This window comes from Streptomyces sp. NPDC028289, from assembly GCF_055565975.1.
This window is the reverse complement of sequence record NZ_JBVHTI010000002.1, coordinates 270,041-326,776: the sequence shown is the minus strand read 5'-3', so window position 1 is coordinate 326,776 and position 56,736 is coordinate 270,041. Positions and strand designations below refer to the sequence as shown.

Annotated in this window: 49 protein-coding genes (1 of these 49 running past the window's edge); 23 read left to right on the top strand and 26 right to left on the bottom strand. The window is 71.8% G+C overall.

Annotation, left to right across the window (positions count from 1 at the left end; genetic code table 11):
* The 5 genes from ACZ4UV_RS09400 to ACZ4UV_RS09380 all read right to left on the bottom strand — a co-directional run.
* Positions 1-1,474: the 5' portion of a SulP family inorganic anion transporter gene (locus tag ACZ4UV_RS09400; RefSeq protein WP_451021457.1), read on the bottom strand. Its footprint begins 248 nt before the window's first position; only the first 1,474 of its 1,722 coding nucleotides appear in the window; the start codon lies at positions 1,472-1,474; the stop codon falls past the left edge of the window.
* Between the two features lie 241 nt (positions 1,475-1,715).
* Positions 1,716-2,441 carry a class I SAM-dependent methyltransferase gene (locus ACZ4UV_RS09395; RefSeq protein ID WP_467837090.1) on the bottom strand — a complete coding sequence of 242 codons (726 nt, stop codon included), beginning with the start codon at positions 2,439-2,441 and terminating at the stop codon, positions 1,716-1,718.
* Positions 2,442-2,592: 151 nt separating this feature from the next.
* Positions 2,593-5,040 (bottom strand): ATP-binding SpoIIE family protein phosphatase, encoded by a 2,448-nt coding sequence (locus ACZ4UV_RS09390; RefSeq protein WP_467837088.1) that lies wholly within the window; start codon positions 5,038-5,040, stop codon positions 2,593-2,595.
* Positions 5,041-5,215: 175 nt separating this feature from the next.
* A complete protein-coding gene (locus ACZ4UV_RS09385) occupies positions 5,216-7,603 on the bottom strand; it encodes an MFS transporter (RefSeq protein WP_467837085.1) in 2,388 nt (795 codons plus the stop codon).
* 181 nt (positions 7,604-7,784) lie between these two features.
* Positions 7,785-8,228, bottom strand: coding sequence for an SRPBCC family protein (locus ACZ4UV_RS09380; protein ID WP_451019312.1), 444 nt, complete (start codon positions 8,226-8,228; stop codon positions 7,785-7,787).
* Between the two features lie 192 nt (positions 8,229-8,420).
* On the opposite strand from ACZ4UV_RS09380, the gene ACZ4UV_RS09375 reads away from it, so the two are divergent.
* From ACZ4UV_RS09375 to ACZ4UV_RS09365, 3 genes are all read left to right on the top strand, one after another.
* Positions 8,421-9,461, top strand: a complete 1,041-nt coding sequence (locus tag ACZ4UV_RS09375) for an Rv2578c family radical SAM protein (protein WP_451019311.1) — start codon at positions 8,421-8,423, stop codon at positions 9,459-9,461.
* 151 nt (positions 9,462-9,612) lie between these two features.
* On the top strand, positions 9,613-11,181 hold the full coding sequence (locus ACZ4UV_RS09370) for an alpha/beta hydrolase (RefSeq protein WP_467837083.1): 1,569 nt from the start codon (positions 9,613-9,615) through the stop codon (positions 11,179-11,181).
* Positions 11,182-11,253: 72 nt separating this feature from the next.
* Positions 11,254-11,787, top strand: coding sequence for a GNAT family N-acetyltransferase (locus tag ACZ4UV_RS09365; protein ID WP_467837081.1), 534 nt, complete (start codon positions 11,254-11,256; stop codon positions 11,785-11,787).
* Here the strand turns inward: ACZ4UV_RS09365 and ACZ4UV_RS09360 are convergent.
* A complete protein-coding gene (locus ACZ4UV_RS09360; protein WP_390034443.1) occupies positions 11,774-12,349 on the bottom strand; it encodes an adenylosuccinate lyase in 576 nt (191 codons plus the stop codon). The two genes, ACZ4UV_RS09365 and ACZ4UV_RS09360, sit on opposite strands and share 14 nt — an antisense overlap.
* A gap of 379 nt (positions 12,350-12,728) precedes the next feature.
* Between ACZ4UV_RS09360 and ACZ4UV_RS09355 the strand changes: the two genes are divergently transcribed.
* The 10 genes from ACZ4UV_RS09355 to ACZ4UV_RS09310 all read left to right on the top strand — a co-directional run bounded on the left by ACZ4UV_RS09355 (position 12,729) and on the right by ACZ4UV_RS09310 (position 25,266).
* Positions 12,729-14,534 (top strand): 3-hydroxyacyl-CoA dehydrogenase family protein, encoded by a 1,806-nt coding sequence (locus tag ACZ4UV_RS09355; RefSeq protein WP_467837079.1) that lies wholly within the window; start codon positions 12,729-12,731, stop codon positions 14,532-14,534.
* A gap of 136 nt (positions 14,535-14,670) precedes the next feature.
* Positions 14,671-15,486, top strand: a complete 816-nt coding sequence (locus ACZ4UV_RS09350) for a TetR family transcriptional regulator (RefSeq protein WP_390034445.1) — start codon at positions 14,671-14,673, stop codon at positions 15,484-15,486.
* 532 nt (positions 15,487-16,018) lie between these two features.
* Positions 16,019-17,362, top strand: a complete 1,344-nt coding sequence (ccrA, locus tag ACZ4UV_RS09345; RefSeq protein ID WP_451019306.1) for a crotonyl-CoA carboxylase/reductase — start codon at positions 16,019-16,021, stop codon at positions 17,360-17,362.
* 17 nt (positions 17,363-17,379) lie between these two features.
* Complete coding sequence (locus tag ACZ4UV_RS09340; protein ID WP_451019305.1) at positions 17,380-19,428, top strand: protein meaA; 2,049 nt, start codon at positions 17,380-17,382, stop codon at positions 19,426-19,428.
* Positions 19,425-20,387: an HpcH/HpaI aldolase/citrate lyase family protein gene (locus tag ACZ4UV_RS09335; protein WP_467837077.1), complete on the top strand. Its 963-nt coding sequence runs from the start codon at positions 19,425-19,427 to the stop codon at positions 20,385-20,387. The genes ACZ4UV_RS09340 and ACZ4UV_RS09335 overlap by 4 nt, the downstream gene beginning before the upstream one ends.
* Positions 20,388-20,392: 5 nt before the next feature.
* The gene (locus ACZ4UV_RS09330; RefSeq protein ID WP_351959935.1) at positions 20,393-20,905 is read left to right on the top strand and encodes a MaoC family dehydratase; all 513 of its coding nucleotides are present in this window, start codon (positions 20,393-20,395) and stop codon (positions 20,903-20,905) included.
* A 3-nt stretch (positions 20,906-20,908) separates the two neighbouring features.
* Positions 20,909-22,114: an acyl-CoA dehydrogenase family protein gene (locus tag ACZ4UV_RS09325; protein ID WP_390034448.1), complete on the top strand. Its 1,206-nt coding sequence runs from the start codon at positions 20,909-20,911 to the stop codon at positions 22,112-22,114.
* A 169-nt stretch (positions 22,115-22,283) separates the two neighbouring features.
* Positions 22,284-22,940, top strand: a complete 657-nt coding sequence (locus ACZ4UV_RS09320) for a phosphatidylserine decarboxylase (RefSeq protein ID WP_294001328.1) — start codon at positions 22,284-22,286, stop codon at positions 22,938-22,940.
* Between the two features lie 22 nt (positions 22,941-22,962).
* Positions 22,963-23,787: a CDP-diacylglycerol--serine O-phosphatidyltransferase gene (gene pssA, locus ACZ4UV_RS09315; RefSeq protein WP_294001429.1), complete on the top strand. Its 825-nt coding sequence runs from the start codon at positions 22,963-22,965 to the stop codon at positions 23,785-23,787.
* Between the two features lie 234 nt (positions 23,788-24,021).
* Positions 24,022-25,266, top strand: a complete 1,245-nt coding sequence (locus ACZ4UV_RS09310; RefSeq protein ID WP_467837074.1) for an alpha/beta fold hydrolase — start codon at positions 24,022-24,024, stop codon at positions 25,264-25,266.
* A 6-nt stretch (positions 25,267-25,272) separates the two neighbouring features.
* Here ACZ4UV_RS09310 and ACZ4UV_RS09305 read toward each other — a convergent pair whose 3' ends face one another.
* Positions 25,273-26,391: a glycerate kinase gene (locus ACZ4UV_RS09305; RefSeq protein WP_467837919.1), complete on the bottom strand. Its 1,119-nt coding sequence runs from the start codon at positions 26,389-26,391 to the stop codon at positions 25,273-25,275.
* Between the two features lie 159 nt (positions 26,392-26,550).
* Here ACZ4UV_RS09305 and ACZ4UV_RS09300 point away from each other — a divergent pair, with 159 nt between their 5' ends.
* The 3 genes from ACZ4UV_RS09300 to ACZ4UV_RS09290 all read left to right on the top strand — a co-directional run bounded on the left by ACZ4UV_RS09300 (position 26,551) and on the right by ACZ4UV_RS09290 (position 28,948).
* Complete coding sequence (locus tag ACZ4UV_RS09300; protein ID WP_451015997.1) at positions 26,551-27,645, top strand: ADP-ribosylglycohydrolase family protein; 1,095 nt, start codon at positions 26,551-26,553, stop codon at positions 27,643-27,645.
* Entirely contained in the window at positions 27,642-28,136 is a 495-nt protein-coding gene (locus ACZ4UV_RS09295; RefSeq protein ID WP_451015998.1) for an NUDIX domain-containing protein, read from the top strand. Before ACZ4UV_RS09300 ends, ACZ4UV_RS09295 begins: the two co-directional genes overlap by 4 nt.
* Before the next feature lie 83 nt (positions 28,137-28,219).
* Complete coding sequence (locus ACZ4UV_RS09290) at positions 28,220-28,948, top strand: SIR2 family NAD-dependent protein deacylase (protein WP_451015999.1); 729 nt, start codon at positions 28,220-28,222, stop codon at positions 28,946-28,948.
* Here the strand turns inward: ACZ4UV_RS09290 and ACZ4UV_RS09285 are convergent.
* The 3 genes from ACZ4UV_RS09285 to ACZ4UV_RS09275 form a co-directional block, all read right to left on the bottom strand.
* Positions 28,945-29,427: a methylated-DNA--[protein]-cysteine S-methyltransferase gene (locus ACZ4UV_RS09285; protein WP_451016000.1), complete on the bottom strand. Its 483-nt coding sequence runs from the start codon at positions 29,425-29,427 to the stop codon at positions 28,945-28,947. The two genes, ACZ4UV_RS09290 and ACZ4UV_RS09285, sit on opposite strands and share 4 nt — an antisense overlap.
* A gap of 20 nt (positions 29,428-29,447) precedes the next feature.
* Positions 29,448-30,914, bottom strand: a complete 1,467-nt coding sequence (locus tag ACZ4UV_RS09280) for an AlkA N-terminal domain-containing protein (RefSeq protein ID WP_467837917.1) — start codon at positions 30,912-30,914, stop codon at positions 29,448-29,450.
* Between the two features lie 113 nt (positions 30,915-31,027).
* Positions 31,028-31,918 (bottom strand): SDR family oxidoreductase, encoded by an 891-nt coding sequence (locus ACZ4UV_RS09275; protein WP_451016001.1) that lies wholly within the window; start codon positions 31,916-31,918, stop codon positions 31,028-31,030.
* Positions 31,919-32,077: 159 nt separating this feature from the next.
* Between ACZ4UV_RS09275 and ACZ4UV_RS09270 the strand changes: the two genes are divergently transcribed.
* On the top strand, positions 32,078-32,998 hold the full coding sequence (locus ACZ4UV_RS09270; protein ID WP_451016002.1) for a LysR family transcriptional regulator: 921 nt from the start codon (positions 32,078-32,080) through the stop codon (positions 32,996-32,998).
* Between the two features lie 29 nt (positions 32,999-33,027).
* Positions 33,028-33,927, top strand: a complete 900-nt coding sequence (locus ACZ4UV_RS09265; RefSeq protein ID WP_467837070.1) for a LacI family DNA-binding transcriptional regulator — start codon at positions 33,028-33,030, stop codon at positions 33,925-33,927.
* Positions 33,928-33,965: 38 nt separating this feature from the next.
* On the opposite strand, the gene ACZ4UV_RS09260 is transcribed toward ACZ4UV_RS09265, so the two are convergent.
* The 5 genes from ACZ4UV_RS09260 to ACZ4UV_RS09240 all read right to left on the bottom strand — a co-directional run bounded on the left by ACZ4UV_RS09260 (position 33,966) and on the right by ACZ4UV_RS09240 (position 39,391).
* Positions 33,966-34,412 (bottom strand): DUF7144 family membrane protein, encoded by a 447-nt coding sequence (locus ACZ4UV_RS09260; RefSeq protein ID WP_351493628.1) that lies wholly within the window; start codon positions 34,410-34,412, stop codon positions 33,966-33,968.
* A 33-nt stretch (positions 34,413-34,445) separates the two neighbouring features.
* Positions 34,446-34,922, bottom strand: coding sequence for an SHOCT domain-containing protein (locus ACZ4UV_RS09255; protein ID WP_390034457.1), 477 nt, complete (start codon positions 34,920-34,922; stop codon positions 34,446-34,448).
* A 311-nt stretch (positions 34,923-35,233) separates the two neighbouring features.
* Positions 35,234-35,437, bottom strand: a complete 204-nt coding sequence (locus ACZ4UV_RS09250) for a hypothetical protein (protein WP_351493632.1) — start codon at positions 35,435-35,437, stop codon at positions 35,234-35,236.
* 212 nt (positions 35,438-35,649) lie between these two features.
* The gene (locus tag ACZ4UV_RS09245; protein WP_467837067.1) at positions 35,650-38,328 is read right to left on the bottom strand and encodes a helix-turn-helix transcriptional regulator; all 2,679 of its coding nucleotides are present in this window, start codon (positions 38,326-38,328) and stop codon (positions 35,650-35,652) included.
* A gap of 130 nt (positions 38,329-38,458) precedes the next feature.
* Positions 38,459-39,391 (bottom strand): YhjD/YihY/BrkB family envelope integrity protein, encoded by a 933-nt coding sequence (locus ACZ4UV_RS09240; RefSeq protein WP_451020235.1) that lies wholly within the window; start codon positions 39,389-39,391, stop codon positions 38,459-38,461.
* A gap of 135 nt (positions 39,392-39,526) precedes the next feature.
* Here ACZ4UV_RS09240 and ACZ4UV_RS09235 point away from each other — a divergent pair, with 135 nt between their 5' ends.
* The 3 genes from ACZ4UV_RS09235 (at position 39,527) to ACZ4UV_RS09225 (ending at position 41,075) form a co-directional block, all read left to right on the top strand.
* A complete protein-coding gene (locus ACZ4UV_RS09235) occupies positions 39,527-40,207 on the top strand; it encodes a GAP family protein (protein WP_451020245.1) in 681 nt (226 codons plus the stop codon).
* A gap of 114 nt (positions 40,208-40,321) precedes the next feature.
* A complete protein-coding gene (locus ACZ4UV_RS09230) occupies positions 40,322-40,786 on the top strand; it encodes a DUF6325 family protein (protein WP_351500518.1) in 465 nt (154 codons plus the stop codon).
* A 16-nt stretch (positions 40,787-40,802) separates the two neighbouring features.
* Positions 40,803-41,075 (top strand): SHOCT domain-containing protein, encoded by a 273-nt coding sequence (locus ACZ4UV_RS09225; protein ID WP_451020236.1) that lies wholly within the window; start codon positions 40,803-40,805, stop codon positions 41,073-41,075.
* A 13-nt stretch (positions 41,076-41,088) separates the two neighbouring features.
* On the opposite strand, the gene ACZ4UV_RS09220 is transcribed toward ACZ4UV_RS09225, so the two are convergent.
* From ACZ4UV_RS09220 to ACZ4UV_RS09195, 6 genes are all read right to left on the bottom strand, one after another.
* Positions 41,089-41,598 carry an O-acetyl-ADP-ribose deacetylase gene (locus tag ACZ4UV_RS09220; RefSeq protein WP_451020237.1) on the bottom strand — a complete coding sequence of 170 codons (510 nt, stop codon included), beginning with the start codon at positions 41,596-41,598 and terminating at the stop codon, positions 41,089-41,091.
* Complete coding sequence (locus ACZ4UV_RS09215) at positions 41,595-43,004, bottom strand: phytoene desaturase family protein (RefSeq protein ID WP_467837064.1); 1,410 nt, start codon at positions 43,002-43,004, stop codon at positions 41,595-41,597. The genes ACZ4UV_RS09220 and ACZ4UV_RS09215 overlap by 4 nt, the downstream gene beginning before the upstream one ends.
* Before the next feature lie 84 nt (positions 43,005-43,088).
* Positions 43,089-43,937: an inositol monophosphatase family protein gene (locus ACZ4UV_RS09210; RefSeq protein WP_390034463.1), complete on the bottom strand. Its 849-nt coding sequence runs from the start codon at positions 43,935-43,937 to the stop codon at positions 43,089-43,091.
* A gap of 131 nt (positions 43,938-44,068) precedes the next feature.
* Complete coding sequence (locus ACZ4UV_RS09205; RefSeq protein WP_451020239.1) at positions 44,069-45,883, bottom strand: gamma-glutamyltransferase family protein; 1,815 nt, start codon at positions 45,881-45,883, stop codon at positions 44,069-44,071.
* A gap of 102 nt (positions 45,884-45,985) precedes the next feature.
* The gene (locus ACZ4UV_RS09200; RefSeq protein WP_451020240.1) at positions 45,986-47,695 is read right to left on the bottom strand and encodes an LCP family protein; all 1,710 of its coding nucleotides are present in this window, start codon (positions 47,693-47,695) and stop codon (positions 45,986-45,988) included.
* A gap of 236 nt (positions 47,696-47,931) precedes the next feature.
* Entirely contained in the window at positions 47,932-48,294 is a 363-nt protein-coding gene (locus tag ACZ4UV_RS09195; protein ID WP_351500532.1) for an ArsR/SmtB family transcription factor, read from the bottom strand.
* A gap of 267 nt (positions 48,295-48,561) precedes the next feature.
* Here ACZ4UV_RS09195 and ACZ4UV_RS09190 point away from each other — a divergent pair, with 267 nt between their 5' ends.
* The gene (locus ACZ4UV_RS09190) at positions 48,562-48,828 is read left to right on the top strand and encodes a GlsB/YeaQ/YmgE family stress response membrane protein (RefSeq protein WP_390034466.1); all 267 of its coding nucleotides are present in this window, start codon (positions 48,562-48,564) and stop codon (positions 48,826-48,828) included.
* A 259-nt stretch (positions 48,829-49,087) separates the two neighbouring features.
* The gene (locus tag ACZ4UV_RS09185) at positions 49,088-49,771 is read left to right on the top strand and encodes a hypothetical protein (protein ID WP_351500537.1); all 684 of its coding nucleotides are present in this window, start codon (positions 49,088-49,090) and stop codon (positions 49,769-49,771) included.
* Between the two features lie 40 nt (positions 49,772-49,811).
* Here the strand turns inward: ACZ4UV_RS09185 and ACZ4UV_RS09180 are convergent, their stop codons facing one another.
* The 5 genes from ACZ4UV_RS09180 to ACZ4UV_RS09160 form a co-directional block, all read right to left on the bottom strand.
* Positions 49,812-51,332: an NCS1 family nucleobase:cation symporter-1 gene (locus tag ACZ4UV_RS09180; protein ID WP_451020242.1), complete on the bottom strand. Its 1,521-nt coding sequence runs from the start codon at positions 51,330-51,332 to the stop codon at positions 49,812-49,814.
* A gap of 132 nt (positions 51,333-51,464) precedes the next feature.
* Positions 51,465-52,484: a TIGR03842 family LLM class F420-dependent oxidoreductase gene (locus ACZ4UV_RS09175; protein WP_451020243.1), complete on the bottom strand. Its 1,020-nt coding sequence runs from the start codon at positions 52,482-52,484 to the stop codon at positions 51,465-51,467.
* Between the two features lie 11 nt (positions 52,485-52,495).
* Positions 52,496-53,899, bottom strand: a complete 1,404-nt coding sequence (gene hydA, locus ACZ4UV_RS09170; RefSeq protein WP_451020244.1) for a dihydropyrimidinase — start codon at positions 53,897-53,899, stop codon at positions 52,496-52,498.
* Positions 53,900-54,026: 127 nt separating this feature from the next.
* Complete coding sequence (locus tag ACZ4UV_RS09165; RefSeq protein ID WP_351500544.1) at positions 54,027-54,869, bottom strand: nitrilase-related carbon-nitrogen hydrolase; 843 nt, start codon at positions 54,867-54,869, stop codon at positions 54,027-54,029.
* A gap of 155 nt (positions 54,870-55,024) precedes the next feature.
* Positions 55,025-56,605, bottom strand: coding sequence for a PucR family transcriptional regulator (locus tag ACZ4UV_RS09160; protein WP_451023197.1), 1,581 nt, complete (start codon positions 56,603-56,605; stop codon positions 55,025-55,027).
* Positions 56,606-56,736: the final 131 nt, after the last annotated feature.

Genomic DNA, 56,736 nt, shown 5'->3' with positions numbered 1-56,736 from the left:
CGAGGGCACCGGTCGCGTCCATGGTCGACACCCGCGACAGCCGAAGGATCACCACCCGTACGTCGGCGACCTCGGTGAGCTCCAGCAGGAAGCGGTGGGCAGCGGCGAAGAACAGCGGGCCGTCGATGCGGTACGCGACGATGTGCTCGGCCAGCAGAGCGTGTTCCTCCGCGCTGTGATCGCCCATGTCGAGCGGCACCTGGTCGAAACGGGCCTGCTGGGCGACGGCGCGCAGCGCGAGGGCGCCCGCGACGGCGAGCCCGATGATCACCGCGTACACGAGGTCGAGGGCCAGTGTCGCCGCGGCGGTCAGGACGAGGATGAGTGCGTCGGAGCGGGTGGCCCGCACCATGGCCTTCAGCGAACCGACCTCGACCATACGGATCGCGGTGGCCAGCAGGACGCCGGCGAGAGCGGCCAGCGGGATCTTCGAGACGAGGGGCGCCGCCGCGAAGACGATCGCGGCGAGCACGGCGGCGTGGGTGAGGGCGGCGAGGCGGGAGCCGGCCCCCGTACGGACATTGACGGCGGTGCGCGCGATCGCGCCGGTCGCCGGTACCCCGCCGAACAACGGGGCGGCGATGTTCGCGAGCCCTTGGCCGAACAGCTCCCGGTCCGGGTCGTGTCTCTGGCCCACGGTCATACCGTCGGCGACCGAGGCCGACAACAGGGACTCCAGCGCGGCGAGCGCCGCGACCGCCACGGCAGGAGCGAGCAGGGTTCCCAGCGAGCCGAGGTCGACGAAGGACAGAGACGGCACGGGCAGCCCCGCCGGCAGGGTGCCGATCGGCTTCGCCGCGTCCAGGTCGGCCAGCTGTGCCACGACCGTCGCCGCGATCACGGCGACGATCGAGAAGGGTACGGCCGGCCACCGCCGGGCGCCGATCATCATGCACCCGGCCACCGCGGCCGCGAGGCCGAACGACGTCCAGTTCGGGCTGCCGGCGAACTCCTCGACCGCCCGCCAGGTCACCACCAGCACCCGGTCGCCTTCCGGCTTGGGGACACCGAGCGCGTTCGGGATCTGCTGCAGGCCGATCACGCAGGCGATGCCGAGGGTGAAGCCCTCGACGACCGGCGCGGGCACGTACTGCATGTACTTCCCGGCCCGCAGTACCGCCAGGCCGACGAGCATGACGCCCGCCATCAGCCCGACGGTGAGCACCCCGCCGGGCCCGTACCGGCCCACGATCGGCACCAGGACGACCGTCATCGCGCCGGTCGGACCGGAGACCTGGAGGTTGGACCCGCCGAACACCGCGGCGAGCGCGCCTGCGACGACGGCGGTCGCCAGGCCCGCCTCGGCGCCGAGCCCGGAGGAGACGCCGAAGCCGAGCGCGAGCGGCAGCGCGACGATCGCCACGGTGAGGCCGGCCAGCAGGTCCTGGCGCGGGCTTCGCCTGACCTCGGCGAGGTCTGCGCGACCGGGCAGCAGCCGCGCGAACCGGGCGCACACCTGACGGAAAAGGGTCACGACTCCTCGGCTTCCCCTACAAGGCCCGACTCCGGGGCAGACGCGAAGGCCCGCTCCCACGTTCACTTGCGAACACAGCAAACATAGCATCTAGTCAATTGCGAAATTTTGCAACTCTGCATCAGGACCATGCCGAATTCTCCGCTGTGGTGCCGCACCGGAAGGGGCGGGGGCCACGGTGCGCCCGGCGGGTTGGCCGCCGGGCGCACCGTGGCCCGGCACGGCGGCCGCGTCCCGTCCCTCAGTTCTCCCGTCCCGCCAGCACCCACTTGGACGGCAGGACGATCAGTTCGCCGTCCGGCGTGACCTCGGTCGTGGTCAGAGGAAGTTCGCCGGTCGCGAGGACGGCGAGGCCGGCGTTGCGCAGGTACTCCGGGACCGCGGCGTCGGCGACCTCGCCGGGGGCGATGCCGTGCCGGAAGACCGGGGCGAGCTTGGGCGGCGGTCCCGACGGGCTCTGGGCGAGGCCGCCGAGGACGGGCCGGGCCGCCTCGGCGAGCTCGACGAGGAAGGCCCGGCCGCGGCTGCCGACGAGGGTGGCGATGCTGTCGATCAACGGCTGCCGGTCGTCGGGTTCGCACTGGTGCAGGACGCCCCGCATGTAGACGTTGGCGTCGCCGAGCTCCGCGTGCAGGGCCTGGGCCTCACTCTTCTCGGCCGCGTCGAGCAGCCGGTAGCCGGCCTGTCCGCCCGGGTCGGCGTGCCGGGCGTGGTCCAGGGCGGCCTCGGATATGTCGGTGCCGAGGACGCGCGGGAACCGGTCGGCGAGGAAGCGGGTCTGGGTGCCGTTGCCGCAGCCCAGGTCGACCAGGGGCAGGCCGGGGTCGGTGAGGTGGGGCTCGAAGAGGGCGACATGGACGGCGGCGGTCACGGCCGGTTCGGCGTCCCAGAACACCGCCCCCGGTTCGTCGGGCGCCTCGCGCCAGAAGCCCTCCCAGGCACTGCGGTAGCGACTCGTCACGCTCATGGCCCAACTCCCCAGGATGCAGCCGTCTATGACCCGTCGTAAGTGACGGGCCAGTACGGTTTACCCTGCGCGCGTTTCGGCCACAAGCGCCCGGCGCGTTCCTTCACCCCGCGTTCGACGGACGTGCGCCCGCGGGTCTGCGGTGCCCGGGTCAGCGGCGCCGTGCGGTGAGTTCGAACCAGACGGTCTTCCCGGCGGTCGTACGGCTGGTGCCCCACTCCCGGGCCAGCGTGGCGACCACCCGCAGCCCGCGTCCGGCCTCGGCGCCGGGGTCCGTGCCGAGCAGGGTCGGCAGAGTGTGGTCGTCGTCGTCGACCTCGCAGAGCAGGGTCTCGCCGCGGATCAGCCGGAGCTGCACCGGGCGGCTGTGGGAGTGCCGTACGGCGTTGGTGACGAGTTCGCTGACCATGAGTTCGGCCGGGTCGGCGAGCCGGGCGAGACCCCAGTCGTGGAGCTGCTCGCGGACGACGGCGCGGGCCCGGCGGACCTCGGCGGGGTCGAGGGCGAGCCGCCACTCCGCGACGTCCTCGGGCGCGATGCCGTTGAGGCGGGCCATCAGCAGCGCCACGTCGTCCTTGCGGCCGCCGCGGGTGTTGAGGGCGCGGATGATGGTGTCGCAGGCGTCGTCCATGGAGGCGGCCGGGTGGGCGGCGGACTCGCAGAGGGTGGCGAGGCCGACGCCGATGTCCTCGCCGCGCATCTCGACCAGTCCGTCGGTGCACATGACCAGCCGGTCGCCGGGTTCCACCCGCACCCGCAGCGACTCGAAGGCGACCCCGCCGACGCCTATGGGCGCCCCGGTGGGCAGGTCGAGGAGTTCGCTGCGCCCGTCGACCGCACGGACCAGCACGGGAGGGATGTGGCCCGCGTTGGCGAGGTGCAGCTCGCTCTCGATCGGGTCGTAGACGGCGTAGAGGCAGGTGGCGAGGTAGCCGTCGCCGAGGCGCTGCGCCAGGTCGTCGAGGTTGCGCAGGAGTTGGGCGGGCGGCAGGTCCAAGGCCGCCATGGTCTGCACGGCGGTCCGCAACTGGCCCATCATCGCGGCCGAGTTGAGGCCGTGGCCCATCACGTCGCCGACGACCAGGGCGGTGCGGGCGCCGGGGAGTTTCACGGAGTCGAACCAGTCGCCGCCGACGCGGCCGAGCAGGGTGCCCGGCAGATAGCGGGTGGCGATGTCGCAGCCCGCCATGCGCGGCGGGATGTGCGGCAGCATGCTGTCCTGGAGGGTCTCGGCGACGCTCTCCTGGTACGTGTACATGCGCGCGTTGTCGAGCACGAGCCCGGCGCGGGCGGCGAGTTCGGCGCCGGTGACCCGGTCCATGTCGTTGAACATCTCGCGCTCGGGGTGGCGCAGCAGGATCATGAAGCCGAGCACGACATTGCGTGCCTTGAGCGGTACGACCAGCATCGAGCGGCCGGTGATCAGCGGCCGGATGTCCCGCTTCTCGAACTGGGAGGCGATGGCGTGACCCATCTCCTCGCTGATCCGCGGTACCAGCACCGGTTCACCGGTGGTCATGCACTGGAAGAACGGGGTGTGCGCCGGGAACGGCATGGCCTCGCCGACGGGGACGACGTCGTCCCAGCGGCCGGGTTCGTCGGTGTGCTCCAGGGCGACCCGGTGCCACATGGTGGTGGTGTCGGGCACGCCGTCCGGGAACCCCTCGCCGGCGACCACCTGTTCACGCAGGTAGGTGCCCGCGACATCGGTGAAGCGGGGTACGACGGCTCTGCTGACCTCGACGATGGTGCGGGACAGGTCGAGCGAGGTGCCGATCTTCCCGCTGACCTCGGTGAGGAATTCGAGGCGTTCGCGGACGGCCGCGTACTCCAGGTCCTCGCCCTCGTCGTCGGCGAGTTCGGCGGCCACCGGCAGCCCCTGGGCGGCGACCCGCGCCGCGCGCTCCCGGCGTGCCATCCGCTCGGTGCGCCGGGCGACACCCCAGTCGGGGGTCACGGGCACCCGGTCGTTCTGGCTGAACTCCAGGATGGGATAGCCGAGTTCGAGGACCTGGGCGACGATCCGGGCGCTTTCGTCGACGCTCATGCTGGGCAGGATCTCGGGCAGCCTGCGGGCCAGTTCCTCCGCGCCGGGGAAGTCGGTGTGCAGGGCGAAGCCGGGTGCGATGCGCTCGAAGGCGATGCCCTCGTCGCGTTCGGCCTGGCGCAGCCGCTCGGCGTCGGCGGCGAGCACCAGCAGCCGCTCGTTCCCCGGGCCGACCAGCGGGTAGGCCCACCAGAGCACGTCGACGCGGTCGTGGTCCGGCACGGTGAGCCGGGCGCGGCCGGCGGCCGGGAAGTTGAGCCGCCCGTCGAGGGAGGACTCCAGGTCGGGGCCGAGTCCGTCGTACGCCGCGTAGGCGCCGTACGGGGTGATCTCGTCGTCCTCGGGGAGCGCGCCGGAGACGGGCAGCAGGTCGAGGACGGAGCGGCCGATGGCCTCCTCCTTGGCGGCGCCGAAGAGCCGCCGGGCGCCGGTGCTCCAGTGCGAGACGTCGCCGTCGCGGTCGACGACGACCACGGCCAGGGGGATGCGGCCCGAGGCGCCGTCCCCAGCACCGAGGCCGGGATGTGTGTCCCGCTCGCTGCCATGGTCCATGGCCCAGGCCCTCTCTCCCCACGGCTCCGCAAAAGATCTGTGCCGCCCGCCACTACGGTACGGTGGCCGCCCGTTGCGATGTGTGCCAATCCTGGAATTGGTTTCACCCGATCGCACCGGCGCGCAGGTCCGCGCCCCGCGGCCGTGCGCGGCCGCTCCCCTGCCGGTCCTCTTCTCAGTCCTCGTGGCCGAGCTGGAGGTCCCGTTCGGTACGGCCGCCGCCCGCGACCTGCAGGACCGTGGCGACTGGTGGGTAACCTGCGGCGATGACGGTGTACTCGCCGGAGGAGAGGTCGACGAACCGGAACGTTCCGTCGGCGCCGGTGGTCAAGGTGTCCACCACGTTCCCGGCGGCGTCGAGCAGCGTCACCCGGGCGTCCTCCACCGGACGGCCGCCCCCGGCCCGGACCGTGCCCTTCAGCACGGCGCCGCCCGCGAGTTCGACGTTCTGCCGGGTCTCCCGGGAGGCCTGGACGGTGACCGGGAGGGCGGCCGGGCGGAAGGCGGGGGCGCTGGCGGCGAGGGTGTACTCGCCGGCCACCAGCTCGGTGATCACGTAGCCGCCCTCGCGGCCGCTGCGGACGGCGGCGACGACCTCGCCGTGCACGTTGGTGAGGGTGACGGTGGCGTCCCGCACGGGGGTGCCGTCGGCGGTGAGCACGCTGCCCGCGAGCCGCCCGGCGCCGCCGAGGACGACGTCCAGCTCGACGGGCCGTTCGCCGACCGTCACGGAGACGGCCTGCGGCTGGTGGCCGCCGGCGGCGGCGATCAGGACGTAGGACCCGGTGCCGGGCGTGGCCAGCGCGTAACGGCCGTCCTCGGCGCTGGCGCCGCGGCCGACCTGCCGGCCGACGGCGTCGATGAGGGTGAGCGCGGCGCGCGGCACCACGGTTCCGTCGGGATGCTGCACCGTGCCGCAGACCGGGACCCCGGCGCCGGTGCGGGGCGACCGGGCCTGCGGGATCGGCGCGTTGGCGGATGTCGGTTCCGTTTCGGCGGTGGGGTGGGACACCAGCGGTTTCTCCTTGAGGAAGCAGGCGACGAGCAGGCCGAGGACGAGAACCGGGACCAGGTAGAGGAAGATCCTGGGCATCGCGTCGGCGTAGGCGCGGATGTAGGCGTCGCGCAGCGCGGGAGGCAGCGCGTGGACGAGCTGCGGGGTGAGGGACTCGGGGTCGGGCAGGCGGGCGCCGGCGTGGGCGGGGAGGCGTTCGTGCAGGGCGTCGGTGAGCCGGTCGGCGAAGAGGGTGCCGAAGACGGCGGCGCCGACGCTGCCGCCGATCTGCCGGAAGTAGTTGTTGGCGCTGGTGGCGGTGCCGAGGTCGGCGGGCCGTACGGAGTTCTGCACGGCGAGGACGAGCACCGGCATCACCATGCCGATCCCGGCGCCGAGGACGGCCATCCAGATGCTGTACTGCCAGCGCGGGGTGCCGACTTCGAGGCGGGACAGCAGCCACATGCCCACGACGGACACGGCGCCGCCGAGCACCGGGTAGACCCGGTAGTGCCCGGTGAGGCTGATGAGCTGTCCCGCGACGATCGAGGCGCCGACGATCCCGCCCATCATGGGCAGCATCAGCAGCCCGGACCCGGTCGCCGAGGCGCCGTCGACCATCTGCAGGAAGGTCGGCAGATAGCTGGCGGCGCCGAACAGGGCGACCCCGACGACCAGTCCGACCAGGCCGGTGACGTTGAAGACCGAGTCGCGGAACAGCCGCAGCGGGATGAGGGGTTCGGCCGCGTGGTGCTCGGCGACGGCGAACAGCACCCCGGCGACCAACGCGCCCGCGCCCAGCCCCAGGATGACGCGCGAGCCCCAGGCGTACTCCGTCCCGCCCCAACTGGTGAGCAGTACCAGGCAGGTCGAGGCGGCGGCGAGCAGCAGGGTGCCCAGCACGTCGAAACGGGCCCGGAACTGAGGCTTCGGCAGCTTGAGCACGAGGGTGACGACGGCCAGCGTGATCAGCCCGAAGGGCACGTTGACGTAGAAGCACCAGCGCCAGGAGAGGTGGTCGGTGAAGTAGCCGCCGAGCAGCGGCCCGGCGACGGAGGCGAGGCCGAAGGCGGCGCCGATCAGGCCCATGAAGCGGCCGCGCTGCCGGGGTGGCACGATGTCGGCGATGATCGCCTGCACGCCGATCATCAACCCGCCCGCGCCGACGCCCTGGACGGCGCGGAAGGCGATCAGCTGGTCCATGTTCTGCGCCCGTCCGGCCAGCGCGGACCCGACGGCGAAGACGAGGATGGCGAACTGGAAGACGCCCTTGCGGCCGATGAGGTCGCCGAGCTTGCCGTAGACGGGGAGGCCGACGGTGGAGGTGAGCAGGTAGGCGGTGATCGCCCAGGACATCTTGTCCAGGCCGTGCAGTTCACCGACGATCTTCGGCAGCGCGGTGGCGACGATCATCTGGTCCAGCGCGGCGAGGAGCAGGGCGAGCATCAGCCCGCAGAACACCAGCCGGGTGCGGCGCGGCCCGAGTCCGGCGACCGGGGCGGGTTCCGGCACGGGGTCCGCGGACACCGCGGCCGGCTCCTCGTACTGCACCAGCGTCGTTCCGCCCACGTACCGCTCCCCTCGTCGCACCTGCGCACAATTGCCGCCTTATTTCCCGTAGGGCGACAACTGCGAGCAAGCACGACGAGTTACGGCACGAGACCGGTCGGTCCGGAGATCCACTCGAACCGGTGAGGGAGCCAACGCCCCCTGTCCGCCCGGAGGTTGCTCACCTCCGCACGAACCGGTACTACTTCTCGACCTCGGTGGCGAGCTTGTCGAGCACGGCGTCGTAGATCCGGCCGAGGCCCTTGGGCGCGAAGGTCTTCTCGAAGAAGCCGCCGATGCCGCCGGCACCCTGCCAGGTGGTGTGCACGACGACCTTGGACCTCCCCTCGCCGGCCGGGGTGACGCGCCAGGTGGTGACCATGGAGGAGTTGCGGTCCTTCTCGACCAGCTCGCCGTCGGTGGGCTCGCTGACCTCCAGGAGGCAGTCCCGGACCCGCTTGCTGGTGGCCTGCAGCTTCCAGTGGACGAGGGTGCCCTCGCCGTCGCCGCCCTCGCGCACCTCGTACTCGCTGAAGTGTTCGGGGAGCAGCTTCGCGCGCGTGCCGCTGTAGTCGGCGATCGCGTCGAACACCGTCTCCGCGTCCGCGGTGACGACCCGCTCCGTAGTGGCCTCGACCTGCGCCATCGCTTTCCTCCAGCACCTGAGTTCTCGGGGTTGCGCCAAGCCAACCACCCCGGCGCCCGGCCGCCCAAATCGGGGTGCCGCAAGCGATCGGAAACGTGATCGGAAACGGCGTCCGCGCGGTCTCCACAGATCGTTCGCACGATCATGGGAACAGATGTTCTATTCTCTGTGCAGTGCTACCGAGGAGGCGTCATGCGCTGGGAGAACCTCACCGAGGAGGCCGATCACGGCCGGGCCGGGGCCGCGTTGTTCGGCGCGGACGCGGTCACGACCCGGACCTTCGACACGCCTGAATTCCGGGGAATCACGTTCCACGAGGTGCGGGCGCGGTCGATCATCAACCGGGTGCCGGGCGCCTCGCGGATGCCGTTCGAGTGGACGGTGAACCCGTACCGGGGCTGCTCGCACGCGTGCGTGTACTGCTTCGCCCGCAAGACCCACAGCTACCTGGACCTGGACACCGGGATCGGCTTCGACACCCAGATCGTGGTCAAGGTCAACGCGCCGGACCTGCTCCGCCGCCAGCTGGGCTCGCGCCGCTGGCTCGGCGACCACATCGCGATGGGCACCAACGTCGACTGCTACCAGCGCGCCGAGGGCCGCTACCGGCTGATGCCGGGGATCATCTCCGCCCTCACCGAGCACGCCAACCCGTTCTCGATCCTGACCAAGGGCACCCTGATCCTGCGCGACCTGGACCTGCTGCGCCGGGCGGCGGACGTGACGGACGTCGGCATCTCGGTCTCGGTCGGCTTCGTCGACCCCGAGCTGTGGCGCACGGTGGAGCCGGGCACCCCGGCCCCCGAGCGGCGCCTGGACGTCGTCCGCGCCCTCGCCGGGGCCGGTATCGGCTGCGGGGTCCTGATGGCGCCGGTGATCCCCTTCCTCGGCGACCACCCGGCCCAGCTCCGGGCCACCGTGCGGGCCATCGCGGCGGCCGGGGCCACCTCGGTGACACCCCTGGTGCTGCATCTGCGGCCGGGCGCCCGCGAGTGGTTCATGAGCTGGCTCGCGGCCCGTCACCCGCACCTGGTGCGGCGCTACGAGCGGCTGTACGCGGAGGGCGCCTACGCGCCCAAGTGGTACCAGCGCCGGATCACCCGTCAGGTGCACGAGCTGGCCGAGGAGTACGGCATCGGGCCGAACCGCGCGGGCACCGCCCGCCGGATCCCGGTACCGGCGGCGGAGGAGGAGCCGGCGCTGCCGGAGCCGACCCAGCTCACCCTGCTCTGACCGGCTTGCGGACCCGGTGGCGTTCGGGCGCAAGCCTCGGACCAATTGGGTCATTCATCGTCAGAATGCGTTCTTCCGGGCCCCGTTTCCGGGACGATGCGGCGAGGACCGTGGCACGTGCGGTCCGCGACCCTCCGTCCTGGGAGGACCCATGCGAACACGCGCAGCCGTGCTGTGCGCCGTCGCCGCCGTCGTGGCCGGTTCGTTCACCGCCCTGCCCGCGACCGCCGCCACCCGAGCCCCCGTCCAGGTCTCCCCGGTGACCTGGAAGAAGTGCGGCACCACCGACTACCCGACGCTGCAGTGCGGCTCGGTCAAGGTGCCCCTCGACCACCGCAACCCGCGCGGGCGGCAGATCACGCTCGCCCTCTCCCGCGTCCCGCACACAGCGTCGGCCTCTCAGGGGCCGCTGCTGGTCAACCCCGGGGGCCCCGGCGGCAGCGGGCTGGCCCTCGCGGGCTTCGTGGCGTCCACGCTGCCCAAGAAGGTGGCCGCCCAGTACGACGTCATCGGCTTCGACCCGCGCGGCGTCGGGAAGAGCAGCCCGGCGATCGACTGCGCGCCCGGCTACTTCAAGCCGGTGCGCCCCGACTCGGTCCCGGCCACCCCCGCCCTCGAACAGGCGAACCTCCAGCGGGTGCGGTCGTTCGCGGCGGCCTGCGGCAAGAAGTACGCGAAGCTGCTGCCGTACCTCGACACGGTCGACGCCGCACAGGACCTCGACTCGGTCCGCCAGGCCCTGGGCGCCCGGCAGATCAGCTACTTCGGCTACTCGTACGGCACCTACCTGGGCGCGGTCTACGCGAAGCTGCACCCGGACCGGATCCACCGCCTGGTCCTGGACTCGATCGTCGACCCCACGGGCGTCTGGTACGACGACAACCTGAGCCAGGACTACGCCTTCAACGACCGCCAGCGCGCCCTGATGGCCTGGATCGCGAAGTACGACTCGACGTACAAGCTCGGCACCGACCCGGAGAAGGTCGAGGCCAAGTGGTACGCCATGCGGGCCGCGCTGGCGAAGAAGCCGGCCGGCGGCAAGGTGGGCGCCGCCGAGCTGGAGGACACCTTCATCCCCGGCGGCTACTACAACGGCTACTGGCCCTACCTGGCCGACGCGTTCTCCGCCTACGTCAACGGCAAGAAGACGGCGGCCCTGGTCGAGGCGTACCAGAACTTCGCCGCCGTCGACGCGTCCGGCGACAACGGCTACAGCGTCTACGCGGCCGTCCAGTGCCGGGACTCCTCCTGGCCGCGGGACTGGAACCAGTGGCGCAAGGACAACTGGGCGGCGTACGCGAAGGCGCCCTTCATGGTCTGGAACAACGCCTGGTACAACGCGTCCTGCGCGTACTGGCCGACGAAGGCGCTCAAGCCGCCGAACATCGCCAACGCGAAGCTCCCGCCCGTCCTCCTCTTCCAGGCGACGGACGACGCGGCCACCCCCTACCAGGGCGGCGTCACGGTCCACCGCCTGCTGACCGGCTCCAGCCTGGTCGTGGAGCAGGGCGGCGGCAACCACGGCATCACGCTCAGCGGCAACACCTGCCTGGACACCCGCCTCGCCGCCTACCTGACCGACGGCACGGTCCCGCACGGCACCGGCACCGTCGACGCGGTCTGCAGGAAGACCCCCGACCCGAAGCCCCTCACCACCAAGGCGGCCTCGACGTCGTCCCGCGGCTCGACCCTGCACGGGCTGCTGGGCTTCCGCGGCTGAGCGGCGCACCTGCGGCCCCGGTGACCCGGAAACGCCGGGCCGCCGGGGCCGTTCGCCGCCTAGGGTGCCGCCATGAACGACGCCCCCCTCCGCATCCGCCCGATGACCCTCGACGACTGCGACCGTGTCTCGGAGATCCGCATCCGGGGCTGGCAGTACGCCTACCGGGGCCTCATGCCGCAGCCCTTCCTGGACGGGCTCAGTGTCGATCGGGACGCCGAGCGGCGCCGGGCCCGGTTCCGGGACGGCGGGGACGGAGTGACGGAGCTGGTCGCCGTGCGAGGCGGCACCATCGTGGGGTGGGCTGCGCACGGGCCGTACCGGGACGGTGAAGTGCGCACCGGTGACGCCGAGTTGTACGCCATCTACGTGGACGCCGCACACCTCGGCACGGGCGCCGGGCGGGCACTGCTCGCGACGGTGCTGGAGCAGTGCGCCGAGCACCCGCGCCTGTACCTGTGGGTGCTGAAGGAGAACGCGCGCGCCCGGCGGTTCTACGAGATCGCGGGTTTCGCGGCCGACGGCGCCGAGGAGCCGTACGAGGTCGGCGGGGTGCCGGTGCCCGAGGTGCGGTACGTCAGGAAGCTCGGCATCACCGCTGCCTAGGAATGCGGGCGAGGGCCTGGACCGCCGCCTCGGCGAGGGTGGGGTGGGCCAGGGCCTCGGTCAGCACGCGGCGGGCGCGGGTGTCGCCGAGGGCGCCGAGACCGTCCACGCAGGCAAGGGCGACCCTGCGGTAGGGGTCGTGCGGGCGCAGCCGGCGCTCCAGGGTGGTGATCAGGGCGGGGACGGACTCCGGGGCACGGAGTTCGACCAGGAGACGGACGGGGTGCAGGGCGTAGGCGACACGGAGTTCGTTGGTGGCGAGGGCGGCGGCCGCGCGGGCGGTGCGCGGGTCGTGCAGGCGAGCGAGGGCGTAGGCGGCGGAGGCGCAGCGGGGTGGGTCACGGTGGTTGAGGAGGAGGACCAGGGTCTCGAAGGCCCGCCGGTCACCGGCCTCCCCAAGCCGGAACGCCGCCAGCTCCCTGGCCCACAGCGGCTGTCCGGCCGCGGTGAGCACCTCCGCCAGTGCGTCGTGGTCCTCGGTGGCCAGAAGCCGGTCGAAGGCGGCCGTCCCCTGCGACTCCTGCCGCAAACGCTCCGTGAGTGATCGCAACTCTTCGTCCACGAAGCCCAGCGTAGAGGGGTTGCGGTGAGCGAGGGACGTACATCACAAAGTCGGAGGGCTGGCGCGCTCGTTACCCGCCGGTTAAGCTCAATCGAGCGAGTCACCCACTCGCACTAACGCTCACGCCGGTTTGGTGACGCAGCCGCCGTGAGTACGAAGGTCGGTTCGGTACCTCGTACCGCAGTACGACCCGGCTCCGGGACAGGGCCGGTCGGAATCCGCCGCTGCCGGGCGTGTGCGCGCTCGTGGCGGCAGCACCGGGCGTGTGCGCTCGCAGCCCGGCACCACCCGCATTCACGCAGCTCTCTCCGCACCCGGTGCGCCCCTCGGCGCACCCGGGCGCGTTTCCAGTCGTCACCCTCATTCCTGGAGTCCCGCGATGGCCACTCCCCAGTCCGACCCTTCCCTGTCCCCGCTCCAGACGATCGCCGTCGTCGGCCTCGGCACCATGGGCACCGGTATCACCGAGGTCCTCGCGAGGGCCGGCCGCCAGGTGATCGGCATCGACGTCGGCGAGGCCCAGGCCGCCCGGTCCGTTGCCGCGCTGGAGTCCTCCACCGCCCGTGCCGTGGCCCGCGGCAAGCTGACCGAGCAGGACCGCGCCGACATCCTCGGCCGGGTCCGCACCGGCACCGACCTGTCGGCCGCCGCCGCCGCCGACCTCGTCATCGAGGTGGTCCCGGAGTCGTACGACATCAAGCACCAGGTCCTGCGGGAGCTGGACGGCATCGTCCGCCCCGAGACCATCCTCGCCACCGGCACCAACGCGCTCTCCGTGACCCGGCTGGCCGCCGACTCGGCCCGCCCCGAGCGCGTCCTCGGCCTGCACTTCTTCAACCCGGCCCCGGCGATGAAGCTGGTCGAGGTGGTCTCCTCGGTGCTCACCGCGCCGGGCGCCGTCGCCGCCGTCACCGACCTGGCGATCGAGCTGGGCAAGGAGCCGGTCGCGGTCGGCGACCGCCCCGGGTTCGTCGCGGACGGGCTGCTGTTCGGTTACCTCAACCAGGCCGCCGCGATGTACGAGGCGAAGTACGCCTCCCGCGAGGACATCGACGCGGCCATGCGGCTCGGCTGCGGCCTGCCGATGGGCCCGCTGGCCCTGCTGGACCTGATCGGCGTCGACACGGCGCGTACGGTCCTGGAGGCCATGTACGCCGAGTCCCGCGACCGCCTGCACGCCCCGGCGCCCATCCTCAAGCAGCTCAGCGAGGCCGGCCTGACCGGCCGCAAGTCGGGCCGCGGTTTCTACTCCTACGAGGCCCCGGGCAGCGCCACCGTCGTCCGGGACGCGCTCACCCCGCTGGACGGCGCCGCGCTCACCCCGGGCCGTACGGTGCGCTCGGTCGGCGTCGCCGGCTCCGGCACCATGGCCTCCGGGATCGCCGAGGTCTTCGCCAAGGCCGGGTACGAGGTCGTCCTCGCCGCCCGCAGCGAGGAGAAGGCACAGGCGGCGAAGGCCCGCATCGGCAAGTCCCTGGACCGCTCCGTCGGCAAGGGCCGGATGACCGCCGAGGCGGCCGCGCAGACCCTGGACCTGATCACCCCGGCGGGTTCGTACGACGCCTTCGCGGACGTCGACCTGGCCGTCGAGGCGGTCGCCGAGGACCTGGAGGTCAAGCGGCAGCTGTTCCAGACCCTGGACAAGGTCTGCAAGCCGGGCGCGGTCCTGGCCACCACCACCTCCTCGCTGCCGGTCGTCGCCTGCGCCCGGGCCACCTCGCGTCCGCAGGACGTGATCGGGATGCACTTCTTCAACCCCGCGCCGGCCATGAAGCTGGTCGAGGTCGTCCGCACCGTGCTGACCGGCGAGGACGTCCACGCGACCGTCCGCGAGGTCTGCGGCCGCATCAGGAAGCACGCGGTCGACTGCGGCGACCGGGCCGGGTTCATCGTCAACGCGCTGCTGTTCCCGTATCTCAACAACGCGATCAAGATGGTCGAGGAACACTACGCGTCCCTCGACGACATCGACGCGGCGATGAAGCTCGGCGGCGGCTACCCGATGGGCCCGTTCGAGCTCCTGGACGTGGTCGGCCTGGACGTCTCGCTCGCCATCGAGAAGGTGCTGCACCGGGAGTTCCGCGACCCGGGCCTCGCGCCCGCGCCGCTCCTGGAGCACCTGGTGGCCGCGGGCTGCCTCGGCCGCAAGACCGGCCGTGGCTTCCGCGAATATGCCCGCCGCTGACGGCGTCGGCGACTGGTTCCGGGACGAGAAGGACTGGGGCGGACTGCTCGACCCCGCTGACGGTCCCCCGCCCTTCGCGGGCGGGGGAAACCCCGGACCTGCGCATCAAGCTGCGCACATGCAGTACGTTCGGGTCATGTCCCAGCCCGCCAAGTCCTCACGTACCCCCGCCACGCCCGACGCGCCGGAGAGCGCCGCGGGCAGCCGCGCGGCGGCTCAGCGGCTCAAGATGCGCCGGGAGCTGGCGGCCGCCGCGATGGAGCTCTTCGCGACGAAGGGGTACGAGGCGACCACCGTCGACGAGATCGCGGCCGCGGCCGGGGTCGCCCGCCGCACCTTCTTCCGCCACTTCCGCTCCAAGGAAGAGGCGATCTTCCCGGACCACGACGACACACTGATCCGCGCGGAGGCCGTGCTGAACGCGGCCCCGGCCCACGAGCACCCGCTCGACACGGTGTGCCGCGGCATCAAGGAAGTCATGAAGATGTACGCGGGCCGACCGGACATCTCGGTCGCCCGCTACAAGCTCACCCGCGAGGTACCCACCCTGCGCGAGGCGGAGATCGCGTCGGTGGCCCGCTACGAGCGTCTCTTCACCCGCTACCTCCTCGGCCACTTCGACGAGCACGCCCACGCGGACGACGCGAACGACGACCCGCTGCTGGCCGAGGTCGCGGCGTCGGCCGTGGTCACCGCCCACAACCACGTGCTGCGGCGGTGGCTGCGGGCCGGTGGCCAGGGGGACGTCGAGCTCCAGCTGGACCATGCCTTCGCGATCGTACGCAAGACGTTCGGGAACGGGATCGGGGCGGGCAGAGAGGCTGCGCCCCGCCCGGCCGCGCCGGCCTCGGTCTCCTCGCAGGGGGAGGTGCTGGTGACGGTCGCTCGCACGGACGCGCCCCTGGACGAAGTGATGCGGACCATCGAGCAGGCGCTGAAGGAGCGCTCCTAGCGTGACGGTCGTGGTGGGTCGCGGTCACCGAACCGCGGCTCCGCCGCTCGTCCTCAATCGCCGGACGGGCTGAGTCGGTGGCCCCAGCCCCGGCAACCGGACGCCCCGCCGCCGACGCCGGCATGCGGTGCCGGGTGCGTCACACCGGTCGTGTGATCGACGCCCCACAGCCCGCCCCCAGCATCCGGACGTCTCCCACAAGACGGGCCATTTTCCCCTACCCGCCAGTAGGTTTGATCGATCATCGCTCATTTGTTACGTAAAGATTTCATCTGAGAGCGATTCCTGGCACTCAGTGCCTTGCCACCTGACACGCGGTGTCATACCTTCGAGGTGTTCGGCCTGTCCCGGTGAGCCCATCGGCCCACCCCGCCGGACGCCTGCGTCACAGGCAACCTCCCGCGCCACAAAGCGCTGCCGAAGCACCACCCCCGCCGAACCGACGGCATCTTTCCCGAAACCCTCAGCAGCACCGACGTAACCCTCAGCGCCCCTTCCCTCAAGGGGCGCAAGCATCGCCGGAGGCAACACCGTGACCACTCAGGCCATTCTGGACGCCATCCAGTCGCCGGACTCGACGCCGGCCGACTTCGCCGCCCTGCCGCTCCCCGAGTCGTACCGCGCGATCACCGTGCACAAGGACGAGACGGACATGTTCGCGGGCCTGGAGACCCGCGACAAGGACCCGCGCAAGTCGATCCACCTCGACGAGGTCCCCCTGCCCGAGCTGGGCCCGGGCGAGGCCCTGGTCGCCGTCATGGCATCGAGTGTCAACTACAACTCGGTGTGGACCTCGATCTTCGAGCCGCTGTCGACGTTCGGCTTCCTGGAGCGCTACGGCCGGCTCAGCGAGCTCACCAAGCGGCACGACCTGCCGTACCACATCATCGGCTCCGACCTCGCGGGCGTCGTCCTGCGCACCGGCCCGGGCGTCAACGCCTGGAAGCCCGGTGACGAGGTCGTCGCGCACTGCCTGAGCGTGGAGCTGGAGTCCAGCGACGGCCACAACGACACGATGCTCGACCCCGAGCAGCGCATCTGGGGCTTCGAGACCAACTTCGGCGGCCTCGCCGAGATCGCGCTCGTCAAGTCCAACCAGCTGATGCCGAAGCCGGACCACCTCAGCTGGGAGGAGGCCGCCGCCCCGGGCCTGGTCAACTCCACCGCCTACCGCCAGCTGGTCTCCCGCAACGGCGCCGGCATGAAGCAGGGCGACAACGTCCTGATCTGGGGCGCGAGCGGCGGGCTCGGCTCGTACGCCACGCAGTTCGCGCTCGCGGGCGGCGCCAACCCCATCTGTGTCGTGTCCTCGCCGCAGAAGGCGGACATCTGCCGCGCGATGGGCGCCGAGGCGATCATCGACCGCAACGCCGAGGGCTACAAGTTCTGGAAGAACGAGCAGGAGCAGGACCCGCGCGAGTGGAAGCGCTTCGGCAAGCGCATCCGCGAACTCACCGGCGGCGAGGACGTCGACATCGTCTTCGAGCACCCGGGCCGCGAGACCTTCGGCGCCTCCGTCTACGTCACCCGCAAGGGCGGCACGATCGTCACCTGCGCCTCCACCTCGGGCTACAACCACGAGTACGACAACCGCTACCTGTGGATGTCCCTGAAGCGGATCATCGGCTCGCACTTCGCCAACTACCGCGAGGCCTGGGAGGCCAACCGGCTGATCGCGAAGGGCAAGATCCACCCCACCCTGTCGAAGGTCTACTCCCTGGAGGAGACCGGCCAGGCCGCCTACGACGTGCACCGCAACCTGCACCAGGGCAAGGTCGGCGTCCTCTGCCTCGCCCCCGAGGAAGGCCTCGGCGTGCGCGACGGGGAGATGCGTGCCAAGCACCTCGACGCCATCAACCGCTTCCGCAACATCTGAGACACCCGAGGTCATAGATGACTGAGCGTCAGATCGCCGACGGGGCACGTGTGAAGGACCGGCCGTGGCTCATGCGCACGTACGCCGGGCACTCCACGGCCGAGGCGTCCAACGAGCTGTACCGGCGCAACCTCGCCAAGGGCCAGACGGGTCTGTCGGTGGCGTTCGACCTGCCGACGCAGACCGGCTACGACCCCGACCACATCCTCGCCCGCGGCGAGGTCGGCCGGGTGGGCGTGCCCGTCTCGCACCTCGGTGACATGCGCCGGCTGTTCCAGGACATCCCCCTGGAGCAGATGAACACCTCGATGACGATCAACGCCACCGCCATGTGGCTGCTGGCGCTCTACCAGGTCGTCGCGGAGGAGCAGGGCGCGGACGTCACCAAGCTCCAGGGCACGACCCAGAACGACATCGTCAAGGAGTACCTGTCCCGGGGGACGCACGTCTTCCCGCCGGGGCCCTCGCTCCGGCTGACGACGGACATGATCGCGTACACGGTCTCCCACCTCCCGAAGTGGAACCCGATCAACATCTGCAGCTACCACCTGCAGGAGGCGGGCGCCACGCCGGTCCAGGAGATCGCGTACGCGATGTCCACCGCCGTCGCCGTCCTCGACGCGGTGCGCGACAGCGGCCAGGTGCCGCAGGAGCGCATGGGTGACGTCGTCGCCCGCATCTCCTTCTTCGTGAACGCCGGCGTCCGGTTCGTCGAGGAGATGTGCAAGATGCGGGCGTTCGGCCGCATCTGGGACCAGGTCACCCGCGAGCGGTACGGCATCGAGAACCCCAAGCAGCGGCGCTTCCGGTACGGCGTCCAGGTGAACTCGCTCGGGCTGACCGAGGCGCAGCCGGAGAACAACGTCCAGCGGATCGTCCTGGAGATGCTCGCCGTGACGCTCTCGAAGGACGCACGCGCGCGTGCCGTGCAGCTTCCCGCCTGGAACGAGGCCCTCGGCCTGCCCCGGCCCTGGGACCAGCAGTGGTCGCTGCGCATCCAGCAGGTGCTCGCCCATGAGAGCGACCTGCTGGAGTACGACGACATCTTCGAGGGCTCGCACGTCATCGAGGCGAAGGTCGCCCAGCTGGTCGGGGACTCGCTCGCGGAGATGGACCGGATCCAGGAGATGGGCGGCGCGATGGCGGCCGTCGAGTCCGGCTACCTGAAGTCGCAGCTGGTGGCGTCGCACGCCGAGCGGCGGGGCCGGATCGAGTCCGGCCAGGAGAAGATCGTCGGCGTCAACATCTTCGAGACCACCGAGCCGAACCCGCTCACGGCCGACCTGGACACCGCGATCCAGACGGTCGACCCGGCGGTCGAGGCCCGGGTCGTCGAGGCGATCGGGCGCTGGCGCGACACGCGCTACCAGCCGCCCTTCAACCACCCGCGGCCCTGCAAGGCCCTGGAGCGGCTGAAGGAGGCCGCCAAGGGCACCGACAACCTCATGGAGGCCACCCTGGAGTGCGCCCGGGCCGGCGTCACGACCGGCGAGTGGGCGGGCGCGCTCCGGGAGGTGTTCGGCGAGTTCCGGGCGCCCACCGGGGTCTCCTCGGCTCCGATAGCCGTTCCCGTCGAGGCGGGCTCGGCGCTGGCCGAGGTGCGGGCCAGGGTGGACGCCACCGCACGCGACCTGGGCAGCGGCAAGCTGCGCTTCCTGGTCGGCAAGCCGGGTCTCGACGGCCACTCCAACGGCGCCGAGCAGATCGCCGTCCGCGCCCGGGACGCCGGCTTCGAGGTGGTCTACCAGGGCATCCGGCTCACCCCCGAGCAGATCGTGGACGCGGCCCTCGCCGAGGACGTGCACGCGGTCGGCCTGTCGATCCTCTCCGGGTCGCACGCCCAGCTGGTCCCGGACGTCCTGGAACGACTCCGTGTGGCCGGTGCCACAGATATACCCGTGATCGCCGGTGGCATCATCCCGAACGGTGATGCCGAGCAGCTGCGGGAAGCCGGAGTGGCCGCGGTCTTCACCCCGAAGGACTTCGACATCACCGGAATCATCGGCCGCATCGTCGACGAGATCCGGAAAGCGAACAAGCTCGACCCCCTGGAGGTCCCCGCATGACGACCGTCAACCGTCTCCGCCCGCGGCGCTCGTGCCTGGCCGTACCCGGTTCGAACCCCCGCTTCCTGGAGAAGGCGCAGGGTCTCCCGGCGGACCAGGTCTTCCTCGACCTGGAGGACGCGTGCGCGCCGCTCGCCAAGCCCGAGGCGCGGCACACCATCGTCAAGTTCCTCAACGAGGGCGACTGGACGGGCAAGACGCGCGTGGTGCGGGTCAACGACTGGACGACCGAGTGGACGTACCGTGACGTCGTGACCGTGGTCGAGGGCGCCGGGCAGAACCTCGACTGCATCATGCTGCCGAAGGTGCAGACGGCCCAGCAGGTCGTCGCGCTCGACCTCCTCCTCACCCAGATCGAGAAGACCATGGGCTTCGAGGTCGGCAAGATCGGCATCGAGGCGCAGATCGAGAACGCCCAGGGCCTCAACAACGTCAACGAGATCGCCACCGCGTCCCAGCGCGTCGAGACGATCATCTTCGGCCCGGCCGACTTCATGGCGTCCATCAACATGAAGTCGCTGGTCGTGGGCGAGCAGCCGCCCGGCTACCCGGCGGACGCCTACCACTACATCCTGATGAAGATCCTGATGGCCGCCCGCGCCAACAATCTCCAGGCGATCGACGGCCCCTACCTCCAGATCCGCAACATCGACGGCTACCGCGAGGTCGCCCAGCGCGCCGCCGCGCTCGGCTTCGACGGCAAGTGGGTGCTGCACCCGGGCCAGGTCGAGGCGTCCAACGAGATCTTCTCGCCGTCGCAGGAGGACTACGACCACGCCGAGCTGATCCTGGACGCGTACGACTACTACACGTCCGAGGCGGGCGGCAAGAAGGGCTCCGCGATGCTCGGCGACGAGATGATCGACGAGGCCAGCCGCAAGATGGCCCTGGTCATCTCCGGCAAGGGCCGCGCGGCCGGCATGCAGCGCACCAGCAAGTTCGAGATCTCGGAGGGCTGAGCGCGATGCAGTTCGGACGCACGTACGAGGAGTTCGAGGTCGGGGCGACGTACAAGCACTGGCCCGGAAAGACGGTCACGGAGTACGACGACCACCTGTTCTGTCTCCTCACCATGAACCACCATCCGCTCCACATGGACACGAACTACGCCGAGAAGACGACGGACTTCGGCAAGAACGTGGTGGTCGGGAACTACATCTACTCGCTGCTGCTGGGCATGTCCGTGCCGGACATCTCGGGCAAGGCGATCGCCAACCTGGAGATCGAGTCGCTCAAGCACGTGGCGCCGACCTTCCACGGCGACACGATCTACGGCCAGACGACCGTGCTCGACAAGTGGCCCTCCAAGTCGAAGGACGACCGCGGGATCGTCTACGTCGAGACCAAGGGCTACAAGCAGGACGGCACGCTGGTGTGCATCTTCCGCCGCAAGGTGATGGTGCCGACCGAGACGTACATCAAGGAGCGCGGCGGCGAGCAGCCGGGCCGCCCCGAGCTGAAGGAACAGGGGAAGTAAGCGATGGCCCGTCTCGCCCAGACCGCCGGTCTGACCGACGTCCAGCAGGAGATCCTCTCCACCGTCCGCGACTTCGTGGACAAGGAGATCATCCCGGTCGCCACCGAGCTGGAGCACCGCGACGAGTACCCGCAGCAGATCGTCGACGGCCTCAAGGAGCTCGGCCTGTTCGGCCTGATGATCCCCGAGGAGTACGGCGGCCTGGGCGAGTCCCTCCTGACGTACGCGCTGTGCGTCGAGGAGATCGCCCGGGGCTGGATGTCCGTCTCCGGGATCATCAACACGCACTTCATCGTGGCGTACATGCTCAAGCAGCACGGCACGCAGGAGCAGAAGGAGCACTTCCTGCCGCGGATGGCGGCCGGCGACATCCGGGGCGCGTTCTCGATGTCGGAGCCGGGCCTCGGCTCGGACGTGTCCGCGATCACCTCGAAGGCGGTGAAGGACGGCGACGAGTACGTCCTGAACGGCCAGAAGATGTGGCTGACCAACGGCGGGACGTCGTCCCTGGTGGCCGTCCTCGTGCGGAGTGACGAAGGCCACCCCGAGGGCACGGCCCCGCACAAGTCGATGACGACCTTCCTGGTGGAGAAGGAGCCCGGCTTCGGCGAGGTCCGCCCCGGCCTCACCATCCCGGGCAAGATCGACAAGATGGGCTACAAGGGCGTCGACACCACCGAGCTGATCATGGACGGGCTGCGGGTCCCGGCCGATCGGGTGCTCGGCGGGGCCACCGGCCGAGGTTTTTACCAAATGATGGACGGGGTCGAGGTCGGTCGCGTCAACGTGGCGGCGCGTGGCTGCGGTGTCGCGCAGCGTGCGTTCGAACTGGGCGTCCGGTACGCCCAGCAGCGTCACACTTTCGGCAAGGCGATCGCCCAGCACCAGGCCATCCAGTTCAAGCTGGCGGAGATGGCCACCAAGGTCGAGGCCGCGCATGCCATGATGGTCAACGCTGCACGCAAAAAAGACTCCGGGGAACGAAACGACCTCGAGGCCGGGATGGCGAAGTACCTCGCCTCCGAGTACTGCAAGGAGGTCGTGGAGGACGCCTTCCGGATCCACGGCGGCTACGGCTTCTCCAAGGAGTACGAGATCGAACGTCTCTACCGTGAGGCGCCCATGTTGCTGATCGGCGAAGGTACCGCCGAGATCCAGAAAATGATCATCGGGCGAAGGTTGCTCGAAGAGTATCGATTCCAGGGCTGATTGTCCCGGTACGGGGTGTTTTCTTCGAGAAGAAGATCACACCCCGTCAACGGTCTTCGGCCGCCGACTCGGCTTCCTGGCTTGCCCAGTTGCGGCCCCCGACCGGTACGATCCCGGAAAGCCGCCGTCCCCATTTCCCGCGCGGCATCATCCGCTACGAAGGTCATCCATGCCCCACAGCCAAACCTCTGCACATCGAGACAGCCTGGCCGGCGTACGCCTCGCGCGCGGAGCATCGCCGTGGCTTCTCCCGACCGTCGCCACCGCAGCCGTCAGCCTCCTGCGCGCCCGTCGCTCCGGCGCCGCCAAGGCCGTCGCCCTGCCCGCCACCGCGCTCGCGGCGGGCATGCTGTGGTTCTTCCGCGACCCCGAGCGGGAGATCGCCCAGGGCCGTGTCATCTCCCCTGCCGACGGTGTGGTGCAGAGCATCATGCCGTGGAAGGACGGACGCACCCGGGTCGCGATCTTCATGAGCCCGCTCAACGTCCACGTCAACCGCGCGCCCCTCGCGGGCGAGGTGACGTCGGTGGAGCACATCCCCGGTGGCTTCGTTCCCGCCTTCAACAAGGAGAGCGAGAACAACGAGCGCGTAGTCTGGCATTTCGACACCGAACTCGGCGACATCGAGATGATCCAGATCGCCGGCGCGGTGGCCCGCCGCATCGTCCCCTACGTCCCGCAGGGCACGAAGGTCGAGCAGGGCGACCGCATCGGTCTGATCCGCTTCGGCTCGCGCGTCGACATCTACCTGCCGGAGGGCGTGGAGGTCGCGGTCGAGGTCGGCCAGAAGACCGTGGCTGGGGTGACTCGCATTGACCGTGATTGATCCTGAGACCCAGGCGGGCTGGGTGCCCGAGGCCGACGAGATCGGCGACGACGAGGAGGAGATGCCGCTCTCTCTCCGCCTCTCGATAGCGGACACCCTCACGCTCGGCAACGCCACGTGCGGTTTCATGGCGGTGTACTTCACCACCACCGGCATCCTGATCCCGCACCTCACCGGGGACGACCAGTCGGCCGGCATGGCGCGCCACAGCGCCGCGACCGCGGTCATCCTCATGCTCTGCGCGGCGGTCTTCGACCTGTTCGACGGCCTGGTGGCGCGCAAGCTGCGCTCCTCCCCCATGGGCGCGGAACTGGACAACCTCTCCGACCTGATCAGCTTCGGCCTCGCGCCGGCGTACTTCGTGCTCGTCTACGGCATGGTGGCCGACGACGCGTACCAGAAGGTGGCCGCGGTCGGAGCGGTGGTCGTGCTGCTCGCCGTGGTGCTGAGACTCGCCCGGTTCTCGTGCGTGACACCGCCGAACGGCATGTTCCAGGGCATGCCGAGCCCGTTCGGTGCGCTGACGGTGGTCTCCATCGTCCTGCTGGAACTCCCCTTCGTCGCGACGCTTCTCGCCATCCTGGGCACGGCCTGGCTGATGGTGAGCCGGGTGGAGTACCCGAAGCCGCGTGGCCGCCTCGCGGTCGCGATGCTCGCGTGGATCGTCCTCTCGATGGGGCTCCTCGTCTCCTGGGCCTTCGACGCGCCCAGCGGCCAGCTCCTCCTGCAGACCGGCTGCGCGCTGCAGCTGGTGATGGGCGCGGTGATCCCGCTGTTCGCCACGGCCCGCCGGGTGAACAACTTCCGCGACAACAGGCGCGAGGCGCGGGCGGCACAGCTGCCCTGACCCTCGTCGGAACGCGAAACGGGTGTGGCCCGAGCCTTCGAGGCTCGGGCCACACCCGTTTCGGCTTCAAGTGCACACGGGGTTGGCCTTTGACCGGTCAACCACCCCAGGTCGCGGCCGAGTTGCGCAGGGCGAGGCTGGGGAGGACGGTGGAATTGGGCTGAACTTTACCGGGGTTTGCCCCAATTCGGGGGATGGGGACTGCCCCCCCTCTTTTCGAACAGGAGGACCCCCATGCCCTCACTCACGGTGAAAGACCACTCCGTGCCGCACATCTCGACGCTCCCGATGATCCCGCCGAATCCGGGCCAAACGGTGCAGCTGTTCGTGCGCGAGTACCGGAAGACCGGTGGCCCGCAGCCGCCTCCCGTGCTGATGCTCCACGGCCGGAGCGTGCCTGCGGTCGCGGGCTTCGACCTCGTGATTCCCGGTTCGGGCGGCTCCGACATCCGGTACAGCTGGGCACAGCAGCTGGCCCAGCACGGCTTCGACGTGTTCCTGATGGACCTCCAGGGCAGCGGGCGGACACCACGGCCGCTGCCGATGGACCAACCCTGCAACGCCAACCCTGCCCAGCAGGAGTCGGTCCTCGTACCCAACCCGCTCTCAGCCAAATGCGCACCGCCGTACGGGTACCAGCTCGGCAACTCCGAGAGCGAGGAGGCGGAAGTCGACACAGTGGTCAAGTTCATCAAGACCCAGACCGGTACGACCGGCCCGATCGACTTCGTCGGCTGGTCCGCCGGCGCCCTTGTCATGGGCCCCTACACTCTCAAGCACCCCGAGAACGTCAAGAGCCTCTTCCTGCTCGCCCCGATCTTCCCGCCCAAGGGCCGCTGGTCCGGCGACGCCATGAATCCGTTCGGACGTCCGTCGGAGGCCGCGGTACTGCCCCTGTCCACGCCGGCCCTCACGTTCGGCTTCCCGATGCACGTCGCCAGCAAGACCGGCTTCAAGATCGGCTGGGACAAGGAGCAGGCCAGCCCGCTCCAGCGGGAACCCGACATGGGAGACATCGTGTGGGACGCGATGATGGCCAACGACGCCCTGGGCAGCACCTGGGGACCGATACCGCCAGGGGGCACCGCGGAGGGCGTCCTTCGGTACCGGAACACCTACTGGTGGGGCTGGAACAACCACACCGTTCCGCTCAAGGACGCCTCAGGCACGTACATCCTCGGTGACCGGGTGCCCGTGATGATCGTCTACGGCGAGATGGACCGGACGGCCAACACCCCGCCGACCCCACCGCTCCCGGATGTCCTGACGTTCTCCGTCCCGGGCCTGTACAAGGCGATCCCGGGGCCGAAGAAGCTGATGTTCGAGCTGGCCGACGCGGGACACTCCGTGGTCTGGGAGCGCCCCGCCAAGGTGGTCCAGCACATGTCCATGCAGTGGTTCGACAAGCACCGGGTGGAGGACCAGACGAGTGGCAGCTTCTACCGGGACGACGACGGGCTCCTGACCCAGCTGGACTAGGCGCCCTCAGCTCAGGAAGTCCCGCGCGATCTGCTCGGCGACCCGCTCCAGGATCGGCCCGGCCTCCGCGATGCACTTCACCACGTCCGGTTCGACCTCGGTCAGCGGGTAGGCACGGCGGATCCCGGCCCGCCCGAGCGCCTGTGGCGGGAGGGCGAGGCGGCCGCAGACCGCGACGACCTCCTTGCCGGCGGCGCGCGCAGCGGCCGCGACCCCGGCCGGCGCCTTGCCGTGCAGGGTCTGCTCGTCGAGGGAACCCTCACCGGTGATCACCAGCGTGGCCCGCTCCAGCGCGGGCGCGAAGCCCAGGACGTCGAGCATGACGTCGATACCGGCCCGGAAGCGCGCGCCGAGCAGCAGGGCGCCGTACCCGATGCCCCCGGCCGCGCCCGCGCCCGGCGCGACCGCGTACTCGGCGGCACGCGGACCGACCTCGGTCTCCAGGACCTTCGCGAAGTTGGCGAGCGCGGCGTCCAGGAGCTCCACGTCGTCCGGCGAGGCGCCCTTCTGCGGGCCGTAGACGGCCGGCGCGCCCTTCGGGCCGGTGAGCGGGTTGTCGACGTCGCTGGCGAGGACCAGGTCGACGGTGGACAGGCGCGGGTCAAGGCCTGACAGGTCGGCACGGGCCACATCGGCGAGGCCGCCGCCGCCCGGCGGCACCGGTTCGCCGTCCGCGTCGAGGAGGCGGGCGCCGAGCGCCGACAGCATCCCGGCCCCACCGTCGGTCGTGGCACTGCCCCCGACGCCGAAGACGATCGTGCGCGCGCCCGCGTCCAGCGCGGCCCGCAGCAGCTCTCCGGAGCCGTACGTGGAGGCCGTCAGGGGCGCGAAGACACCGCGGGGCAGCCGCTGCAGTCCGCTCGCCTCGGCCATCTCCACGACCGCGGTGTCGCCGCGCAGCGCGAACGCGGCGGTGACCTCCTGCCCCAGCGGCCCGGCGACCTTACGCTCGTGGCGTTCGAAGCCGGCCGCGACCGCCGCGGCCACCGTGCCGTCCCCGCCGTCCGCGACGGGCAGCGCCTCGACGTCGGCGCCGGGCACGATCCGCCTGAGCCCGGCCGTGACCCGCTGGGCGACCTCCACGGCCGTCAGCGAGCCCTTGAACTTGTCCGCGGCGATGAGCACGCGCTGTGTCACCTGTATCCCCTTGCTCTCCGGGCCTCGCGCACGTCAAGGCCAGTCGCGCCGCTGTGACCTTAACCGGAGGACACCCTCGCCGTCATGCCCCGCCCGAAGCCTGGGAAGCGGCTGGGAACCGTCTGCGAAAACGGGTAGACCTCAGCCATGACCAGTCTGGGGCCCGACTACGCCGACCGCGTGCTCGGCGGCTGGCTCGGCCGGATCGCGGGCAACATGCTCGGCAAACCGGTGGAGCGGGGCGACCTGTGGACCCGGGAGCGCATCGACGGCTACCTGCGGCGGGCCGCCGCCCTGCCGCTCACCGACTACCTCCCCGAGCCCGCCGACGAGAGCGACGCGCTCGCCCTGCGCCCGGAGTGGCGGCAGTGCGTGCGCGGCCGGATCCACGGCAGCTGCCGCGACGACGACGTCGACTACGCGATCCTCGGCCTGCACCTCCTGGAGACCCACGGCTTCGGCTTCAGCACCGAGCAGGTGGGCGAGCTGTGGCTGCAGCGACTGCCGTACCTCCAGACCTTCACGGCGGAGCGGGCGGCCTACCGCAACCTCACCAACGGACTGAAACCGCCCCTCACCGCCACCTACGACAACCCGTACCAGGAGTGGATCGGCGCCCTGATCCGCGCCGACGTCTTCGGCTGGACCTGCCCGGACGACCCGCACCGGGCCGCCACCCTGGCCCGTCGGGACGCGGTCCTCTCGCACTCCGGGAACGGGGTGTACGGCGCGATGTGGGCGGCCGCGCTGATCTCGGCGGCGTTCACCGCGCCGACGGTGCGGCAGGCGGTGGACGCGGCGCTCACCGTCGTACCGGCGGGCTGCCGCCTGGCCCGGACCGTGCGCCGGGTGGTCTCCCTGTACGAGACCCGGATGGGCTGGGAGGACACCCTCACCACCATCGCCGCCGAGACCGCCGGCCTCGGCTGGATCCACACCGTCCCCAACGCGGCCGTGCTCACCGCCGGACTGCTGTACGGCGAGGGCGACTTCACCCGGACCGTCGCCCTCACCGTGCGCGGCGGCCTGGACACCGACTCCAACGGGGCGACGGCGGGCTCGGTGGCCGGGGTGCTGACCGGCGCGGCGGCCGTCCCCGGCCAGTGGACGATCCCCCTCGAGGACACGGTCCGCAGCGCCGTCTTCGGTTTCGACGGGGCCCGCATCAGCGACCTGGCGGCACGCACCGTGCGCCTCGCCCGGACCGGCGCGCAGTCCGCACTGGCTACGCTTTCCGAGTGACCACCACCGACGCTTACGCCGCGTACATCGCGAGCCTCCCCCGGATCCTCGCCGGGGCCGCCGCGCTCTTCCGGGACACCGAGGGACGGGTCCTGCTCGTCGAACCGAACTACCGGGAGGGCTGGGCGCTGCCGGGCGGGACCGTCGAGTCCGACGACGGGGAGACCCCGCGCCAGGGCGCCCGCCGAGAGACCCTGGAGGAGATCGGCCTGGACCGCGAGATGGGCCGGCTGCTGGCGGTGGACTGGGTGCACGGCGCGGGCCGGCCGCCGATCGTCGCCTACCTGTACGACGGCGGGGTCGTCTCCGACGCCGACCTCCGGGCGATCCGGCTCCAGGAGGAGGAGCTGCTGTCCTGGCGGCTGGTCTCCCGGGAGGAACTCCCCGCACACCTCCCGGGCTCCCTGGGCCGCCGGGTCCTGGCCGCCCTGGACGTCCTCGTGGCGGATGCGGGCGCGGCGGAACTGGAGAACGGTCACCGGGTCGGCTGACCCGGCCGCCCCGGCTGTCTGTACCCCGGCCCGCCCCCGATAACCGCTGGCCCCGGCTGCCCGCCCGTCCTACCCTCGGCCCCATGAACAGGCCCCTCGTCGCCGTCCTCAGCGGCGCCGGCATCTCGACCGACTCCGGGATCCCCGACTACCGCGGCCCCAACGGGCTGTGGCGGAAGGATCCCGAGGCCGAGAAGCTCGTGACGTACGAGTACTACATGGGCGACCCGGAGATCCGGCGGCGGTCCTGGCAGATGCGGCGTCGGAACCGGACGCTGCAGGCGGAGCCGAACGCGGCGCACCGGGCCGTCGCCGAGCTGGAGCGGTCCGGGGTTCCGGTGCGGGTGATCACGCAGAACGTGGACGGGCTGCACCAGCTCGCCGGGATGCCCGCCCGCAAGGTGCTCGAACTGCACGGCTCGGCGCGCAGCGTGGTGTGCACGAAGTGCCATGCGCGGGGGCCGATGGCGGACGCGATCGCCCGCGTCGAAGCCGGCGAGGAAGACCCGCCGTGCTTGGAGTGCGGGGGCATCCTCAAGTCGGCGACCGTGATGTTCGGCGAGCGGCTCGACCCTGAGGTCCTAGGCGAGGCCGTCGCCATCAGCAAGGCCTGCACGGTGTTCGTGGCCGTCGGCAGCAGCCTCCAGGTCCAGCCGGCCGCCGGGCTCGCGGGTGTCGCGGCCGACCACGGCGCCCGGCTGGTCATCGTCAACGCCGAGCCGACGCCGTACGACGACCGGGCCGACGAGATCGTCCGCGAACCGATCGGCACGGCCCTGCCGAAGCTGCTCTCCGCGCTCCAGGCCGGTTAGAAGAGACCCGCTCCCCGTTCGAAGTCCAGCAGGCGCTGCTTGCGCGGCAGGCCGCCGCCGTAGCCGGTGAGGCTGCCGTTGGCGCCGATCACGCGGTGACAGGGGACGATGATGCCGACCGGGTTCTTCCCGTTGGCGAGGCCGACCGCGCGGGAGGCCTGGGGGTTGCCGAGGGCTTCGGCGAGTTCGCCGTACGAGCGGGTCTCGCCGTAGGGGATCCGGCGCAGCTGTTCCCAGACGCCGCGCTGGAACGGAGTTCCGTTCAGGCGCAGTTCGACGGTGAATTCCTTCAACTCGCCCGCGAAGTAGGCGGTCAGCTGTTCCTCGGTCTCGGTGAAGAGGTCGTCGTCGCGGGCGCCGAAGGTCTCCTCGGGCGGGCGGTGGCGCTGGTCCTCCATGTAGAGGCCGCACAGGGTGCCGTCCTCGGCCACCAGGGTGAGGGGTCCGTAGGGGCTGTCGGTCACGGTGTGGTTCTTCACGGCAATGTCCTCGAACGTCCTTATACGGGCAGGAAGTTGATCGGGTGGCTGTCGGTCGCCCACAGGTACTGGACGGCGTACGCGCGCCAGGGGCGCCAGGCCGCCGCACGGGCGGTGAGGGCCGCCGGGGTGCCGGGCAGGCCCAACTCCTGGGCGGCCCGGCGGATTCCGAGGTCGGTGGGGAGGAAGGCGTCGGGGTCGCCGAGGGCGCGCATGGCGACGACGTCGACGGTCCACGGACCGAAGCCGGGGAGGGCGAGGAGGCGGGCGCGCGCCTCGGACCAGTCGCTCTCGACGCCCAGGTGGAGGGTGCCGTCGGCGAGTTGACCGACGAGGGTGGTGAAGGTGGTGCGGCGGGTGCGGGGCATCGCCAGGGAGTCCGGCGGTACGTCCGCGAGCGCCTCGGGGGACGGGAAGAGATGGGTGAGGCCACCCTCGGGGTCGTCCACCGGGGTGCCGTGGGCGGTCACCAGGCGGGCCGCGTGGGTGCGGGCGGCGGCCGTGGAGACCTGCTGGCCGAGCACGGCCCGGACGGCGAACTCCGCCTCGTCGACCGTGCGCGGCACCCGCCGCCCCGGCGCCTTGTCGACCAGCGGGGCGAGGAAGGGGTCCGTGCGCAGCTGGTCGTCGACGGCGACCGGGTCGGCGTCCAGGTCGAGCAGCCGCCGGCAGCGGCTGATGGCGACGGGCAGGTCCCGCAGGTCGCTGAGGGTGAGCCGGCAGGCGATGTGGTCGGGCTTCGGGGTGAGGGCGGCGATGCCGTGGCCGTACGGCAGCCGCAGGGTCCGCCGGTAGGCGCCGTCCCGCCACTCCTCCACGCCGGGCACGGCGGTGGCCGCGAGGTGGCCGAAGAGGTTGTCGGGGTTGAGGGGGGCGCGGAAGGGCAGGCGCAGGGTGAGCGTGCCGGGGGCGAGCTGGGCCGACCTGGGGCGGCGGTCGCGCAGTTCCGTCGGCGAGAGAGCGAAGACCTCGCGGACGGTGTCGTTGAAGGTGCGGATCGAGGAGAAGCCGGCCGCGAAGGCGATCTCCGCCATCGGCAGCGCGGTCGTCTCGATCAACAGGCGGGCGGTCTGGGCGCGTTGGGCCCGGGCGAGGGCCAGCGGGCCGGCGCCGAGCTCGGCGAGCAGCTGGCGTTCGACCTGCCGGGGGCTGTAGCCGAGGCGGGCGGCGAGGCCGGGTACGCCCTCGCGGTCCACGATCCCGTCGGCGATCAGCCGCATGGCGCGGGCGACCAGGTCGGCGCGCTGGTTCCACTCCGGGGAACCGGGGCTGGTGTCGGGCCGGCAGCGCTTGCAGGCCCGGAACCCGGCCTGCTGGCAGGCGGCCGCGCTCGGGTAGAACGTCATGTTCTCGGGTTTGGGCGGTACCACCGGGCAGCTGGGCCGGCAGTAGATCCGGGTGGTCAGGACGGCGGTGAAGAACCAGCCGTCGAACCGCGCGTCCTTCGACTGCACGACCCGTACGCAGTGCTCGCGGTCGAGCTGCATCCCTTTCTGCATGGGTCCAGCATCGGCCACCGGGTGCGGCCGATGCTGGCGGGAATCCGACACGAAGGTGCGCTGACCTTCGGGACCCCGACGACCAGGAGGTTCTGCGGCCGTCAGGCGAAGTAGTGGTCCTGGTCGAGGTCGGCCAGCAGCCCCGGCTGCGCGGGCCGCCAGTCGTACCGCTCGCGGGTGGCGGCGCCGGATGTGGGGTTGTCGTTGCCGACGAAGGCCGCCATCCAGCCGAAGTGGTCGGACGCCTCCTCCCGTGCGAGGGACACGACCGGCACGTCGAGGCGGCGGCCGATGACCTCGGTGATGCCGCGGAGCGGGACGCCCTCGTCGGCGACCGCGTGCAGCACGGCCCCGGCCGGCGCCGTCTCCAGGGCCTTGCGGTAGAGGGTGGCGGCGTCGAGGCGGTGCACGGACGACCAGCGGTTGGTGCCGTCCCCCACGTAGGCGGCGACACCCTTGTCGCGGGCGACGCCGATCAGGAACGGGACGAAGGCGTGGTCGCCTGCTCCGTGCACCTGAGGGAGCCGGATCGCCGATACCCGCACCCCGCGGCCGGCCATGGCCAGGGCGGAGCGTTCAGCTTCGGCCCGGTGGGCGCCGGGGCCCGCGGGGTCGGGCGTGTCCTCCTCGGTGCCGAGGCGTCCCGGGGCGAGGAGGCCGGTCACCGAGGTGACGACCAGGGGCCGGCCGGACCCAGCGAGCGCGTCGCCGAGGGCCTTCAGCACGTCGAGTTCGGTACGGAGGGCGCCGGGCATGTCGGAGAAGTCGTGGTTGTACCCGGTGTGGATCACCCCGTCCACCGCTCCCGCCGCGCCCCGCAGGCCGTCGACGTCGTTCAGGTCGCCGCGGTGCGCCTCCGCTCCCACCTCCTTCAGGGCCGCCTCGGCCGCGTCCGAGCGGGCGAGGCCGAGCACCTGGTGGCCGGCGTCGAGCAGTTCGCGGACCACCGCGCTGCCGATGAACCCGGTGGCGCCGGTGACGAACACACGCATGACGAATCACCTCACGGAGAGTGCGTTGCTGGGATGACCTCAGCGTGCGCCCGGCCCCGGGGCCGGGTCCAAGACCTGTTCCGTACCCGGCGATGCCCGTCCGGTCATGACCGCAGCTCACGGCGGCGGGAGCCAGGACGCCGGGAGTAGAGTCGAGGGGTGCCCGATTCCTTCGTACCGCCGGTGGACCTGGAGCTGCGCCTGGTGCGCTACTTCACCGTGGTCGCCGAGGAGCTGCACTTCGGCCGCGCGGCCGACGCGCTGCATCTCGCGCAGCCGTCGCTGAGCCGTCAGATCCGGCGCCTGGAGCGGGAGCTGGGCGTCCGGCTGCTCGACCGCACGCCGCGCGGCACCCGGCTCACCGAAGCCGGGGAGACCTTTCTGCCACAGGCCAGGGAGCTGCTGCGGACCGCCGCCCGGGCCGCCGCCAGCGCCCGCTCGGCCGCCGCGCACGGTCCCTTCACCGTCGGGTACACCACCCACCAGATCGTCACCCCGGCCGTGCGCGAGCTGCGCCACCACCACCCGGAGGCGGACGTCCGCACCCTGCACGTGGACTGGAACGAACCGCGCGCCGCGCTCCTCGACCACCGGGTCGACGTGGTGGTGACCCGGTTCCTGTTCGCCGCCGACGGCCTGGACATCACGGTCCTCTACGACGAGCCGCGGGTCCTCCTGGTGCCGCTCGGCCACCGGCTGGCCGGCAGGGACTCGGTCACCCTCGCGGACTTCGCCGACGAGCCGCTCCCCCGCTTCACCGGCGCCGACCGGATCGGCGCGAATCCCCCCGGCCACACCAACCTGGGCGCCCTGGTGGAGACGCTGGAGGACAAGCTGGAGCTGGTGGCGAGCGGTGAGGTGGTGTCCCTGGCGCCGGCCGGGTTCCGCGGCAACCTGCGGCCGGACATCGTCCTCGTCCCCATCGAGGACGCGGCCCCCCTCCAGGTGGTCCTCGCCGCCCGCGCCGGGGACCGCCATCCCCTGTTCCCGGCGTTCCGCCGCGCGGCGCAGACCCATCTGATCCCCTCCGGCGCCACCCGGACCGGGCGCCCGCACGCGGGGACCGGGGCCGGCCGATGAGCGGATCCGGGAGAGTCACACTGAACGACGTGGCCGCCGCCAGCGGGGTCTCGCGCGCCACGGTCAGCTTCGTCCTCAACGACGACCCGCGCCAGACCATCTCGGCCGCCACCCGCAACCGGGTGCGGCAGGCCGCGCGCGACCTCGGCTACGTCCCGCACGGGGTGGCCCGGGCCCTGCGCGAGGGCAGTTCACGGGTGGTGGTCCTGGACCTGGACCGGGGCCTGGAGGGCAACTACTCGCGCAGCTACGTCCGCGGCCTCGACGACGAACTCGCCGCGCACGGGCACGTCCTGCTGGTCCGGCACGGCCGGCACTCGGCGGAGGCGACCCGGCAGGTGCTGGACGCGATCACCCCGCGGGCCGTGCTGCGGTTCGCCGAGCCGTATCTGACCGGTCACGACCTGGAGGACCGGGGCGGCGGCTGGAAGGACGGCCTCGCCGCGCACGCGGCCCTGCAGATCCGGTACCTCACCGAGCACGGGCACACCCGGATCGCACTGGCCCTGCCGGCGGAGGACTCCGCGCTGGCACAGGCCAGGCGGCGGTTCGCCGAACACACCCTGCACAGCCTGGGCCTGCCGCCCCTGGTGCCGTGCACGGTGCCCCGGCCGCGGCAGGCGGGCACCGCGGCGGTGGCCGCGCTGCGCACGGCGCACCCGGACGTCACGGCGGTCGCCGCCTTCGACGACGACCTCGCCCTGCGCACCCTGACCGCCCTGCACGACCTCGGCCTGGCCGTCCCCGACGACCTGGCGGTGATCGGCTACGACGACACCGAGTACGGCGAGCTGAGCACCCCCGCCCTGACCACCGTGCACATCGACGCGGAGGCCCACGGCCGGCTGGCCGCGCGGACCGCGCTGGGGCTGGACACGGCGGGGCTGGTACCGGTGCCGGCGCGGATCATCGTGCGGGACTCGGCCTGAGCGGAGTCCCGCACGCGGGGGCGGCACGCACCGGACCGTCAGCCCAGGTCCGCGCCCGTGTCGGCCGAGTCGTCGCCCCGCACCACGCACAGCGCCCAGATGATGAATCCGGACAGCGCGATCATCACGACGGACCAGACCGGGTAGTACGGCAGGGACAGGAAGTTGGCGATGATCACCAGTGCGGCGATGGCCACCCCGGCGCCGCGTGCCCACGCGGCCGGCTGGAAGAGGCCGATGCTGACGACCACGGCGATCACGCCGAGGACCAGGTGGATCCAGCCCCAGCTGGTGAGGTCGAACTTGAACACGTAGTTGGGGGTCGTCACGAAGACGTCGTCCTGGGCGATGGCCATGATGCCCCGGAACACCGCGAGCAGTCCGGCGATCATGAGCATGACGGCGGCGAAGGCGGTCAGTCCTCCGGCCCATGCCATCTTGGCGGTGTGCTGGTGCGGGTGGTGCGCGGGATGTGTGGCGGTCATGCGGCTGCCTCGATTCGTTCTCGGTGGGGGTGCTCAGCGCCCGTGGGCGGTGGGCACCGAGCCGGAGCCGGAGCGCTCGGCCGACGGGTAGTCGCTCAGGACCAGTGCCTTGGCCCTGCGGAACTCCTCGTCCGAGATGTCACCGCGGGACTTCATCTCGGAGAGCCTGGCCAGTTCGTCGACGCTGCTGGTCTGGGCGGGGCCGCTCTTGGCGGTCTGCCGGATGTACGACTCGAACGCCTTCTGCTGGTCGCGGGCCTGGGCGATCTCCCGCTGTCCCATGCCCTTGCCCCGGGCGATCACGTAGACGAGGACACCCAGGAAGGGGACCACGATGCAGAGGGCCAGCCAGCCGGCCTTGGCCCAGCCGCCCATCGAGTCGTCGCGGAAGATGTCCACGATGACCCGGAACAGCAGCACGAGCCACATGATCCACAGGAAGAGCCACAACATCGTCCAGAAGGCGCTCAGCAGCGGATAGTCGTATGCGAGGTAGGTCTGCGCGCTCATGTACGTCCTCCGTCCACGGCGCCGGCCGGTCGGCCGGGCCCTGCCGTCCCAGCGTGCGCACGGCGGGCGCCGGGGTTCCTCACCCGGTGCGGGTGATCGTGCGCGGTGCGGCACCCGCGGCGACCGGGTCGCTCCACGAAGCGGCGCCCCGTCCGGGACCGGACGACCGGTCGCCGAACGGGGCGGCAGGCGGAGTCCGGGCGGGCACGCCCGGTCGGGACGACCGCCCCGAACCGTCCGATGGGGGGTGTGCGGGCTCGGCGGCCGGGGCCACGGCTCACCCACCGCGGGTGATCCCCGGGCGTTCCAGGTCACTCCGGTTCGGGCAGCCGCCGCATCTCCACGACCCGCAGCCCCAGCGACAGACAGCGGTCCAGCAGTCCGTACAGCTGTGCCTCGTCGATGACGGGGCCGAACAGGACCGTCTGGCCGGACATCGTCACATGCTCCAGCTCCGGGAAGGCCCGCGTGAGCATGTCGGACATGGTCCCTTCGACGCGGATCTCGCAGTGCATGAGCCGTCTCCCGCCGCCGGCGTGCTGCGGTCTACCTCGCGATCCTGCGCCGTACGAGATCCTCGGGCCTCACCCGGCGCAGGTGAGTCTCGTCCCATGTCCGAGAGCGAGCACAGGGTCATCGCCCACGCCCCGGGCACCGGCCGACGCGGCGCCGTCCACGCCCTCCGGCGTGGGCGAGGCGGAACGCAGCGAGGCCGGCGGCATCCGGCTCACAGCAGTCCGCGCTCCCGGGCCCGGCGCACCGCGTCGCCGCGCCGGTTCACGCCGAGCTTCCGGTACACGCTCTTCAGGTGCGTCTTCACCGTGTTCACGGAGATGTACAGGTCGGCGGCCATCTCCTGCGTGGACATCATCTGCGCCAGCCGGGTCAGTACCTCCCGCTCGCGTCCGCTGAGCTCCTCGACGACCAGGGCCGGGGGGCCGGTGCCGGTTCCCGGGCCGTCCTGTGGCGCGGGGGCTTCGCCGAGCAGCCAGCCGGCGGCCAGGCCGTGCAGGTACGGGGTCTCCAGGAGACGCCGGATGCTGGGGCCGGCATCCAGGAACGGGCGCCGCAGCCGGTCCGGGCGGGCGTCCAGCAGAGCCCGGGCGAGCAGCTTGGCGGCGGCCGTGGTGTCCCCCGCCTCGGCCGCGGCCCGCGCCCGTACCAGCGTGGCCCGCACGGTGACCCCGGGGCCGGGCCGGTCGCTCACGCACAGCCGTTCGACGGTCTCGACGGCCTCCGTGCGACGGCCGGCGGCGAGCCGGGCCCAGGCCACGTCCACGGCGTACGCGGGCTCCCCGGAGCAGGGCATCGTGTCCAGCACCTCGGCGGCCGTGTCGGGCCGACCCTCGGCGAGATGGACGGCCGAGGCGGCCAGTGCCGCGTGCGCCTCGGCCCAGGGCGAGGCCGTCAGCGCCGCGACGGCCGGGGTCGCGGCCCTCGCGGCCGCCTGCGCGTCGCCGAAGGCCAGCAGCAGCCGGGCCGTCGCCAGCGCCCGGCCCGCCTCGGTCACCGGGTCGGCTCCGACGGCGCCGCAGCCGGCCGCCTCGTCCAGCAGGGCCCGGGCCTGCTCCAGTTCGTCGCGGTCCACCGCCACGGCGGCCAGCACCAGCTGTCCGAGACCGGCTCCGGGGAACGGGCGTCCGCCGGCGTCGCGGGTCGCGTCCGCCGCAGCCAGGGCCTCGTTCTCCGCCTTGCCGACCCACCCGTCGAGGTAGTCGATCAGTGCCAGATGGCCGAGGCAGTCATCCCGCGGCAGGGCCGTGGCGGCGTCGCCCGGGCCGTCGAGCACCTCGGTCAGGGTGGCGCGCGCCGCGTCGAAGCGCCCGGCCCACACCCGGGCCGAGCCCAGATGGGTGAGCAGCAGGGTGACGAGTTCGGGGTGTTTCGCCAGGAGCCGGGCAGGCACCTCGCGGCGCAGCCGTGCGGCCGTGGCCATCGCCTGCTCGGCCCTGCCGGGGGCACCGGTCAGCCGGGCGGCCAGGGATTCGAGGAGCATGCAGCTCAGCCGGCTCGCGTCGGCGGCCGCACCGGCGGGCAGGTGCTCCCCGGCGTGGCCGAGGTGGGCCAGGCCGTGGTCGAGATCGTACGCGGACAGCTCTCGGGCCGCCCTCACCAGGTCCACCGCCGCACCCGTGGCCTGCGGATCCATCCGGGAGAAGAACTCGCAGAGATAGTCCGCGCGCAGGCCCGTGAAGAGCTGGCCGATCGCCAGGTCGTCGACGAACACGCCGGCGGTGAACTCCCAGTCGCCGGCGGCGGCGCCGTGCGCCAGCGCCTCCGGCACGGCGCCGAAGTCCCGCAGCCACCGGGCGGCGCGCCGGTGCAGTTCCGGTTCGAGACCCGGCAGACGCGCCCGCAGATGCACCCGGAGGATCTCCCCGAACAGCGGGTGGAGCCGGTACCAGGAGTGGCCCAGGTCCTCGACGAACGAGTTCTGGCGGCACAGTCCGGCCAGGAGCGACTCGGCACCGGGGCGCCCCGTCAGCGCCTCCGCCAGCTCGGGGCGGAACCGGTCCAGGACGCTGACGCGCAGCAGCAGGTCCTGCGTCGGGGCCGGTTGCAGTCCGAGGACCTCGGCGAGGAGGAAGTCGGCGATGGTGCTGTGTCCGGCCTCGAACTCCTTCAGATACGTCTCGGGGTCGGTGCTCCGGCGGGCGGCGAGGGCGCTCAGCCGCAGCCCGGCCGCCCAGCCCCCGGTGCGCTCCACCAGGGCGCGGACGGCCGGGGCGGGCAGCCGCAGGCCGTGCCGGGCCAGCAGGTCGGTGGCCTCCTCGGGGGTGAAGGCGAGTTCGTCGTTCCTGATCTCGGTGATGGCGGCGGACGCCCGGTAGCGGTGCAGGGGCAGCAGCGGTTCGGTGCGGCTGACGAGGACCAGCCGCAGTCCGTCGCCGGAGTGGTGCAGGACGAACTCCAGCTGCTCGGCGTTCTCCCGGGTGGTCAGCCGGTGGAACTCGTCGAGCACCAGGACCACCGGGCGGTCGCGTCCGCTCAGCTCGGCGGCGAGGCGGGCCAGCAGCCGGTGGTCGACCCGGCCCGCCTGCCCGGGGCCGAGGCCCGCTCCGGCGGGCAGCGGGACGCCGGCGGAGTGCAGCGCGTGCAGGACATAGGCCCAGAAAACGCCCGGTTGCTGGTCTCCCGTCTCGCCGGTGAGCCAGGCGACCGGCGCTCCGAGTCCTGCCGCCCAGTCGGCGACGAGCAACGTCTTGCCCGCGCCGGCCGCGCCGTTGACCAGGGTCAGCGGGGTGTCGAGGGCCTGGTCGAGGTGGTGGGTCAGGCGGGGTCTGCGCACGAAGGTGGCGGGCCTGGCCGGCAGGGCGAACCGGGTGCACAGGAACGGCTCGCCCAGCGGATCGGCGTACGGGACGGCTTCCCGTACGCTGTCGTCCCTAGCGGCCACAGAGATCACCTCCCGTCACCGTCTCCGGCAGGCCGTGGTCGGCGCTCCTCCCGATCAGGATCGCAGTCCTGCCGCCACCGTGCAGGGCACGACGCCCCCGGGCCCGTCCACGGGGACCTTTCGCCACGGGCGCCCGCCGTCAGGAGGTCCCCGCGTCCCGGTCCCGGCGCGGCGGCGGGCTGCCGAGCGGGCCGGCGAGGACCGGTTCCTGTGCGAGGACCGCGCCGCAGCTGATGCTGAGGGTGGCGGCCAGGCACACCACGATCAGCCAGGACAGGAGCACGAACACCGACCCCAGCGGGCCGTATCCGGCCAGGGCCCGGTTGAGCGCCCGCGGCATGTAGAGCTGCGCGGTCACCGTCAGGGCGGTGAGGGCCAGGGCTGTGATCAGAGCGCCGGGCAGCAGGGGTTTCCAGCTGATGCCGCCGCCGAGCAGCAGGTGCTGCGTCCACCACCACAGGCCCACCTGGGCTGCGAAGGTGACCGGGAGGCCCAGCCAGGCGCCCAGGCCGAAGCCGTCGTGCAGCGCGCCCTGCAGGATCAGCGCCACGATCCACAGCGCGAGCCAGGCCACCCAGCGCCACGGTACGAGCCGGATGCCGCCCCGGGGGACCTCCCAGGCACGCAGGCACAGCCGTTGCACGGCCCGGCTGACAGCGGTGGCCGAGATCAGCACCATCAGCCCGCCGATCACGCCGGTGGTCTGCCGCAGGCTCTCGCCCTGGGGCTGCATCAGCTGCTGGAGCTGGGCGTCTGCCGGACCGGTCAGTCCGAACACCGAGCGCAGCGAGCGGACGAGCTGGTCCCGGATCGCCGGTGGGGCATAGGCGGCGAACACGAAGAGCAGCGGAACCGCGGCGAGGAAGCACTGGGCGGCCAACCTGGTGGCGGTGTCGAAGATGTTCACGGACACCATGCGGTCCGCGAGATGGGTGACGACGGGGAACCTGATCTCGGCCCGCCGGTGCGCCGCCTTCGCCCAGGCGAGCAGCCGCGCGGTCCGTCGGCGCCACCCGGACCGCAGCGGCCGGGCGCCGGTGCGCGGCACCCGGCCGCTGGTCCGCATCGGCATCGCTCCTCTCCTGCGTCCAGAGTGCGGTGCGGGCGCGCCGGTGGCACTTCGGAGATCCCGCGCCGGGAACGGGCCGGGATGTCGTCCGGACACCAGGTGCCTACGCTCGTGGTATCCGAGACGCCGGGGGTCTGCATGGTCCTCGACCTGATGCTCATCGCTCTGGCGATCACGCTCGACCCGCTGCCGCTGATGGCGTTCGTCCTGGTGCTGGCGTCGGACCGGGGGATCTGGAAGGGCCTGGTCTTCATCCTGAGCTGGCTGGCGTGCCTGACGGTGGTGATCGCGCTCGTCCTGGCAGCGACCGGGGGCCGGCCGCCACCGCCGAAGTCCCCGCCCTCCACCGCCGCCCTCGCGGCCAAGCTGTTGATCGGGGCGGGGCTCGTCCTGTACGGCGAGCGTCGGCGCCGGCGGCTCGGCGGGCTGCGCGGCAGGGGTGCCGTCCCCGGTCCGGCCGAGCCCGGGGCACCCTCGTCGGCGGCCTCGGAGACGGACCAGGCCACCGTCTGGGGAGCGGCAGGTCTGGCGGTGCTCCTGCAGCCCTGGGGGCTCGTGGCCGCGGGGGCGACGACGGTGGTGGAGGCCGACACCTCGCGCTTCACGACCTGGCTCGCCCTGTTCGGTTTCTGTTTGCTGGCCACCGCGAGCCTGCTGGCCCTTGAGCTGTACGGGGTGTTCGCCCCGGCGGCGGCACGGGCCCGCCTGCTGCGGCTGCGTGCCTGGCTGGTGCGTCACCAGGACCAGGCCCTGGTGACGCTCTGCCTCGTGCTGGGCTTCTGGCTGATGGGCAAGAGCCTCTATCAGCTGACCGGTTGACCCCGGCGGTGGCGGTGCCCGGCCGCGGAAGTGCGACGGCCCGGTGCGGGTGCTGAAATGAACGTGCGGTCGCACGGCCGTCCCACACTGCCGTGTCGCTCAGGAGGAGTGGTCATGGACAGCGTCGAAGACATGGGCCCGGTCGACTACCTCGTGATCGAGTTCCCGGGCAGCCGCCTGACCGGCGAGGCCCTGCCCCTGCTCGTCGATCTCGCCGACCGCCGCATCGTGCGGATCCTCGACCTCGCCTTCGTCCGCAAGAACGCCGACGGCTCGGTCGCCGCGCTGGAGTTGCGCGATCTCGGCGACGACACCGCCGACCTGACCGTCTTCGAGGGAGCCTCGTCCGGGCTGCTGGACGAGGGCGATCTCGCCGAGGCGGCGAACGCGCTGGAGCCGGGGAACTCCGCCGCGGTCCTGGTGTACGAGAACCTCTGGGCCGCACCGCTGGCCCGTGCGCTGCGGCGCAGCGGGGCCGAGCTGGTCGCGAGCGGCCGGATCCCGGTGCAGGCCCTGCTGGCGTCGCTCGACGCGGTGGAGGGGACCACCACGCCACCCGGCGGCTCCGCGGCCGCATGAACGGAGATGATCGACCATGCCCGGACTGCTGCGCGGAGTCGCGCGTACCGCCGTCGTCGCCGGCACCGCCACGGCGGTGTCCAACCGGGTCTCGCGCCGTCAGGCGGGCCGGTGGGCCCAGCAGGACTACGAACAGCAACAGCAGGCCGCCCCGCCGCCTGCCGCGCAGCCCGTCGCCGACGAGATGACCGTCAAGATGGACCAGCTCAAACAGCTGGCCGACCTGAAGGCGCAGGGCGTCCTCACCGACGAGGAGTTCGCGGAGCAGAAGCGGCGGATCCTGGGCTGACGCGGATGTCCGGTCAGGGCAACTGCCCGGCGAACGCCTCGTAGGCCCGCTCGTCGAAGAGCACGAACCGCACCTCCTCGACGGCCGTGTCCGTCTCCCGGACCGTCGCGACGGCGATCCGGGCGCCGTCGTCCATCGGCCAGCCGTAGATCCCGGTGGAGACGGCGGGGAACGCGACCGTGCGGGCGCCGAGTTCGTCGGCGCGCCGGAGGGACTCGCGATAGCAGGAGGCCAGCAGGTCGGCGCGGTCCTCGCTCGTGGAGTGGACGGGGCCGACGGTGTGGATGACCCACTGGGCGTCGAGGTCGCCGGCCGTGGTGGCGACGGCCTGGCCGGTGGGCAGGCCCTTGCCGTACTGCGAGGCGCGCAGCTTGCGGCACTCCGCCAGGATTTCGGGGCCGCCGCGGCGGTGGATGGCGCCGTCGACGCCTCCGCCGCCGAGCAGGGAGGAGTTGGCCGCGTTGACGATCGCGTCGACGCTCTGCCGGGTGATGTCGCCCTGGACGAGGGTGATACGGGTCATGACTGTCGCAACCTCCTCCACACGGCCTTCGCCGCGTTGTGCCCCGACATGCCGTGCACGCCCGGTCCCGGCGGGGTGGCCGAGGAGCAGATGAAGACGGCGGGGTGCGGGGTGCCGTACGGGAACAGGGAGAGCTTGGGGCGCAGCATGATCTGCAGGCCGGAGACCGCGCCGGTGCCGATGTCGCCGCCGACGTAGTTGGCGTTGCGGGCGGCGAGTTCGGCGGGACCCGCGGTGGCGCGGGCCAGCACGCGGTCACGGAATCCCGGGGCGAAGCGCTCCAGTTGACGCTCCATCACCTCGGTGAGGTCGCCGGTCCAGCCGTTCGGCACGTGGGCGTACGCCCAGAAGACGTGCTTGCCCTCGGGGGCACGGCCCGGGTCCACCACGCTCGGCTGCACGGTGATCATGAACGGCCGGTCGGGGGCGCGGCCCTCGCGGGCGGCGGCGCGCAGGGCGGTGTCGATCTCCGCGCTGTCCGCGCCGATCTGCACGGTCCCGGCGCGGCGGGCCTCCGGCGCCGTCCACGGGACCGGGCCGTCCAGCGCGTAGTCGATCTTGAAGACGCCCGGACCGTACCGGTAGTCCCGGTAGTAGTTGCCGAGGCCGGCGATGCGGGCGAGGGCGGTGGGCGAAGTGTCGAAGATGTACGACCGTGCGGGCGGCAGGTCGTCGAGGCGCTTGACCTCGTAGTCGGTGTGGATCGCGCCGCCGAGGTCCGTCAGGTACGCGGCGAGGGCGTCGGAGATGGCCTGCGAGCCACCGGCGGCCACCGGCCAGCCGCGGGCGTGCGCGGCGAGCGCGAAGACCAGGCCGACGGCGCCGGTGGCGAAGCCGCTCAACGGGGCCATGACGTGGGCGACGAGTCCGGCGAAGAGGGTGCGGGCCCGCTCGTCGCGGAAGCGGCGCAGCAGCAGGGCGGCGGGCGGCAGCCCGGCCAGGCCGAACCGGGCGAGGGTGACCGGGTCGCGCGGCAGCGCGGTCAGCGGCAGGGACATGAAGTCCCTGGCCAGGGTGTCCCACTTGGGCAGGAACGGCTCGACCAGCCTGCGATAGGTGCCCGCGTCCCGGGGCCCGAAGGAGGCCGCGGTCTCGGCGACGGAACGGGCCAGCACGGCCGCGCGGCCGTCGGGGAAGGGGTGCGCCATCGGCAGGTCCGCGTGCAGCCACTCCAGGCCGTAACGCCCCAGCGGCAGAGCCCGGAACGCGGGCGAGTTGATGCCGAGCGGGTGGGCCGCGGAGCACGGGTCGTGCCGGAAGCCGGGGAGCGTGAGCTCCTCGGTGCGGGCGCCGCCGCCCACGGTGTCCCGCGCCTCGAAGAGCGCCACGGAGAAACCGCGCCGGGCCAGCTCCACGGCGGCCGTCAGGCCGTTCGGCCCCGCCCCCACCACGACCGCATCGAGCATCGACGGCACCTAAGGACCCCTTCGTCAGCCGATGGCCACTCGGCTTCAGGATATGCCGGGGGACTGACACTGCCCTCGCTCGGGTTACCAGTGGGGGTTCAGCAGCAGGTCCACGATCCGGTGGGCGGTGGCGGCGTCGCGGGCGGCGGTGAACGGCAGGGCGTTGTCGCCGGTGATCCGGAACGGTTCGCCGGCGATCGTGAGGTGGGCGCCGCCCGCCTCCTCGACCAGCAGCAGCCCGGCCGCGTGGTCCCAGGCGGCCTCCCAACTGAACGCGACGCCGTCCAACTCGCCCCGGGCGACGGCGAGATACTCCAGCCCCGCGGAGCCGCAGGCGCGCGGGGCGACGCCGTCGGTCCACAGGGCGAACAGGGCGCGCTTCTGTGCGTCGGTCGTGTAGTCCGGGTGGGAGGTGGCGACCCGGAGGTCCCGGCCCGCCTCGGGCGCACCGGCGAGCAGCCGCTCGCCGTCGAGGAAGGCGCCCTTCCCCCGCACCGCGGTGGCGAGTTGCTCGCGGGCCGGGGCGTAGGTCCAGGAGGCGAGCAGGACGCCCCGGTGGGCGAGCGCGACCAGGGTGCAGAAGCCGTCCTCGCCGCGCACGAACTGGCGGGTGCCGTCGACCGGGTCGACGATCCACACCGGCTGGTCGCCCTGGAGCGCGTCGTAGGTCTCCGGATCGGCGTGCACCGCCTCCTCGCCGACCACGACGGAGCCGGGCAGCAGAGCGGCGAGCTCCCCGGTGAGGTACCGCTCGGCGAGCCGGTCGGCGTCGGTCACCAGGTCGTGCGGGCCGCTCTTCTGGTCGACCTCGTGGTCGGCGAGCCGACGCCAGCGGGGCAGGATCTCGGTCCGGGCGGCCTTGCGGATGGCGTCCTCGACGTCACCGCCGTACTGGAGGAGAAACTCGTCGATGGTCTCCGTTGCTTCGATCATGCCTCCATGAGAGCACGCGTCACTGACAACAATCCCCACGGGTCGGATGTACGGCACATGGAATACGGACGAACAGGCGGTGCCGACGCTCACCGGACCGCCGGCGGACCTGCCAGGTCAGCGGGCCGGCGTCAGCGCCCCACCGCGTAGCCCTGCATCCCGCGCGGGTTGGCCGCCGCCGACAGCACCCCGGTCTCCGGGTCCCGGGCCACCGCGCACAGCCGTCCCTCCGACCAGCCCGGCCCCACCGTCACGTCGTGGCCGCGCCGCCGCAGCTCCGCCACGACCTCCGGGTCCGTGCGGGACTCGACGGTCAGGCTCCCGGGGCGCCGGCCGCGGGGGTAGAAGGAGCTGGGGAAGCTGTCGTTGTGCCAGTTCGGAGCGTCGATCGCGCCCTGGAGGTCCAGGCCGCCGCGGACCTCGCCGCGCAGCGCGACGGCGAGGAAGAAGTGCAGCTGCCACTGGTCCTGCTGGTCGCCGCCGGGCGTGCCGAAGGCCAGCACCGGGACACCGTCACGCAGGGCGATCGACGGGGTGAGGGTGGTCCGCGGGCGCCTGCCGGGCGTCAGGGAGTTGGGCAGGCCCTCCTCCAGCCAGGCCATCTGAAGCCGGGTGCCGAGCGGGAAGCCCAGCTCGGGGACGACGGGGTTGGACTGGAGCCAGCCGCCGCTGGGCGTGGCCGCGACCATGTTGCCCCAGCGGTCGACGACGTCCAGATGGCAGGTGTCGCCCCGGGTACGGCCGTCGTCCGCGACCTGGGGGTCTCCGGGTACCTGCGCGACGGTCGGCTCACCGGCGCCCAGCGGGTCGAAGGCGGTGTCCGACCGGGTCTCCACGCGCGCGTACCCCGGCAGCCGGGGCAGGCGCCCGCCGGGGCTGCCCGGCCGCAGTTCGCCGGAGGCCTTGGCGCCGACCAGCTCCCGCCGCCCGGCGTTGTACGCGTCCGAGAGCAGTTCGGCCAGCGGCACCTCGGCCGCGTCCCCGTACCAGGCCTCACGGTCGGCCATGGCGAGCTTGCAGCCCTCGACGAGGAGGTGGACGTAGTCGGCGGAGCCGTAGGCGGGCAGTCCGGGCGGCAGCAGGGCGAGCTGCTGGAGCAGGGCCGGGCCCTGGCTCCAGGGGCCCGCCTTGCACACGGTCCAGCCGTTCCAGTCGTACGACACCGGGCTCTCGTAGCCCGCGGACCAGCCGGCCAGGTCGGCGGCGGTGAGGGTGCCGGTGTGCCGGGTGCCGCTGGTGTCCATGGTGGGGCGGGCGGCCTGCCGCACCAGCGCCTCGGCGATGAAGCCGGTGCGCCACACCTCGCGGGCCGCGTCGATCCGGGCCTCCCGGTCCCCGGCGCCCGCGGTCTCGGCGAGCAGCCGCCGCCAGGTGGCGGCGAGGGCGGGGTTGCGGAACAGCGCGCCGGGACGGGGGGCCCGGCCGCCGGGCAGGTAGAGCTCCGCCGACGACGTCCACTCGGTCTCGAACAGCTTCCGGACGCTCTCCACCGTGGCGCCGACGTTCTCCACGGCCGGGTGTCCGTGTTCGGCGTAGCCGATGGCATACGTCAGGACCTCGTCCAGCGGCTTGGTGCCGTGGTCGCGCAGCAGGAGGAGCCAGGCGTCGAAGGCGCCGGGGACGGCCGCGGCCAGCGGGCCGGTGCCGGGGACGAGGTCCAGGCCGAGCCCCCGGTAGTGGGCGACCGTGGCGCCGGCCGGGGCCACGCCCTGCCCGCACAGCACCCGCACCTCGCCGCCGGCCGGGGCGAGCAGGATCGGCACCTCGCCGGCCGGTCCGTTCAGGTGCGGCTCGACCACGTGCAGGACGAAGGCGCCGGCGACGGCCGCGTCGTACGCGTTGCCGCCGTTCTCCAGGACCGCCATCGCCGACTGGGAGGCCAGCCAGTGCGTGGAGGACACCATGCCGAAGGTGCCCTGGAGGGTGGGACGGGTGGTGAACTGCATCTGTCACCTCGCTGTGCGCACGGCCGGGCCAGGTGTCTGGCGGTTACATGCTTTCACGGCCGTGGCGAGGCGAACCCCCGTCCGGGGGCTCGCCTCTCCCCGTCACTTGTCCGAGTCGGGCTTGTTCGTCGCCGCCGCGTACGCCTGGGACGGTGTCATGGCGATCCCGTTGAGGCTGACCGTCTTGTACTGGCTGACCTTGGCGCAGGTCTTGGAGTCGTCGGCGGTCGAGGCGTTGGCGTTGGAGACGGCCGCCTTGGTGTCGCCCGAGCTGGCCGGGTAGGAGGTGCCGCTGCTCCAGTCGCTGCCGATCACCAGGGTGACGCCGGTGCCGCTGCCCGACTTGATGTGCGAGCTGGGGATGTCCAGGGCCTTGGCGACGGTCTGCGCCTCGGCCTTGTCGCCGCTGCCGTAGGTCAGGGTGGTCGTGGTCGCGGAGTTCGGGGCGTTGGCCGTGCTGGTGCCGGTGCTGAAGCCCTGGGAGATCAGGGAGTTCGCGATGGCGGAGGCGCGGCCCGTGATGTCGGTGCCGTTCTCGACGGTCACGGCGATCTGGGAGGCCGGGACGGTCGCGGTGGGCGTCGGCTTCGCGCTCGCGGTCGCCGAGGCCGCCGACGACTTCTTGCCCGAACTCGTCGTCAGCGACTGGTCGTTGGCCATGGTGGCGAACAGGTCCTTGGCGCCCGCGCCGACCACCACGCGGTTGCTGTTGTTCGGGTCGGGCGCGGTCTGCATGGTGGTGAACGTCATCCGCTTGGTGGGGACCTTGTTCACGTCGGCCGCCAGCGATATCAGTTTCTTGACGCTGTCGAGGTCATCGTCCACCGTCAGCGCCTTGGTGGCCGCGTCGGCGAGCTTGTAGACCGCGGCCGGGTCGGTGAGGGTGCCCGCGCTCTTGAACTTGCGGATCATCGCGCTGAGGAAGATGTGCTGGGAGACGGTACGGCCGAGGTCGCTGCCGTCGCCGAAGCCGTGCCGGGAGCGGACGAACTCCAGCGCCGCCTGCCCCTTGAGGGTGTGGGTGCCCTTGGACAGCTTCAGGTGCGAGTACGTGTCGTACACGTTGTTGTTGACGCACACGGAGACACCGCCGACCGCGTCGGACATCTTGACCACGCCGGAGAAGTCCAGCTTGACGAAGTGGTCGATGGGGACGCCGGTGAGCTGGTGGATGGTGGCGACCTGGCAGGCGGCGCCGTACTGGAGGGCGCTGTTGACCTGGCCGTAGTAGCCGGAGGTGGACTGGCCGCTCGAACTGTCCTTGCAGGCGGGGACGTCGACCATGGTGTCGCGCGGGATGCTCATGACCGTCGCGTTGGAACGGTCGGCGGATATGTGGACGACCATCTCCACGTCCGCGTTGCCGTTGCCGGTCTGCACCCCGGTCTGGGAGCAGCCGCCGCCGAGCTTGCAGTCGGTCTTGCTGGTCCGCGCGTCCGAGCCGATCACCAGGATGTTGATCGGGGTCCGGCCGAACGCGTCCGCCTTCTCGGTGCCGCCCTTGCCGTCGAGGGAGACACTGTTGATGTTGCCGTTGAGGTGCTGGTAGAACCACCAGCCGGCACCGGCCGTGACCAGGACCAGGACGGCCGTGACCAGGCCCAGGATCTTCATGACCCGCTTGCCGCGGCCCGTCGGCTTGGCCCGCCGGGAGCCCCCTCTGCCGCCGCCGCGGGCCTTGGCCGCCTGCCGGGCGGCGGCCCGGCCGCCGGTCGGCCGCGTCCCGTCGGGCAGGGCCCCACGCTGTCCGGGCACCCGGTCGGTGCGGCTGCGTGTGGCCTGGCCTCCCGGGCCGTCCCACGGGTCGGTCATCTTCCACTCCCATGAACGGTCGGGTCCGTCTGCGGGTACGGTCGGGCAGGTCGGGCTTACGCGGCGGGACGCGGGCAGCCGCGACGTGGGCCCATTTGGGTTGCGTGATTGCGCAATCTAACAAACCCACAGCCCCGACAGCACAAGCCCCACCCGAATTCACAGGTGAGGCATCTCATGAAACCTCCAGGACACACCTGCCGTCCGCCCCCGCGTCCCGGCCCCTGTCCGCCTGGTCAGACCCCGGCCTCGTACAACCGCCGCACCGGCACCGGGGCCTGGTGCGAGCGCGCGGTCAGCTGTCCGACCGTCACGCGTACGACGGTCACGATGTCCGGATCGTCCACGTAGTAGACCTGTCGTCGGCCCTCCCGCCGGGACCGCACCAGACCGGCCAGCCTGAGCTTGGCCAGGTGCTGGCTGACCGCGGGCAGGGCGCCGCCGACCCGGTCGGCGAGGCGCGTCACGTCGCTCTCGCCCTGGGAGAGCGCCCACATGATGTGCAGCCGGGCCGGCGAGGCGAGCAGGCCGAACACCGCGGCCGCCTCGGTCAGCACCCCGTCGGAGGGGTCCGTGAAGCCATCGGTGCTCTCCGCCACAGCCCGCTCCCTCCCGTCACAGTCTCCGCACAGACGCCCACTCAGTGTAGGCGTACGGTCACCGCCCCCCGCAGGGCCTCCCCGCAATGTCCGCCACGTGTTCTCCGCATTGTCATGGGCGGGTGACAGATCATCGACGGCTCGGCGTCAGGCGTATCCGGCGGCCGCTCCCGTTCCTAAGCTTGCGCAACAACGCAACTCAGCGGGGCAGCACCCCGCGGAGCGGCGGCATTCACCGAGCAGCACGCGCACTGGAGGACAACGAACGTGGGCATCATCGGCTGGATCGTCCTGGGTCTCCTCGCCGGAGCCATCGCCAAGATCCTGCTGCCCGGCCGCGACCCGGGTGGCCTGATCGGCACCACCCTCATCGGCATCGCGGGCGCCTTCGTGGGCGGCTGGCTCTCCGCACGCTTCCTCGACCGCCCGGTGGAGAACCACTTCTTCGACCTCTACACCTGGGGCGCCGCGATCGCCGGCTCCCTGGTCCTCCTCGTCGGCTACCGGCTGCTGTTCGGCAACTCGCGCGACTGAGCACCGGACGGGCGTGACGGTGACCCCGGTCACCCTCACGGGCCGGATGCAGTCACGACATTCCGGATGTACAGGGACCCCGGACGCGCGACATTCCGGATGTACGGGGACGGCCCGCGGCCACCGTCAACAGGGCGCCGCAACCGGCCCACAGGCAAGGCACGGATTCCACTACCGCCCCACAGGGACTCGTGTGAAACTGGCGTCCCGTCCGCAGTGTGGACTCCTCCGCACACCGTCCCCCAGCGAGAAGTGCGACTTGCGTTCTCTTCCACTGCCGCTCGCCCTCACCGCGCGCCTGACGCCGGTCGCCGTGCTCGCCTGTGCGGGCTGGGTGATGGCGTCGGGCCCGGACAAGACGACGTCCACCAGCGCCTCCGGTGACACCTCGGCCCAGCAGACGGCCGGCCAGTCGGCGGGCGACTCCCCGTCGACGTCCTCCGCGTCCACCGCGGGCACCAAGACGTACTCCGCCTCCCCCGCCCCCTGCGGCAGCATCCCGGTGGCCACCGTCAAGTCGCTGGTGCCCGGCGCGAAGACGGCCGGCAAGGAGATCCCCTCCACCGACACCAAGCTGCGCCGCACCTGCTCGTGGAACGCGCTCAAGGGGTACGACTACCGCTGGCTCGACGTCTCCTACGAGATCATGGACACGGACGCGGCGGCCGCGAAGGAGTACAAGGACCGGGTCGCCGAGAAGAGCGGCGGCGGGGCCGTGCCGGGGCTCGGCGACAGCGGCTACTCGGTCGTGAACCTCACCACCGAGGACAAGCAGCAGACCCGCGAGGGCGTGGTGATGGCCCAGGTCTCCAACGCGCTGGTGGTCGTCACCTACAACGGCAGCGACTTCGAGTCCAAGAAGGCGCCCAGCACGGACGTGATCAACAAGGGTGCCATCCAGGCGGCGAAGGCCGCGGTGACCGCGCTGAAGGGCAGCCAGTAGCCGGACCGGCTGCCCTTCGTACTGACGCCACGCCTCCTTCTCACGCCTCCTTGGGCCGTACCAGCGTCGTCAGCCCCAGGTACAGCACCAGGGACGTGCCGAGGCCGACAGCCCATCCGTAGTCGGCGAGCGAGGACAGGGCCGGGATGGGGCGGCCGTCGATCAGCGGTTTGAAGCTGGCGCCGCCGATCGCGAGGATGCCGCCGACGAGGAAGGCGAGGACCGCCCGCCAGTTCCAGCCGCCGTCGTACCAGTAGCGGCCGCCCGTGCGGTACAGGTCGGTCAGGTCGAGGCGGGTGCGGCGCAGGATCCAGTAGTCGGCGACGAGGATGCCGGCGACCGTGCCGAGCAGCCCGCCGACCAGGCCGAGCCAGGTGAAGATGTAGCCCTGCGGGTCGGAGTACAGCTTCCACGGGAAGATCAGCACCGCGAGGACCGAGGTGATCAGGGCGCCGGTACGGAAACTGATCTTCCGGGGCGCGATGTTGGAGAAGTCGAAGGCGGGCGAGACCAGGTTGGCCGCGATGTTCACGGAGAGCGTCGCGACGAGGACGGTGACCAGGGCGTAGAGCAGGCCGACCACGTTGTCCGTCTTGGCGGCGAGCTGTACCGGGTCCCAGATCGGCTGTCCGTACACGGCCTGCGAGCCGGAGGTCACCAGGACGGAGAGGAACGCGAAGAGCGTCATGGTGGTCGGCAGACCGAGCGCCTGCCCCCACGTCTGGGCCTTCTGGCTCTTCCCGTACCGGGTGAAGTCGGGGATGTTCAGCGACAGCGTCGACCAGAAGCCGATCATGCCCATCAGGGACGGCCAGAAGATCTTCCAGAAGCCGCCGCCCCAGCCGAGCTTGGAGGGCTGGTCGAAGAGCGGGCCCAGGCCGCCGGCCTTGTTGCTCATCCAGATCAGCATCACGACGGCGCCGACGATGACGAAGGGCGCGGCCCAGTTCTCGAAGCGGCGGATCGTCTCCATGCCCCGGTAGATGATCGCGACCTGGAGCACCCAGAAGAGCGCGAACGACAGCCACATCGTCCAGGCGTAGCCGCCGATGTGCGAGGCATTCGCCCAGCTGTCGCCGATCAGCTTGCCGGCCAGGAAGTAGATGGCCTCGCCGCCGATCCAGGTCTGGATGCCGAACCAGCCGCAGGCCACCAACGCCCGTACGACGGCGGGGAGGTTGGCGCCGCGCACGCCGAAGGAGGCGCGGGCGAAGACCGGGAAGGGGATGCCGTACTTGGGTCCGGCGTGCCCGGTGAGCAGCATCGGGACGAGGACGACGAGGTTGGCGAGGGCGATGGTGAACACGGCCTGTTTCCAGTCCATGCCGACCGCGATGAGCCCGGAGGCCAGGGTCCAGGAGGCCGTGTTGTGGGCCATGCCGACCCAGAGCGCGGAGAAGTTGTAGGTGGTCCAGGTGCGCTTGACGACGGGGACCGGCAGCAGGTCCTCGTTGGCGTAGGGACCGCTGGGCGGCGGGGAGCCCGGGGCGAGCTCGACGCGCCCGTCGGGGGCGGTGACTTGGCCGGACGTGGGTATGGCCGTGGGAGCGGTGTCGGTCATGGGCAGGCCAATCGGGGTGAGGCGGGACGGGAGAGAGGCCGTGCGGGCGGGGCGGGGGGGGTACGCGGTGGGGTGCGCCCTGACCCCCTTCCCGGGACGGCGGGAAGGGGGAGACCAACTGCCAGGAGTGGGCTAGCCGTTGACGGCCGGGATGACCTTCGTCCCGTACGCGTCGATGGTGGCCTCCTGCGCGTCGTGCATGTCGTAGACGGCGAACTGGTCGACGCCCAGCTCGCGCAGGGCGTTCAGCTTCTCGACGTGCTTCTCGGCCGGGCCGATGACGCAGAAGCGGTCGACGATCTCGTCGGGCACGAACTCGGTGTCGGGGTTGCCGCTGCGTCCGTGGTGCGAGTAGTCGTAGCCCTGGCGGGCCTTGATGTAGTCGGTGAGTTCGTCGGGTACCGCGGCGGAGTGCTCGCCGTACTTGGCGACCAGGTCGGCGACGTGGTTGCCGACCATGCCGCCGAACCAGCGGCACTGGTCACGAGCGTGAGCGAGGGCCTCGGGCGAGTCGTCCTCGGTCACGTAGGCGGGCGCGGCGACGCAGATCTTCACCTCGGACGGGTCGCGTCCGGCGGCCACGGCCGCGTCCTTCACCGCCTTCACCATGTACTCGGTGAGGTAGAGGTCGGAGAGCTGGAGGATGAAGCCGTCGGCCTCCTCCCCGGTCATCTTCAGGGCCTTCGGGCCGTACGCGGCCATCCAGACCGGGAGTTCGGCGCCCGGCTTGATCCACGGGAACCTGACGACGGTACCGCCGAGATCGGCCTCCTCGCCCCGGCCGAGGGCACGGATGACCTTCATGGCCTCGCTGATGCGGGCAAGGGTGTTGGGCTTGCGGCCGGCCACCCGCATCGCGGAGTCGCCGCGGCCGATGCCGCAGACCGTGCGGTTGCCGAACATGTCGTTGAGGGTGGCGAAGGTGGAGGCGGTGACCTCCCAGGTGCGGGTGCCCGGGTTGGTGACCATCGGCCCGACCGTCAGCTTGCTGGTGTTGGCGAGGATCTGACTGTAGATCACGAACGGCTCCTGCCAGAGCACGGCGGAGTCGAAGGTCCAGCCGTAGCGGAAGCCGTTGCGTTCGGCCCGTTTCATCAGGCTGATGACCCGGGAGGCCGGCGGATCGGTCTGCAGGACGAGTCCGAAGTCCATGGGCGCCTCTCCTAGTTGAGGTACTGACAGGTGGAGCGCGGGGTGTAGACGCCGTGCCCGGCGTGTCCGGTGTACTCCCGCTCGGTGATGACGGGTACGCCGCGCGACAGGACCGTCTCGACGCGGCCGGTGAGGCGCTTGCCCTCGTACGCCGAGTAGTCGACGTTCATGTGGTGGGTCTCGGCGGAGACGACCTGCTCGGCGTGCGGGTCGTAGATGACGACGTCGGCATCCGCACCCGGGGTGATGGTCCCCTTCTTCGGGTACATGCCGAACATCCGGGCCGGGGTGGCGCAGGCGATCTCGATCCAGCGGCGGCGCGAGATGTGCCCGTCGACGACGGCCTGGTGCAGCAGGTCCATCCGGTTCTCGACGCCGGGCAGGCCGTTGGGGATCTTCGAGAAGTCGCCGCGGCCGAGTTCCTTCTGGCCGACGAAGCAGAAGGGGCAGTGGTCGGTGGAGACGACCTGGAGGTCGTTGGTCCTGAGGCCCTGCCAGAGCTTGGCCTGGTGCTCCTTGGGGCGCAGCGGCGTGCTGCACACGTACTTCGAGCCCTCGAAGTCGGGCTCGGCGAGGTTGTCGGTGGAGAGGAAGAGGTACTGGGGGCAGGTCTCGCCGAAGACGGGGAGCCCCTCGTCGCGGGCGCGGGCCAGCTCGGCGACCGCCTCCATCGCGGAGACGTGCACGACGTAGAGCGGGGCTCCGGCGACCTGGGCGAGCCTGATGGCGCGGTGGGTGGCCTCGGCTTCCAGGAGGGCCTTGCGCACCTCGCCGTGATACCTCGGGTCCGTCTCGCCGCGCGCCAGCGCCTGTTCCACCAGCACGTCGATGGCGATGCCGTTCTCGGCGTGCATCATGATCAGGCCGCCGTTCTCGGCGGAGCGCTGCATGGCACGCAGGATCTGGCCGTCGTCGGAGTAGAAGACGCCGGGGTAGGCCATGAACTGTTTGAAGGAGGTCACTCCCTCCTCGACCAGCAGGTCCATCTCCTTGAGCGTCTCCTGGTTCACGTCGGAGACGATCATGTGGAAGCCGTAGTCGACGGCGCAGTTGCCCTCGGCCTTGGCGTGCCAGGCGTCGAGGCCCTCGCGCAGGCTGTGCCCGACGCTCTGCACGGCGAAGTCGACGATGGTGGTCGTACCGCCCCAGGCGGCGGCCCGGGTGCCGGTCTCGAAGGTGTCGGAGGCGAAGGTGCCGCCGAACGGCAGCTCCATGTGGGTGTGGGCGTCGACGCCGCCCGGGATGACGTACTTGCCGGTGGCGTCGATGGTCCGCTCGGCGGTGAAGGCCTCGGCGGCGGGGGTGCCGGTCGCCGCGAGGGCGGCGATGCGGCCGTCCTCGATCAGGACGTCGGCGTGGATCTCGTCGGACGCGGTGATGACGAGTCCGCCACGGATGAGAGTGCGGCCGACCATGGGTTCACGCTCCGTTCGGTTGTCGGGAAAGTGCCGGTCGTCTGTGGCTGGTCGCGCAGTTCCTCCCCCAGCCTTCGGCCGGGGGTACCCCCAGCGCCCCTTTGGGGCGCGAATGGCGCCGTCTGCTTTACGGCGCCGTCAGCGGGCCGTACGCGTCCGGGCGGCGGTCGCGGAAGAACTGCCAGCGGTCGCGGACCTCGCGGAGCTTGGCCAGGTCCAGGTCGCGGACGACCAGTTCGGTCTCCTTGTCGGAGGCGACCTCGCCGACGAACTGGGCCTCCGGGTCCACGAAGTAGGAGGTGCCGTAGAAGTCGTTGTCGCCCAGGTCCTCCACGCCGACCCGGTTGATCGCGCCGACGAAGTACTCGTTGGCCACAGCCGCCGCCGGCTGCTCCAACTGCCAGAGGTAGCGGGAGAGTCCGCGCGAGGTGGCGGAGGGGTTGAAGACGATCTCGGCACCGCCGAGGCCCAACGCCCGCCATCCTTCCGGGAAGTGGCGGTCGTAGCAGATGTAGACGCCGATCTTCCCGACGGCCGTCTCGAAGATCGGCCAGCCCGCGTTCCCCGGGCGGAAGTAGAACTTCTCCCAGAAGCCGGGGACCTGGGGGATGTGGTGCTTGCGGTACTTGCCGAGGTACGAGCCGTCGGCGTCGATCACGGCGGCGGTGTTGTAGAGGACGCCGGGCTGCTCCTCCTCGTACACCGGCAGGATCAGGACGAGGCCCAGTTCGCGGGCGAGGGCCTGGAAGCGCTGGACGATCGGGCCGTCCGGGACCTGCTCGGCGTACTCGTAGAAGGCCTTGTCCTGGACCTGGCAGAAGTAGGGCCCGTAGAACAGCTCCTGGAAGCACAGGACCTGGGCGCCCTGCGCGGCCGCGTCGCGGGCCGCCTGCTCGTGGACCTGGATCATCGACTCCTTGTCGCCGGTCCAGGCGGTCTGGAAGAGGGCGGCACGAATCACTCGGCTCATCGGGACCTCCGGTCGCTCGGTGTGCGAGAAGGCTAGAAAGCCCGGAAGTCCTGTTTGAGTTGCACCGTGTCACGTCTGCGAGCGCCCGGCGTGGCACCGTGTCACGCTGCCGTCGGCCCATGTTTCACCGCCGTTTTCCCAGGTCGTCGCATGTTTCACTGCTGTTGCGCGTCGTGCGCGAGGAGTGCGATGTGCACGGATGCCGCCTGCTCGAAGTCGTCGAGGTCGACGCCGAGCCGGGTCTGTATCGCCTCCAGGCGGCGGTACAGCGCGGGGCGGGAGACGTGGTGGAGCTGAGCGGTGCGGGACTTGTTGCGGCCGGTGGCGAGGTAGGTCCGCAGGACGCCGAGGAGGTCCTGGTCGGTGCCGTTCCCGCACAGCAGGCCGTCCAGCTCGCGCTCGGCGAAGGACTGGACGTGCGGGTCGTCCCGCAGCAGCCGGATCAGGCCGCGCAGGTGGACGTCCCTGAGCCGTACGACGGCCGGCAGGTCGAGGGCGGCGGTGGTGTCGGCGACCGCGTCGGCGACGTGCTGGGCCTCGCGCAGGCCGACCGGCACGTCGTCCCAGACGGTACGGGCGCCCGCGGCGGCGACCACCGCCCGGGGTCCCGCCGACTCGCCGTGCAGCCGGACGGCGAAGTGCGCGGCGAGGGCGTCGGCGTCCTGGTCCCGGGCGAGGCTGAGGAGGACGGCGGTGGTGCGCTCGGTGAGCTCGGCGACGAGTCCGGGCAGGCCCAGCAGGCGCAGGATCCGCTCCAGTTGGGCCGGTTCGGCGTCCCGTACGACGAGGGGGACGAAGGTCCGCCGGTTGACCGGGAGACCGGCCGCCCGGGCCCTGGGCAGCAGCTGGCGGGCCGGTACGACCCCGGAGACCAGGTCGGTCAGCAGGCTCTGCGCGGACTGCTCCTCCCAGGTGTGGGCGGAGCCGCCGCCGAGCATGCGGTGCAGGACGAGGGCCTCGGCGCCCCGGTCGGCCAGGAGCCGGCCGGTGGCGGTGTCGCCGCGATAGCCGCAGAGCATGATCTGGCCCCAGCGCTCTCCCCGGCCGCCCAGTTCGGCGCGGATCCAGCCGTCGCCGGCGCTGCCGCCGGCCTGCCGGGCGATGCGCTCCCAGTCCCGCAGCACGTCGTCCACGGCCGACCGCTCCCCCGCGGTGGCGAGGACCCGGTGCGCGAGGTTGGTGACGACGACCGGGCAGGCGCTGTGCACGGCGACCTCGTCGAGGAGCCGTTGGAGGGGGGCGCCGGCCGTGATGAGGCCGGTGAGGGCGGTGCGGACGGACTCGGAGAGGCTGACGGCGGCGAACTTCCGCCGGACCAGGCGGGACTGGACCTCCTCCGTCAGCTCGGCGAAGGGGAAGGGGCGGTGCAGGACCACCAGGGGGAGGCCGCAGCGGTCCGCTGCGCGGCGCATGGCGTCGGGCGGGGCGGGGAAGGCGCGGCCGAGGCCGAGGACGACCGCGGCGGCCTCGGCCCGGTGCAGGGACTGGATGTACTCGGCCTGTTTGTGCTCGTCGCCGGCGAGCAGGACGCCGGTGGTGAGGACCATCTCGCCGCCGGTGAGCATGACGCCGACGTCGGGGGCCTCGGCGACGTGCACCCAGCGGACGGGGCGGTCGAGGTGGGAGGCGGCGGCCACCACCTCGGGGTCGCCGGCCAGGACCCTTTCCAGGGCGAGGATCTGGCGGACCGACAGTATGGGGTCTGTGGTGTTCGGGGGATCCCAAGTGGCGGTCATCTTGCGTGTCCCTTGGTCGGGTGTGGTGCGTTCTGGGACTGCGGGCCGGTGGGGGCTGGTCGCGGGGGGGGGCCCCCCCCCCCCGCGGGGGGGCCCCCCCCCCCCCCGGGGGGCGGGGACACGCGCCCCCC

Excerpts from the sequence above, each read along its gene's own strand:
- ACZ4UV_RS09210 (WP_390034463.1), bottom strand. The coding sequence starts at position 43,937 with ATGATCGAAGCAACGGAGACCATCGACGAGTTTCTCCTCCAGTACGGC.
- ACZ4UV_RS09215 (WP_467837064.1), bottom strand. The coding sequence starts at position 43,004 with ATGCTCGATGCGGTCGTGGTGGGGGCGGGGCCGAACGGCCTGACGGCC.
- ACZ4UV_RS09340 (WP_451019305.1), top strand. The coding sequence starts at position 17,380 with ATGACTGAGCGTCAGATCGCCGACGGGGCACGTGTGAAGGACCGGCCG.
- ACZ4UV_RS09200 (WP_451020240.1), bottom strand. The coding sequence starts at position 47,695 with ATGACCGACCCGTGGGACGGCCCGGGAGGCCAGGCCACACGCAGCCGC.
- ACZ4UV_RS09320 (WP_294001328.1), top strand. The coding sequence starts at position 22,284 with ATGCCCCACAGCCAAACCTCTGCACATCGAGACAGCCTGGCCGGCGTA.
- ACZ4UV_RS09355 (WP_467837079.1), top strand. The coding sequence starts at position 12,729 with ATGGCCACTCCCCAGTCCGACCCTTCCCTGTCCCCGCTCCAGACGATC.
- ACZ4UV_RS09175 (WP_451020243.1), bottom strand. The coding sequence starts at position 52,484 with ATGGACTTCGGACTCGTCCTGCAGACCGATCCGCCGGCCTCCCGGGTC.
- ACZ4UV_RS09380 (WP_451019312.1), bottom strand. The coding sequence starts at position 8,228 with ATGGCGCAGGTCGAGGCCACTACGGAGCGGGTCGTCACCGCGGACGCG.
- hydA (WP_451020244.1), bottom strand. The coding sequence starts at position 53,899 with ATGGTCGGCCGCACTCTCATCCGTGGCGGACTCGTCATCACCGCGTCC.
- ACZ4UV_RS09390 (WP_467837088.1), bottom strand. The coding sequence starts at position 5,040 with ATGGACCATGGCAGCGAGCGGGACACACATCCCGGCCTCGGTGCTGGG.
- ACZ4UV_RS09160 (WP_451023197.1), bottom strand. The coding sequence starts at position 56,605 with ATGACCGCCACTTGGGATCCCCCGAACACCACAGACCCCATACTGTCG.
- ACZ4UV_RS09370 (WP_467837083.1), top strand. The coding sequence starts at position 9,613 with ATGCGAACACGCGCAGCCGTGCTGTGCGCCGTCGCCGCCGTCGTGGCC.
- ACZ4UV_RS09255 (WP_390034457.1), bottom strand. The coding sequence starts at position 34,922 with ATGAGCGCGCAGACCTACCTCGCATACGACTATCCGCTGCTGAGCGCC.
- ACZ4UV_RS09335 (WP_467837077.1), top strand. The coding sequence starts at position 19,425 with ATGACGACCGTCAACCGTCTCCGCCCGCGGCGCTCGTGCCTGGCCGTA.
- ACZ4UV_RS09225 (WP_451020236.1), top strand. The coding sequence starts at position 40,803 with ATGCCCGGACTGCTGCGCGGAGTCGCGCGTACCGCCGTCGTCGCCGGC.
- ACZ4UV_RS09260 (WP_351493628.1), bottom strand. The coding sequence starts at position 34,412 with ATGACCGCCACACATCCCGCGCACCACCCGCACCAGCACACCGCCAAG.
- ACZ4UV_RS09325 (WP_390034448.1), top strand. The coding sequence starts at position 20,909 with ATGGCCCGTCTCGCCCAGACCGCCGGTCTGACCGACGTCCAGCAGGAG.
- ACZ4UV_RS09290 (WP_451015999.1), top strand. The coding sequence starts at position 28,220 with ATGAACAGGCCCCTCGTCGCCGTCCTCAGCGGCGCCGGCATCTCGACC.
- ACZ4UV_RS09180 (WP_451020242.1), bottom strand. The coding sequence starts at position 51,332 with ATGACCGACACCGCTCCCACGGCCATACCCACGTCCGGCCAAGTCACC.
- ACZ4UV_RS09220 (WP_451020237.1), bottom strand. The coding sequence starts at position 41,598 with ATGACCCGTATCACCCTCGTCCAGGGCGACATCACCCGGCAGAGCGTC.
- ACZ4UV_RS09250 (WP_351493632.1), bottom strand. The coding sequence starts at position 35,437 with ATGCACTGCGAGATCCGCGTCGAAGGGACCATGTCCGACATGCTCACG.
- ACZ4UV_RS09300 (WP_451015997.1), top strand. The coding sequence starts at position 26,551 with ATGACCAGTCTGGGGCCCGACTACGCCGACCGCGTGCTCGGCGGCTGG.
- ACZ4UV_RS09230 (WP_351500518.1), top strand. The coding sequence starts at position 40,322 with ATGGACAGCGTCGAAGACATGGGCCCGGTCGACTACCTCGTGATCGAG.
- ACZ4UV_RS09330 (WP_351959935.1), top strand. The coding sequence starts at position 20,393 with ATGCAGTTCGGACGCACGTACGAGGAGTTCGAGGTCGGGGCGACGTAC.
- ACZ4UV_RS09205 (WP_451020239.1), bottom strand. The coding sequence starts at position 45,883 with ATGCAGTTCACCACCCGTCCCACCCTCCAGGGCACCTTCGGCATGGTG.
- ACZ4UV_RS09365 (WP_467837081.1), top strand. The coding sequence starts at position 11,254 with ATGAACGACGCCCCCCTCCGCATCCGCCCGATGACCCTCGACGACTGC.
- ACZ4UV_RS09165 (WP_351500544.1), bottom strand. The coding sequence starts at position 54,869 with ATGAGCCGAGTGATTCGTGCCGCCCTCTTCCAGACCGCCTGGACCGGC.
- ACZ4UV_RS09350 (WP_390034445.1), top strand. The coding sequence starts at position 14,671 with ATGTCCCAGCCCGCCAAGTCCTCACGTACCCCCGCCACGCCCGACGCG.
- ACZ4UV_RS09310 (WP_467837074.1), top strand. The coding sequence starts at position 24,022 with ATGCCCTCACTCACGGTGAAAGACCACTCCGTGCCGCACATCTCGACG.
- ACZ4UV_RS09235 (WP_451020245.1), top strand. The coding sequence starts at position 39,527 with ATGGTCCTCGACCTGATGCTCATCGCTCTGGCGATCACGCTCGACCCG.
- ACZ4UV_RS09395 (WP_467837090.1), bottom strand. The coding sequence starts at position 2,441 with ATGAGCGTGACGAGTCGCTACCGCAGTGCCTGGGAGGGCTTCTGGCGC.
- ACZ4UV_RS09240 (WP_451020235.1), bottom strand. The coding sequence starts at position 39,391 with ATGCCGATGCGGACCAGCGGCCGGGTGCCGCGCACCGGCGCCCGGCCG.
- ACZ4UV_RS09375 (WP_451019311.1), top strand. The coding sequence starts at position 8,421 with ATGCGCTGGGAGAACCTCACCGAGGAGGCCGATCACGGCCGGGCCGGG.
- ACZ4UV_RS09280 (WP_467837917.1), bottom strand. The coding sequence starts at position 30,914 with ATGCAGCTCGACCGCGAGCACTGCGTACGGGTCGTGCAGTCGAAGGAC.
- ACZ4UV_RS09275 (WP_451016001.1), bottom strand. The coding sequence starts at position 31,918 with ATGCGTGTGTTCGTCACCGGCGCCACCGGGTTCATCGGCAGCGCGGTG.